The sequence below is a fragment of the Stenotrophomonas rhizophila genome, assembly GCF_007667275.1.
GTDB lineage: Bacteria > Pseudomonadota > Gammaproteobacteria > Xanthomonadales > Xanthomonadaceae > Stenotrophomonas > Stenotrophomonas maltophilia_AE.
Genome location: NZ_VDQT01000005.1, coordinates 167,768 through 225,438, shown reverse-complemented (window position 1 = coordinate 225,438; position 57,671 = coordinate 167,768). Strand labels below are relative to the sequence as shown.

Annotated in this window: 51 protein-coding genes (2 of these 51 running past the window's edge); 16 read left to right on the top strand and 35 right to left on the bottom strand. The window is 66.0% G+C overall.

The window, feature by feature from the left end:
• The 5 genes in view from FSZ13_RS16255 to FSZ13_RS16235 are tightly spaced (each overlapping or abutting the next) and all read right to left on the bottom strand, a layout consistent with a single transcriptional unit that may run on beyond the window.
• Positions 1-125 carry the start of a hypothetical protein gene (locus FSZ13_RS16255; protein ID WP_145481465.1) on the bottom strand. Its footprint begins 472 nt before the window's first position, so only the first 125 of its 597 coding nucleotides appear in the window; the start codon lies at positions 123-125; its stop codon lies off the left edge, out of view.
• Positions 122-514, bottom strand: coding sequence for a GtrA family protein (locus FSZ13_RS16250; RefSeq protein WP_145481464.1), 393 nt, complete (start codon positions 512-514; stop codon positions 122-124). Before FSZ13_RS16250 ends, FSZ13_RS16255 begins: the two co-directional genes overlap by 4 nt.
• The gene (locus FSZ13_RS16245; protein ID WP_145481463.1) at positions 498-1,460 is read right to left on the bottom strand and encodes a glycosyltransferase; all 963 of its coding nucleotides are present in this window, start codon (positions 1,458-1,460) and stop codon (positions 498-500) included. The genes FSZ13_RS16250 and FSZ13_RS16245 overlap by 17 nt, the downstream gene beginning before the upstream one ends.
• Entirely contained in the window at positions 1,453-2,676 is a 1,224-nt protein-coding gene (locus tag FSZ13_RS16240) for a hypothetical protein (RefSeq protein ID WP_260844224.1), read from the bottom strand. Before FSZ13_RS16240 ends, FSZ13_RS16245 begins: the two co-directional genes overlap by 8 nt.
• Positions 2,645-3,031, bottom strand: coding sequence for a hypothetical protein (locus FSZ13_RS16235; protein WP_145481462.1), 387 nt, complete (start codon positions 3,029-3,031; stop codon positions 2,645-2,647). The genes FSZ13_RS16240 and FSZ13_RS16235 overlap by 32 nt, the downstream gene beginning before the upstream one ends.
• A gap of 593 nt (positions 3,032-3,624) precedes the next feature.
• On the opposite strand from FSZ13_RS16235, the gene FSZ13_RS16230 reads away from it, so the two are divergent.
• A complete protein-coding gene (locus FSZ13_RS16230; protein ID WP_145481461.1) occupies positions 3,625-3,933 on the top strand; it encodes a type I addiction module toxin, SymE family in 309 nt (102 codons plus the stop codon).
• A gap of 165 nt (positions 3,934-4,098) precedes the next feature.
• Entirely contained in the window at positions 4,099-6,078 is a 1,980-nt protein-coding gene (locus FSZ13_RS16225; RefSeq protein ID WP_145481460.1) for a glycoside hydrolase family 99-like domain-containing protein, read from the top strand.
• A 38-nt stretch (positions 6,079-6,116) separates the two neighbouring features.
• On the opposite strand, the gene FSZ13_RS16220 is transcribed toward FSZ13_RS16225, so the two are convergent.
• Positions 6,117-6,743, bottom strand: coding sequence for a CoA transferase subunit B (locus tag FSZ13_RS16220; protein WP_145481459.1), 627 nt, complete (start codon positions 6,741-6,743; stop codon positions 6,117-6,119).
• A gap of 1 nt (position 6,744) precedes the next feature.
• Entirely contained in the window at positions 6,745-7,479 is a 735-nt protein-coding gene (locus tag FSZ13_RS16215; RefSeq protein ID WP_145481458.1) for a CoA transferase subunit A, read from the bottom strand.
• Positions 7,480-7,603: 124 nt separating this feature from the next.
• Between FSZ13_RS16215 and FSZ13_RS16210 the strand changes: the two genes are divergently transcribed.
• Positions 7,604-8,953, top strand: coding sequence for a phosphomannomutase (locus tag FSZ13_RS16210; RefSeq protein WP_145481457.1), 1,350 nt, complete (start codon positions 7,604-7,606; stop codon positions 8,951-8,953).
• 11 nt (positions 8,954-8,964) lie between these two features.
• Positions 8,965-10,368: a mannose-1-phosphate guanylyltransferase/mannose-6-phosphate isomerase gene (locus FSZ13_RS16205; RefSeq protein WP_145481456.1), complete on the top strand. Its 1,404-nt coding sequence runs from the start codon at positions 8,965-8,967 to the stop codon at positions 10,366-10,368.
• 51 nt (positions 10,369-10,419) lie between these two features.
• Here FSZ13_RS16205 and rfbD read toward each other — a convergent pair whose 3' ends face one another.
• From rfbD to rfbB, 4 genes are read right to left on the bottom strand one after another with little or no spacing between them, the layout of a single operon-like run.
• Positions 10,420-11,322 carry a dTDP-4-dehydrorhamnose reductase gene (gene rfbD / locus FSZ13_RS16200; RefSeq protein ID WP_145481455.1) on the bottom strand — a complete coding sequence of 301 codons (903 nt, stop codon included), beginning with the start codon at positions 11,320-11,322 and terminating at the stop codon, positions 10,420-10,422.
• Positions 11,319-11,876: a dTDP-4-dehydrorhamnose 3,5-epimerase gene (gene rfbC, locus FSZ13_RS16195; RefSeq protein ID WP_145481454.1), complete on the bottom strand. Its 558-nt coding sequence runs from the start codon at positions 11,874-11,876 to the stop codon at positions 11,319-11,321. The genes rfbD and rfbC overlap by 4 nt, the downstream gene beginning before the upstream one ends.
• The gene (rfbA, locus tag FSZ13_RS16190) at positions 11,873-12,760 is read right to left on the bottom strand and encodes a glucose-1-phosphate thymidylyltransferase RfbA (protein ID WP_145481453.1); all 888 of its coding nucleotides are present in this window, start codon (positions 12,758-12,760) and stop codon (positions 11,873-11,875) included. Before rfbA ends, rfbC begins: the two co-directional genes overlap by 4 nt.
• Positions 12,761-12,775: 15 nt before the next feature.
• Complete coding sequence (gene rfbB, locus FSZ13_RS16185) at positions 12,776-13,831, bottom strand: dTDP-glucose 4,6-dehydratase (RefSeq protein WP_145481452.1); 1,056 nt, start codon at positions 13,829-13,831, stop codon at positions 12,776-12,778.
• A 288-nt stretch (positions 13,832-14,119) separates the two neighbouring features.
• Between rfbB and FSZ13_RS16180 the strand changes: the two genes are divergently transcribed.
• The 3 genes from FSZ13_RS16180 to FSZ13_RS16170 all read left to right on the top strand — a co-directional run bounded on the left by FSZ13_RS16180 (position 14,120) and on the right by FSZ13_RS16170 (position 17,514).
• Positions 14,120-15,697, top strand: coding sequence for a hypothetical protein (locus tag FSZ13_RS16180; protein WP_145481451.1), 1,578 nt, complete (start codon positions 14,120-14,122; stop codon positions 15,695-15,697).
• A 132-nt stretch (positions 15,698-15,829) separates the two neighbouring features.
• Entirely contained in the window at positions 15,830-16,576 is a 747-nt protein-coding gene (locus FSZ13_RS16175; RefSeq protein ID WP_145481450.1) for an electron transfer flavoprotein subunit beta/FixA family protein, read from the top strand.
• Positions 16,576-17,514, top strand: a complete 939-nt coding sequence (locus tag FSZ13_RS16170; protein WP_145481449.1) for an electron transfer flavoprotein subunit alpha/FixB family protein — start codon at positions 16,576-16,578, stop codon at positions 17,512-17,514. Before FSZ13_RS16175 ends, FSZ13_RS16170 begins: the two co-directional genes overlap by 1 nt.
• Before the next feature lie 84 nt (positions 17,515-17,598).
• Here the strand turns inward: FSZ13_RS16170 and FSZ13_RS16165 are convergent, their stop codons facing one another.
• On the bottom strand, positions 17,599-18,993 hold the full coding sequence (locus FSZ13_RS16165) for a glycosyltransferase family 39 protein (protein WP_145481448.1): 1,395 nt from the start codon (positions 18,991-18,993) through the stop codon (positions 17,599-17,601).
• 135 nt (positions 18,994-19,128) lie between these two features.
• Between FSZ13_RS16165 and FSZ13_RS16160 the strand changes: the two genes are divergently transcribed.
• Both FSZ13_RS16160 and FSZ13_RS16155 read left to right on the top strand, forming a co-directional pair.
• On the top strand, positions 19,129-20,091 hold the full coding sequence (locus FSZ13_RS16160) for a glycosyltransferase family 2 protein (RefSeq protein WP_145481447.1): 963 nt from the start codon (positions 19,129-19,131) through the stop codon (positions 20,089-20,091).
• Positions 20,075-20,494: a GtrA family protein gene (locus tag FSZ13_RS16155; protein ID WP_145481446.1), complete on the top strand. Its 420-nt coding sequence runs from the start codon at positions 20,075-20,077 to the stop codon at positions 20,492-20,494. The genes FSZ13_RS16160 and FSZ13_RS16155 overlap by 17 nt, the downstream gene beginning before the upstream one ends.
• Before the next feature lie 6 nt (positions 20,495-20,500).
• Here the strand turns inward: FSZ13_RS16155 and FSZ13_RS16150 are convergent, their stop codons facing one another.
• From FSZ13_RS16150 to FSZ13_RS16085, 14 genes are all read right to left on the bottom strand, one after another.
• On the bottom strand, positions 20,501-21,910 hold the full coding sequence (locus FSZ13_RS16150; protein ID WP_145481445.1) for a glycosyltransferase family 4 protein: 1,410 nt from the start codon (positions 21,908-21,910) through the stop codon (positions 20,501-20,503).
• A complete protein-coding gene (locus FSZ13_RS16145; protein WP_186308969.1) occupies positions 21,903-22,658 on the bottom strand; it encodes a glycosyltransferase family 2 protein in 756 nt (251 codons plus the stop codon). The genes FSZ13_RS16150 and FSZ13_RS16145 overlap by 8 nt, the downstream gene beginning before the upstream one ends.
• A gap of 206 nt (positions 22,659-22,864) precedes the next feature.
• A complete protein-coding gene (locus FSZ13_RS16140) occupies positions 22,865-23,575 on the bottom strand; it encodes an NAD-dependent epimerase/dehydratase family protein (RefSeq protein ID WP_145481443.1) in 711 nt (236 codons plus the stop codon).
• Positions 23,572-25,017 (bottom strand): glycosyltransferase family 4 protein, encoded by a 1,446-nt coding sequence (locus tag FSZ13_RS16135; RefSeq protein WP_145481442.1) that lies wholly within the window; start codon positions 25,015-25,017, stop codon positions 23,572-23,574. The genes FSZ13_RS16140 and FSZ13_RS16135 overlap by 4 nt, the downstream gene beginning before the upstream one ends.
• Positions 25,014-25,754: a glycosyltransferase gene (locus tag FSZ13_RS16130; RefSeq protein WP_145481441.1), complete on the bottom strand. Its 741-nt coding sequence runs from the start codon at positions 25,752-25,754 to the stop codon at positions 25,014-25,016. The genes FSZ13_RS16135 and FSZ13_RS16130 overlap by 4 nt, the downstream gene beginning before the upstream one ends.
• Positions 25,751-28,111, bottom strand: a complete 2,361-nt coding sequence (locus FSZ13_RS16125) for a hypothetical protein (RefSeq protein ID WP_145481440.1) — start codon at positions 28,109-28,111, stop codon at positions 25,751-25,753. The genes FSZ13_RS16130 and FSZ13_RS16125 overlap by 4 nt, the downstream gene beginning before the upstream one ends.
• Before the next feature lie 8 nt (positions 28,112-28,119).
• Positions 28,120-29,925 (bottom strand): class I SAM-dependent methyltransferase, encoded by a 1,806-nt coding sequence (locus FSZ13_RS16120; RefSeq protein WP_145481439.1) that lies wholly within the window; start codon positions 29,923-29,925, stop codon positions 28,120-28,122.
• Positions 29,926-29,942: 17 nt separating this feature from the next.
• Positions 29,943-31,361, bottom strand: a complete 1,419-nt coding sequence (locus FSZ13_RS16115) for an ABC transporter ATP-binding protein (protein ID WP_145481438.1) — start codon at positions 31,359-31,361, stop codon at positions 29,943-29,945.
• Positions 31,351-32,109 carry an ABC transporter permease gene (locus FSZ13_RS16110; protein WP_186308968.1) on the bottom strand — a complete coding sequence of 253 codons (759 nt, stop codon included), beginning with the start codon at positions 32,107-32,109 and terminating at the stop codon, positions 31,351-31,353. The genes FSZ13_RS16115 and FSZ13_RS16110 overlap by 11 nt, the downstream gene beginning before the upstream one ends.
• Before the next feature lie 20 nt (positions 32,110-32,129).
• On the bottom strand, positions 32,130-33,323 hold the full coding sequence (locus FSZ13_RS16105; RefSeq protein ID WP_145481436.1) for a cystathionine gamma-synthase: 1,194 nt from the start codon (positions 33,321-33,323) through the stop codon (positions 32,130-32,132).
• 130 nt (positions 33,324-33,453) lie between these two features.
• Positions 33,454-34,824, bottom strand: coding sequence for a pyridoxal-phosphate dependent enzyme (locus FSZ13_RS16100; RefSeq protein ID WP_145481435.1), 1,371 nt, complete (start codon positions 34,822-34,824; stop codon positions 33,454-33,456).
• 220 nt (positions 34,825-35,044) lie between these two features.
• Positions 35,045-35,269: a YdcH family protein gene (locus FSZ13_RS16095; protein WP_093532890.1), complete on the bottom strand. Its 225-nt coding sequence runs from the start codon at positions 35,267-35,269 to the stop codon at positions 35,045-35,047.
• A 383-nt stretch (positions 35,270-35,652) separates the two neighbouring features.
• A complete protein-coding gene (locus FSZ13_RS16090; protein WP_145481434.1) occupies positions 35,653-36,546 on the bottom strand; it encodes a hypothetical protein in 894 nt (297 codons plus the stop codon).
• Entirely contained in the window at positions 36,543-36,947 is a 405-nt protein-coding gene (locus FSZ13_RS16085) for a DUF4398 domain-containing protein (RefSeq protein ID WP_145481433.1), read from the bottom strand. Before FSZ13_RS16085 ends, FSZ13_RS16090 begins: the two co-directional genes overlap by 4 nt.
• Positions 36,948-37,045: 98 nt before the next feature.
• On the opposite strand from FSZ13_RS16085, the gene FSZ13_RS16080 reads away from it, so the two are divergent.
• Positions 37,046-38,176, top strand: coding sequence for a PilT/PilU family type 4a pilus ATPase (locus tag FSZ13_RS16080; RefSeq protein ID WP_145481432.1), 1,131 nt, complete (start codon positions 37,046-37,048; stop codon positions 38,174-38,176).
• A 187-nt stretch (positions 38,177-38,363) separates the two neighbouring features.
• Here FSZ13_RS16080 and maiA read toward each other — a convergent pair whose 3' ends face one another.
• Positions 38,364-39,032: a maleylacetoacetate isomerase gene (gene maiA / locus FSZ13_RS16075; RefSeq protein ID WP_260844229.1), complete on the bottom strand. Its 669-nt coding sequence runs from the start codon at positions 39,030-39,032 to the stop codon at positions 38,364-38,366.
• Positions 39,029-40,018, bottom strand: coding sequence for a fumarylacetoacetate hydrolase family protein (locus FSZ13_RS16070; RefSeq protein WP_145481430.1), 990 nt, complete (start codon positions 40,016-40,018; stop codon positions 39,029-39,031). The genes maiA and FSZ13_RS16070 overlap by 4 nt, the downstream gene beginning before the upstream one ends.
• Before the next feature lie 755 nt (positions 40,019-40,773).
• Between FSZ13_RS16070 and FSZ13_RS16060 the strand changes: the two genes are divergently transcribed.
• The gene (locus FSZ13_RS16060; protein WP_145481428.1) at positions 40,774-42,186 is read left to right on the top strand and encodes a DEAD/DEAH box helicase; all 1,413 of its coding nucleotides are present in this window, start codon (positions 40,774-40,776) and stop codon (positions 42,184-42,186) included.
• Between the two features lie 136 nt (positions 42,187-42,322).
• Here FSZ13_RS16060 and FSZ13_RS16055 read toward each other — a convergent pair whose 3' ends face one another.
• The gene (locus tag FSZ13_RS16055; protein ID WP_429000028.1) at positions 42,323-44,875 is read right to left on the bottom strand and encodes a M14 family zinc carboxypeptidase; all 2,553 of its coding nucleotides are present in this window, start codon (positions 44,873-44,875) and stop codon (positions 42,323-42,325) included.
• Between the two features lie 43 nt (positions 44,876-44,918).
• Entirely contained in the window at positions 44,919-47,585 is a 2,667-nt protein-coding gene (locus FSZ13_RS16050) for a TonB-dependent receptor (protein WP_145481427.1), read from the bottom strand.
• 187 nt (positions 47,586-47,772) lie between these two features.
• Here FSZ13_RS16050 and queD point away from each other — a divergent pair, with 187 nt between their 5' ends.
• Positions 47,773-48,126: a 6-carboxytetrahydropterin synthase QueD gene (gene queD / locus FSZ13_RS16045; protein WP_145481426.1), complete on the top strand. Its 354-nt coding sequence runs from the start codon at positions 47,773-47,775 to the stop codon at positions 48,124-48,126.
• 333 nt (positions 48,127-48,459) lie between these two features.
• Here the strand turns inward: queD and FSZ13_RS16040 are convergent, their stop codons facing one another.
• From FSZ13_RS16040 to FSZ13_RS16030, 3 genes are read right to left on the bottom strand one after another with little or no spacing between them, the layout of a single operon-like run.
• On the bottom strand, positions 48,460-49,545 hold the full coding sequence (locus FSZ13_RS16040) for an alpha/beta fold hydrolase (RefSeq protein WP_145481425.1): 1,086 nt from the start codon (positions 49,543-49,545) through the stop codon (positions 48,460-48,462).
• Between the two features lie 34 nt (positions 49,546-49,579).
• Entirely contained in the window at positions 49,580-51,061 is a 1,482-nt protein-coding gene (locus FSZ13_RS16035; RefSeq protein WP_145481424.1) for a sensor histidine kinase, read from the bottom strand.
• Positions 51,058-51,780, bottom strand: a complete 723-nt coding sequence (locus tag FSZ13_RS16030; RefSeq protein WP_145481423.1) for a response regulator transcription factor — start codon at positions 51,778-51,780, stop codon at positions 51,058-51,060. The genes FSZ13_RS16035 and FSZ13_RS16030 overlap by 4 nt, the downstream gene beginning before the upstream one ends.
• A gap of 147 nt (positions 51,781-51,927) precedes the next feature.
• Here FSZ13_RS16030 and msrB point away from each other — a divergent pair, with 147 nt between their 5' ends.
• From msrB to msrA, 3 genes are all read left to right on the top strand, one after another.
• Complete coding sequence (gene msrB / locus FSZ13_RS16025; RefSeq protein WP_145481422.1) at positions 51,928-52,467, top strand: peptide-methionine (R)-S-oxide reductase MsrB; 540 nt, start codon at positions 51,928-51,930, stop codon at positions 52,465-52,467.
• A gap of 70 nt (positions 52,468-52,537) precedes the next feature.
• Positions 52,538-54,310, top strand: a complete 1,773-nt coding sequence (locus FSZ13_RS16020; protein ID WP_145481421.1) for a cytochrome c biogenesis protein DipZ — start codon at positions 52,538-52,540, stop codon at positions 54,308-54,310.
• A 14-nt stretch (positions 54,311-54,324) separates the two neighbouring features.
• A complete protein-coding gene (gene msrA, locus FSZ13_RS16015; RefSeq protein ID WP_145481420.1) occupies positions 54,325-55,062 on the top strand; it encodes a peptide-methionine (S)-S-oxide reductase MsrA in 738 nt (245 codons plus the stop codon).
• A gap of 45 nt (positions 55,063-55,107) precedes the next feature.
• Here the strand turns inward: msrA and FSZ13_RS16010 are convergent, their stop codons facing one another.
• Entirely contained in the window at positions 55,108-56,640 is a 1,533-nt protein-coding gene (locus FSZ13_RS16010) for a hypothetical protein (RefSeq protein WP_145481419.1), read from the bottom strand.
• A gap of 60 nt (positions 56,641-56,700) precedes the next feature.
• Positions 56,701-57,399 carry a dethiobiotin synthase gene (gene bioD, locus FSZ13_RS16005; protein WP_145481418.1) on the bottom strand — a complete coding sequence of 233 codons (699 nt, stop codon included), beginning with the start codon at positions 57,397-57,399 and terminating at the stop codon, positions 56,701-56,703.
• A gap of 118 nt (positions 57,400-57,517) precedes the next feature.
• On the opposite strand from bioD, the gene FSZ13_RS16000 reads away from it, so the two are divergent.
• Positions 57,518-57,671, top strand: the 5' portion of a protein-coding gene (locus FSZ13_RS16000; protein ID WP_145481417.1) for a GAF domain-containing protein. Its footprint extends 329 nt past the window's final position; 154 of the gene's 483 nt are visible here — the first part of the coding sequence; the start codon lies at positions 57,518-57,520; the stop codon falls past the right edge of the window.

The window sequence follows — 57,671 nt, the reverse complement described above, 5'->3', positions numbered from 1 at the left end:
GCGTCGCCGATGGCCGCGTAGAACACCACGTCCACGGTGAAAAAGCGCACGTGCAGGAAGTGGATGCCGAGCAGCAGGCCGATGTAGACCAGGGTCAGCAGCCCGGCCTTGAGGAGGGTTGTCATGGCTTGAACACCAGCAGGCGGTTGCCCAGGAACGAAAGGATGAACTGCACGATGCTGATCAGCACGAAGCCGACCCGGTAGTCGAAGTGCAGCAGGTCCGACCATACCGCCATCAGCCCGCCATTCACCAGCGCAATGCCCGCGTACAGCAGCACGAACCGCCACAGCTGGCCGCTGGCGCGGGCCTGGGTGGCGGCGAACACGAAGTAGCGGTTGCCCAGGAACGAGACGCCGATGGCCACAGCGGCGGCGAGCAGGTTGGCCACGCCCTTGGACGGCACGCGTACCACCTCCACCAGCAGGCTCAGCACGGCGAAGTGCACCGCGGTCGCCACCAGCCCGTTGATGACGTAGCGGAGCAGCTGGCGCAGGTCAGCGCGGCGTTGCATCCGCCGTCACCTCGATCACCCCGGCCAGGTAGTCCCGGTACGCGCCCGGTTTCTGGATGGTGCCGCGCACGATGCCACTGAGCATCAGCGTCATCAGGGTGAGCGTGCCGGTCTGCAGGAACACCAGGAACAGCACGCCCAAGGCCATCGAGAACCAGCCCGGGGTGGCGTAGCCGGCCAGCTTGAGCAGGGTGGCCACCACTGCCAGCGCGATCGAGGCCGAGGACACCAGCACGCACATCAGGCCGACCCGCACCAGCACGTCTTCGGCGAACACCATCAGCGCGCGGAACCCATGCAGGGTCAGGCCCACGAAGTTCATCTTGCTCTGCCCGGCGTAGCGCGGCCCACGGTCGATCGGGCACACCGCCAGGCGCAGCTTGCTGGCGATCAGCCCCGCGGCCACATGGGTCCAGACTTCGTGCATCGCGTTGAGCCGGTGCAGCGCACTGACCTTGATCGCCATGAAGTTGCCGAAGCTGATGGTGCGCCCGGTAAGCAGCTGGAAAATGAACTTGTAGACCACGTAGAAGGTGCGGAAGCGAAGGGTTTCCACCCGGCTGCGGCGGCGCGCCACGGCCACGTCGACATTCTCGTCTCGGGCGGCGGCCAGCAGCTCGGCGATGGTTTCCGGCAGGTCCTCGCCGTCCGAATCCATCACCACCACGCGCTGCGCGTCGGGCAGGTTTTCTTCCACGTAGCCCAGCCCGACCGCGATGGCCTTCTGGTGGCCGACATTGCGCCGCAGCTTCAGCACCACGCCGTTGACCCCGGACCCGGACAACTGGAACGGCTGCACCGGTTCGCGGATCGAGCCGTCATCCACCGCCACCACGAACACGCGGTCGCCGTACAGGCGCGCCAGCTCGGTGAACAACCGGGTCGAGGCCACGTGGTCCTCGTAGACCGGGGTGACCACCACGAAGGATTCGTTGGGCTCAAGCATTCCGTTCTCCTGCACGCTGGCGCGGGGCAATCTGTTTCCACTGGTCCAGCAGCACCAGAACGCCGTACATCAACAGCAACTGGACCGGCAGCGCCACGCGCTTGGCACTGGTGGCCAGGTGCCAGGCCAGATCGTGCGGGGTGCTCAGGTACACGGCGAACAGCACGCCGAAGTACGCCACTGCAACCAGCAGCGCGGCGCGGGCAGCGGACACGCGCCAGGTGCGCGCCCACAGTACCAGCAGCAGTACCAGCGGCACCCACACGGCACTGCGCAGCAGGGCCTTCAGGATCAGCACGGTGGGTGCCAGGTCGGGCAGGCGCGCCAGCAGCTGCCCCTTCAGGTCGCTTTGCGCCAGGTCGTTGCCCAGGTCGGCGCCGGCCACGGCCAGCTTCCACGCCAGCAGTGGCAGCATCGACACGGCAAACGCGGCCAGCAGACCCCAGGGCATGCGGCGGTCGCGCAGCAGCAACGTGCCGGTTGCGACCACGGCCACCAGGATGGCCAGCACCGCGCCTTCGTTCTTGATCAGGGTCAGCACCGCCGACAGGGCCGCGTAGGCTGCAAGGTTGAACCAGGCCCCTGCGGCGTTGTCAGTACGCGGCTGGATCGCCACCGCCAGGGCAGCGACCGCATAGACCGCCAGGAACGCATCCATGTAGCCGTCCACCAGGTAGCGCCCGCCCACTTCCAGCACCGCCACCGCGAACAGACCCGCCGCCCACCAGGTACGCAGGGTACGTGCGATCAGCAATAGCGGCGGCAGCAGCAGGAGCGTGGCCGCAGCCTTCGGGAAGATCTCGTTCCAGTGGCCGACCACCTTGGCCGCCGTGGCGGACCAAAGCGGCATCAGCGAGGGATAGTCGTTGTGGCTGAAGATGGCATAGCCATCCAACTGGGCGTACAGCGAGTTTTCCAGATAGATGCGCTTGGCGTGCAGCATCCAGATCGAGCGCGGGTCCCACTCGTCGGTGGGGCTGCCCAGCGCGAGCACCAGCAGCACGGCGACAATGCCCAGCATCCAGGCGGCGCGGCCGTCGCGCAGGGCCAGCAGTGACCACAGCGCACAGATGAGCACCGCAATGAAGGCCAGCTGCGCAGGCAGCCCTACCCAGCCAAACGCGGCGAAGGCATAGCAGAGCAGCACGCCGGCCAGCATGCCCAGCGCGGCGCGGGCGCCACCGTCAGTGGCAGTCAACGAGAACAATGCGCTCACTCCTTGCGATTTCGGTGCAATCAGGCTGCTGCGGACCCGGGGTGCGCCAGAGCATCAGGCCCTTGTCGGCCCAATGAACGCGGCGGGGGTACAGCCCGTCCCACAGGCGCTCGCGCACCAGCGGGTCTTCCCACAGGCCCGGCGCCAACGCGACCGGCACGCTGGGATCGCCGTGGCGGGAAAGCAGCTCGCGGGCCTCGACAACCTCCGGCGGTACCGACTCCTCCCACCCGGCGCCGGCATCAAACGCCTGCCGTAGCAGGGCACTGTCGAACTGGACATCCTTGGCGATGCCGCGCAGCCCCACGAGCAGCGCCGCCCCGATCATCAGGCGGACCAGCCAGCGGTGCAGCACGGAGGGGGTTCCCTTCCCGGGTGTGATCACAGCAGCGTTCCAGGTCCAGACAAGCCGGAAATTCTAGCATTGCACCCGACACTGCCCAGGACCGGGCACCGGTAGGGTCGGTCCCCAGACGACCGCACGGAAACCCCCAACGCCCGGTAACGCATGGACAACTGATCGAAGCCACACCCTCACCGCGCGATGCAGAAAAATTGATGCCAGAACCGCCATCTCGCAATCCGCGGCGACCTCATGAAAATTGCGCCCAAAACGATCAACTGCCAACTTCATTCCACTTCCAGATACCGTTACCGCGCAACGCGTCCTGGCGCTTTCCTAGCCTGTAACGACACACCCATTGATGGCGCCAAATGGAATCCGCACATCAACAGGAACAAACAACTGGAGGTATTGTCACCCGGTTCGCATGGTGTGCCCGAGAGTTTGAAAGCTCCGCTGCTGCATATTGGTCCTCCTACGTCGGGAGGGTGACGGAATAAAAAACCCCTTCGAGGGGAATACGTCGCACCGTCTGCAGTAGCACGGCTTTCAACCTCCCGACTCCCCTCGCCATCCCGGCGAGGGATGCACCTTGGAGAGCCACCATGCATTCCCATGACAACGATGCGCCCGTCAGTACCGCCCGCCGCCACAGCCTCGGCTGGCACAAGCCCAAGCGCGTGCTGGTCGGCTCGCTCATCCACAAGGACCAGCCGCCCCAGCCCGGCGACCCGCTTGTTCCCTGCATCAAACTGCGTGGCCTGTGGATGGCCGATGCCGGCATCGCGCCTGGCACCCGGCTGACCGTGGAAATGTATGACGGCGCCATCCTGCTGCGTGCGGCGGAGCCCGAGGTGGCAGTACAGCTCCGGCCGGTGAGGCGACGACAGGTGCGGGTGCATTCCGGGCGGTGATGGGTTCAGCGACGCAGGGCGTCGCTCTACCGGGCATGGGACGCCTGATGGTCTATACGCTCCATTTGCCGCTGCACCGGCAAACGCCGAGAATGACCGACATTACCGCTGTGTTGGAGCCCCCATGCCCGTTGCCGCGTTCGCCCTGACCGGGGTCCGCCGTCCATGACCACCCTCAAGGGCCGCCTGCGCGCAGCGGTTTACCTGGCGCTGCGTACCGGCTTCCGGGCGCTGCCACTCTCAGACGGGCAACGCGACCGGCTGCGCGCGCGCTTCCTGGACAAGCACGGCGACTGGGTACCGCCGCCGGCCCGCGGACGCGTGGCAGGCGACCTCTCCGGGACCGCCCGCCGCCCGCTGGTGCGCGCCGACGAAGCGGCCATCGGCCACGTGCCCTACCGCAGCGAAGCGCTGCCGGAGCCGCTGCCGGCCACCCTGGTGGCGTTCTACCTGCCGCAGTTCCACCCGTTTGCGCAGAACGATGCCTGGTGGGGCAAGGGTTTCACCGAATGGCGCAACGTCGCGCGCGCCCTGCCCCAGTTCGAGGGCCACGTGCAGCCGCGGCTGCCGGCCGACCTGGGTTTCTATGACCTGCGCAATCCGCAGGTGATGCGCGACCAGGCGACCCTGGCGCGCGAGTACGGCGTTGGCGCGTTCTGCTTCTACTACTACTGGTTCAGCGGCACCACGCTGATGGAAGACCCGCTCCGCCAGTGGCTGGCCGATGACAGCATCGAGATGCCGTTCTGCCTGTGCTGGGCCAACGAGAACTGGGCGCGGCGCTGGGATGGGCGCAACGACGACATCCTGATCGCGCAGCAGCACAGCGCCGAGGACGACCTGGCCTTCATTGCCCATGTCGCCGATTACCTGCGCGACCGGCGTGCGCTCAAGGTCGATGGCAAGCCCATGCTGCTGGTCTATCGCCCGCACCTGTTCCCGGATGCGCGTGCCACCGCGCAGCGCTGGCGGCAGTGGTGCCGCGAGCACGACATCGGCGAGATCCACCTGGCCTATGTGCAGGGCTTCGAGCGGCCCGACCCACGCGACATCGGCTTCGATGCCGCGGTGGAGTTCCCGCCGAACATGAGCAATCCGCGCTCGCTGACCGCCGACCAGTACCTGATCAATCCCGACTTCGCAGGCGACGTGCGCGACTGGCGCGAGCTGGCCAGCGAAATGGCCGCGCGCCCGCTGCCCGACTATCCGTTGTACCCGGGAGTCAATCCGGGCTGGGACAACGAGGCGCGGCGATCCGGCAAGGGTCGCGTGTTCCTGCATGCGTCGCCGCGCGGCTACCGCGACTGGCTGTCGACCACGATCCACCAGCGCCTGTCCGCGGTGCCTGCGGCCGAACGGCTGGTCTTCATCAACGCGTGGAACGAATGGGCCGAAGGCGCGGTGCTGGAACCGGACATGCGGCTGGGGCATGCGTGGCTGGAAGCGACCCGGCAGGCATTGGTCGTCCCCAAGGCGCCACAGTCGCCTGCCCGACCGTGCGTGATACTGCAGGCAATCGACAGCGACAACCTGGGCGATCAGCTGGCCGCGTTGCGCAGCACCGGGTTGCCCTGGCGCGTTGTGGTCACCACGCCCGCAGGACTGCGTGCTGCCGTGGAGCAGGCAACGCAGCGCGAAGGGGACCAACGGGTCGCGGTGGATATCCGGGTCATCGACGAGCGGCAGGACGCTGCCCTGTCGTTCCTGGAGACTACCGAGCTTCTCTACTCGGAGGGCGAACAGGTGCTGCTGACGCCGGCTGCCGGATCCGTCTTGCCAGACGCCGCCGCCTTGACCCGCATTTTCAGCGCATTTTCCAGCGAGCCGGAGCTCGGCCTGGTGCTTCATGCGCGATCGGAACACGCGCCGCTCCCCATCCCAGCGCGCGCGCGAGGCGCCCTGCGCGCCCGGATCGGACTTGCGGTGGACCACACTGCCGACGAAGACTTCGCCCTTGGTACGTCGTTCTGGGTGCGACTGTCAGCACTGCGACCGCTGCTGGATGCGCACCTGCCACGCTCGCTGTTCGCCACGCATGCGGGTATGGGCGCAGACGAGGCGGGCAATGCGGTCACCGCGCTCATTCCGGCCGTGGTGCGCCACGCGGGCGGACGCGTGCGCCACGCGGACGACCTCCTGCACTGAGTGCAGCCTGCCGGCGTGCGCCGGCAGGCTGACGCAGGTCAGCTGAAGGCGACCCCGGTTTTTTCCGCCAGCTCGTCCCTTTCCACGCCGGGCGCTGCTTCCACCAGCTTCAGCCCGGCCTCGGTGACGTCGAACACCGCCAGGTCGGTGATGATCCGATCCACCACGCCCACGCCGGTCAGCGGCAAGGTGCATTCGGGCAGGATTTTGTGCTCCCCATTCTTGGCGGTGTGCTCCATCAGCACCACCACGCGCTGCACGCCGGCCACCAGGTCCATTGCACCGCCCATGCCCTTGACCATCTTGCCGGGCACCATCCAGTTGGCCAGGTCGCCCTTGTCGGTGACCTGCATCGCGCCAAGGATGGCCAGGTTCACGTGGCCGCCGCGGATCATCGCGAAGCTGTCGTGGCTGCCGAAGTAGCTGGCGCCCGCACGTGCGGTGACGGTCTGCTTGCCGGCGTTGATCAGGTCCGCATCCACTTCGGCCTCGGTCGGGAACGGGCCGATGCCGAGCAGGCCGTTCTCGGACTGCAGCCACACATCCACGCCTTCGGGAATGTGGTTGGCGACCAGGGTCGGCAGGCCGATGCCCAGGTTCACGTAGGCGCCGTCGGTGAGCTCGCGGGCGGCGCGCTGCGCCATTTCATCGCGGGTCCATGCCATCTCAGTTGCCCTCCGCACGCACGGTGCGCTGTTCGATCCGCTTCTCGGGAGTGGGGTTGTGCACGATGCGGTGCACGTAGATGCCCGGCAGGTGCACCTGGTCCGGGTCGATGCTGCCCACCGGCACCACCTCTTCCACTTCCACCACGCACAGCCTGCCGGCCATCGCGCAGGCCGGGTTGAAGTTGCGCGCGGTCTTGCGGAACACCAGGTTGCCGGCTTCGTCGGCCTTCCACGCCTTGACCAGCGCCACGTCCGCGCGCAGCGCGGTTTCCATCACGTAGTGCTTGCCGTCGAATTCGCGGGTTTCCTTGCCTTCGGCCACCACCGTGCCGTAGCCGGTGGCGGTGAAGAAGGCCGGGATGCCGGCACCGCCGGCGCGCAGGCGCTCGGCCAAGGTGCCCTGCGGGTTGAACTCCAGCTCCAGCTCACCGGCCAGGTACTGGCGTTCGAATTCCTTGTTCTCGCCCACGTAGGACGAAATCATCTTTTTGATCTGGCGGGTTTCCAGCAGCTGGCCCAAGCCGAAACCGTCCACGCCGGCATTGTTGGAGATCACCGTGAGGTCCTTGACCCCGGTGTCGCGCAGCGCGGCGATCAACGCCTCGGGGATGCCACACAGGCCGAACCCACCGACCGCCAGGGTCTGGCCATCGGCCACCGCGCCCTGCAGCGCTTCGGCGGCGCTGGCGTAGCGCTTGCCGCGCCGGCCGCCGTTGTCTGGGGACTTGCTCATCTACGCCCTCACCTCGTTGATGTAAGGGCCCATTGTAGCCATTGCCGGCAACGCCCCCGACTGAAAACGCTTCCCATACATGACAGCGGCTAAACTCGCTTACTGACTTCAGAAAGGACCCCCGATGACCCTCCCCGCATTCAAGGCGTATGACATCCGCGGCCGCGTGCCGGACGAGCTGAACGAAAACCTGGCACGGAAGATCGGCGTGGCGCTGGCAGCCCAGCTCGAGCCGGGCACGGTGGTCGTGGGCCACGATGTGCGCCTTACCAGCCCCGCCCTGCAGGACGCGCTGGCCGCCGGCCTGCGTGGCGCCGGGCGCGAGGTGCTGGACATCGGCCTGTGCGGTACCGAGGAGGTCTACTTCCAGGTCGATCACCTGAAGGCGGCCGGCGGGGTGATGGTTACCGCCAGCCACAACCCGATGGACTACAACGGGATGAAGCTGGTCAAGCAGCAGGCCCGCCCGATCAGCTCGGACACCGGCCTGTTCGCGATCTCCGATGCGGTCGAGGCCGACACGGCGGCCCCCGCCGCGCCGATCGGCGGCATCCAGTCGCATCCGGACAAGACCGCGTACATCGAGCACCTGCTGAGCTATGTCGACCGCGCGGCCCTCAAGCCGCTGAAGCTGGTGGTCAACGCCGGCAACGGCGGCGCCGGCACCATCGTCGACCTGCTGGCCCCGCACCTGCCGTTCGAGTTCGTGCGCATCGCCCACGAACCGGACGGCAGCTTCCCGAACGGCATTCCCAACCCGCTGCTGATCGAAAACCGTGAGCTCACCGCACAGGCCGTGCTCGAACACGGTGCGGACTTCGGCATTGCCTGGGACGGCGACTTCGACCGCTGCTTCTTCTTCGACCACACCGGCCGCTTCATCGAAGGCTATTACCTGGTCGGCCTGCTCGCCAAGGCGATCCTGGCCCGCCAGCCGGGCGGGAAGGTGGTCCACGACCCGCGCCTGCTGTGGAACACCGTGGAGATGGTGGAAGACGCCGGCGGCCAGGCCGTGCTGTGCAAGAGCGGCCATGCCTTCATCAAGGAAAAGATGCGCGCCGAAGACGCCGTTTACGGCGGCGAGATGAGCGCGCACCATTATTTCCGCGAATTCGCCTACGCCGACTCCGGCATGATTCCGTGGCTGCTGATCGCCGCGCTGGTTTCGGAGACCGGGCTCTCGCTGGCCGAACTGGTCGAAGAACGCATGCAGAAGTTCCCGTGCAGCGGCGAGATCAACTTCAAGGTCAGCGACGCCAAGCTGGCGGTGGCGCGGGTGATGGAACACTTTGCTTCCTACGCCCCTACCCTGGATCACACCGACGGCATCAGCGCGGATTTCGGCCAGTGGCGCTTCAACCTGCGCAGCTCCAACACCGAGCCGCTGCTGCGCCTGAACGTGGAATCGCGGGGCGATGCGGCACTGCTGCAGCAGCGCACCGATGAAATCTCCCAGCTGCTCAAGGCATCCTGAGGCACAGCCTGATGAACGACATCCTTCCGGTCATCCTGTCTGGCGGTTCCGGCACGCGGCTGTGGCCGCTGTCGCGCGAGGCCTACCCGAAGCAGTTCCTGGCCCTGGCCGGCGAGCAGACCATGCTGCAGGCCACTTGGCAGCGGGTGGCGCCGATTGCCGGGCGGGCACCGCTGGTGGTGGCCAACGAGGAGCACCGGTTTGTTGCCGCCGAACAGCTGCAGCAGCTGGGCGTGGAACCACAGGCCATCCTGCTGGAGCCGGTCGGCCGCAACACCGCGCCGGCCATCGCCGTGGCAGCACTGGAAGCCACCCTGGAAGACGGCGACCCGGTGCTGCTGGTGCTGCCGTCGGACCATGTGATCGCCGATGAAGCGGCATTCCGCGCGGCGGTGCTGAGCGCCCTGCCTGCCGCGAAGGAAGGCAAGCTGGTCACGTTCGGCATCGTGCCGACCGGGCCCGAGACCGGCTATGGCTACATCAAGGCCTCTTCGGGCGGTGCGGTGCGCGCGGTCGACCGGTTCGTCGAGAAGCCGGACGCGGAAACGGCCCAGCAGTATGTCCAGTCCGGCGAATACTTCTGGAACAGCGGCATGTTCCTGTTCAAGGCGTCGCGCTACCTGTCCGAACTGGAACTGTTCCAGCCGGAGATGCTGGCAGCCAGCCGCAATGCGTGGCAGCTGGCCCGACGCGATGCGGACTTCACCCGACTGGACAAGGACGCTTTTGCCGGAGTGCCGGCCGACTCCATCGACTACGCGGTGATGGAGAAGACCGCCGACGCCGTGGTGGTGCCGCTGGATGCCGGCTGGAACGACGTGGGTTCATGGACCGCACTGCGCGACGTGTCAGCGCAGGATGCCGATGGCAACGCCCACCACGGCGATGTCATCGCGATCGATTGCCGCAATACCTACGCCTACGGCGAGCGCCTGATCGCGCTGGTGGGGCTGGATGACGTGATCGTGGTCGAGACCGACGACGCAGTGATGGTCGGCCGCAGCGACCGCATGCAGGAAATCAAGCAGGTAGTGGCGCGGTTGAAGGCCGATGCGCGGCCGGAGGCCACCTGGCACCGTAAGGTGTACCGCCCGTGGGGTGCATACGACTCGATCGACAACGGCGAGCGGTTCCAGGTCAAGCGGATCACGGTCAAGCCGGGCGGCACGCTCAGTCTGCAGATGCACCACCACCGCGCCGAACACTGGGTGGTGGTCAGCGGCACCGCCGAGGTTACTCGTGGTGACGAGGTGATCCTGCTGGGCGAAAACCAGAGCACCTACATTCCGCTGGGCGTAACCCATCGGCTGCGCAACCCGGGCAAGCTGCCACTGGAGCTGATCGAGGTGCAATCCGGCAGCTATCTGGGCGAGGACGACATCGTGCGGTTCGAGGATACGTACGGGCGCAGTTGAATGATCGCTGATGCGTGGAAAAAAACCCGGCTTCAAGCCGGGTTTTCTTATTCAGATCTCTGCAATTACGCGCTGCAACCCTGTCCGCCAATCTGGCAGGGCGATTCCGAAATCGGACTCCAGTTTTGTCACGTCCAGATGAGAATATGCCGGGCGCTTCGCTGGGGTCGGGTACTCGGCGGTGGTAATTGCTTCGACCTTTGGGGCGCGGGCAAGCTTGCCCGCCGCGACCGCCTCGGCAAAGATGGCTTCGGCGAAGCCGTGCCAGCTGGTTTCGCCGTGGGGGGTCAGATGCCAGGTTCCGCACAGCTGCCCCGGATGCTGCAACACCTGCGCCGTCACGTCGGCAATCAACGCCGCTGGCGTCGGCGTGCCCACCTGGTCGGCGACCACGCGCAGGACATCGCGTTCAGCGCCAACACGCAGCATGGTGCGCAGGAAGTTGGAACTGTGCGAGGCGTAGACCCACGCAGTGCGGAAGATCAGGTGGCGCCCGCCGGCTGCCCGGATGGCGTCCTCACCGGCCAGCTTGCTGGCTCCGTACACGCCCAGCGGCGCGGTGGCATCGTCTTCGCGATACGGCCGCGAGCCCTGCCCGTCGAATACGTAGTCGGTGGAGTAATGCACCAGTGGTACGCCCGCCGCAGCACACCAACGGGCGATGACATCCGGCGCTTCGGCGTTGGCACGCCAGGCAGCGTCGTGATCTTCCTCGGCGCGATCCACGGCGGTATAAGCCGCCGCATTGACCACCCAATCAGGACGGATGCGGTCCAGCAGAGCTACGAGCGCAGCCGTGTCGTCGAAGTCGCCGACTTCACAGTGCGCCCCATCAGGGAGGCGACCCGTGCGCGTGGTCGCCACTACCTCCGCCTGCCGACGCAAAGCCCGAATCAGCTCCCAACCCAGCTGGCCGTTGGCGCCGAACACGATGACGCTGGGAGCAGGGTTCAAGGCAGGTAAACCGGCAGTCGATCTTCGGCAATGTCCCGGAGGAACGGAGCCGCCTCATCCTTGGCCGACAGCGTCGGGACACTGATCGGCCAGTCCACCGCGATGTCGGCATCATTCCAACGAATGCCGGCGTCCGATTCCTTCACGTACACGTCCGTGCACAGATAATTGAAAAGGGCACGCTCGGACAACACCGCGAACCCGTGCGCGAATCCTTCAGGGATCCAGAACTGCTTCTTGTTCTCGGCACTCAGCACTACCGACGCCCATCTGCCGAAGGTCGGCGACCCCCGGCGGATATCAACCGCGACGTCATAAACCTCGCCTTCCAGCACACTTACCAGCTTTCCCTGCGGGCGAGGCCACTGGTAGTGCAACCCACGCAGCACGCCCTTGGCAGAGCTCGACACGTTGCTTTGTACGAATTGCCTGGGCAGCCCATTCTCAGCGAAGCGTTCGGCGTTCCAGGTTTCGAAGAAGAAACCACGGGAATCGCCGAACACGGCAGGTTCAATCACCAGGCAGCCGGGGAGCGTGGTGGGAACGAGTTTCAAGGAACGATACCGCGCTGCGCAAGGGTGTGCAGGTACTGCCCGTAACCGTTCTTTATCAAGGGTGCGGCCAGTGCTTCCAGCTGCTCGGCGTTGATCCAGCCGCGGCCGAATGCGATTTCTTCCGGGCAGCACACCTGCAGGCCCTGACGGGTCTGGATGGTCTCGATGAAGTTGGAGGCTTCAAGCAATGACTGGTGCGTGCCGGTGTCCAGCCACGCGTAGCCGCGCCCCAGTGCTTCCAGGTGCAGATTCCCTTCACGCAGGTAACGCTGGTTGAGGTCGGTGATTTCCAGCTCGCCGCGCGGCGAGGGCTTCAGCTCCGCAGCGTAGTCACTGGCGTTGCCATCGTAGAAGTACAGGCCGGTGACAGCGTAGTTCGAACGCGGCTTGGCCGGCTTTTCGACAAGATCGACCACTTTGCCATTCTTGTCGAACTCAGCCACACCGTAACGCTCCGGATCATTCACCCAGTATCCGAACACGGTGGCGCCGGTATCGCGCTCATCGGCATTGCGCAACACTTCACGCAGGCCATGGCCATGGAAAATGTTGTCGCCCAATACCAGGCAGCTCGGCTTGCCGCCGACGAAGTCGCGGCCGATCAGGTAAGCCTGGGCAAGCCCGTCCGGGCTTGGCTGGACCGCGTACTCGATGTTCATGCCCCACTGCGAGCCGTCTCCCAGCAGTGTCTGGAACAGCGCTTGTTCGTGTGGCGTGTTGATGATCAGCACATCGCGGATCCCGGCCAGCATCAGCACGCTGAGCGGGTAATAGATCATCGGCTTGTCATACACCGGCAGCAACTGCTTGCTGACGCCCTTGGTGATCGGATACAGCCGCGTGCCCGATCCACCGGCGAGAATGATGCCTTTACGCTGGGTCATGTCTGGTTTCCTGTCTCAGGCCGAGGTGCCGATGCGCTGCAGCCGGTAGCTGCCATCCAGCACGCCGTTGACCCATTCCTGGTTGTCCAGGTACCAGTCGACGGTGAAGGCAATGCCCTGGTCGAAGGTGTACTTCGGTTCCCAGCCCAGATGGTCCTTGAGCTTGGACGCATCAATCGCGTAGCGGCGGTCATGCCCGGGGCGGTCGGCGACGTAGGTGATCTGGCTGCTGCGCGGCTGGCCATCCTCACGAGGGCGGCGGGCATCGAGCAGCGCGCAGATCGAGTGCACGACTTCGATGTTTTCCTTCTCGGAGTTGCCGCCCACGTTGTAGGTCTCGCCAACCTGGCCCTTCGCCAGCACGGTCCGGATCGCTTCACAGTGGTCGGACACGAACAGCCAGTCGCGGACCTGCTTACCGTCGCCGTAGACAGGCAGCGGTTCGCCGGCCAGCGCCTTGGCGATCACCAGCGGAATGAGCTTCTCCGGGAAGTGATACGGGCCATAGTTGTTGGAGCAGTTGGTGGTCAGCACCGGCAGCCCGTAGGTATGGTGGAACGCGCGCACCAGGTGATCCGACGCGGCCTTGGATGCCGAGTAGGGTGAATTGGGCGCGTACGGGGTGGTTTCGCTGAACTTGCCGGTCTCGCCCAAGGTGCCGTACACCTCGTCGGTGGACACATGCAGGAAGCGGAAGGCCAGGCCCTTTTCGGCCGGCAGCGCCTTCCAGTAGTCGCGCACGGCCTCAAGGAGGCCCAGGGTGCCGACCACATTGGTCTGGATGAAGGCACCGGGACCATCGATTGAGCGGTCCACGTGACTTTCCGCGGCGAAGTTCAGCACGGCGTCCGGCTTGTGCTCGGCCAGCAGGCGAGCGACCAGCTCCCGGTCCCCGATGTCGCCGTGAACGAACACGTGATCCGGATTACCCTCCAGCGGAGCCAGCGTCTTGAGGTTGCCTGCGTAGGTCAACGCGTCGAGGTTGATGACGCGTACGCCCTTGGCGACGGCTTCCAGTACAAAGTTACCGCCAATGAATCCGGCACCGCCGGTGACAAGCCATGTGGGCACTACCTGTTCTCCTTCAGAAATGGGCTGCCTGGGGGAATACAAGTCCATTCCCCGCTCAATTGCACAGGATACAACGAGGCCCAACGTCGCTGCCTCCTTTGCATGAACCCTGGATAGAGGGCTGACGTCACAAGAACCATACCAATTAGCGCTAAAACGTACGGTTCCGTTGCCATGCGGCGCAAAAGCTCCGGGATTGGGCGGGCGGGGCAACCACTTGCTAAGCTCCACCGCCCTTCCCCGCCGCGCACCGTGCTGGTGAGCCCGTCGATTTTCAGGAGAGATGAATTGGAACGTTCTTCAGCCCCGGTCCCACAGTCGGCCGGGCTTCGCTGGCAAGCCGTGGTGGCAGCATTGTTGGTGGTAACGCTGAGCGTTGTGCTTCCACGGGTTGCAGGACTTTCCGCCCTGCCGACAACCGATGAGGGTTACTACGCCTATTTCTCCATGCGGATTGCAGCTGCGCTTTCACAGGGAAGTGGGCTACCGGCAGACGGGTACCTGATGCTTTACCCGCTGCTGACAGCCTGGGTTTTTGATCTACCGGCCAATCCGTTCGTGGTTTTGCGATTGATCGACTTGGTAGTTGCCACCGTGGCCGGCGCGCTGTTCTACACCATGCTGCGCCGTGAATCACGCAGCGTGTGGTTTGCCGCGCTTCTTTCGGTGATTTTCCTGCTCACGATGAACTGGGCAGCCTTCGTCCAGAACGGGTATCGAAACAGTATCTTCCTGGCCTATGTCCCGCTGATGCTCTCGGTGATCCTGATGCAGGGCCAGGATCGACCGGGTGAGCGCAGGTTGTTTCTGGTGGGCTGCCTGGTAGCCCTTGGGATCCTGATCCGGGAGCCGTTCGCGGGTTTCTCCATCCTCGCCGTTGGCGCCGCATGGGTGAGATTCGGACGAAGGTCCGCAGCCGCAGTGGCCGCCGGGGGAATCGCAACGGCTGTCGTTGTACTCATTCCCGTGTTGCTCCTGCGGGGAAGCCTGCCCGGTTTCATCGCAGCGTATCTGGATGCGGGCACCATGTTCAGCGCGGTCCAGGACCAACGCTTCACGCTGTTCGTGAATGCTGTTTCGACATGGGCCAAAGCATCCATGGTCCCGCTCGGCCTTGCCTCGGTTGCTCTGGTTGCGCTGATGCTTGCCGGCGCGCGCGGTGGGGAGCGGGGGGCCAGGGGTCGAGCCGCCTTCTGGCTCGCCGTAGCGGTAGTACCGCTCATCGAGCCAATCATGAAGATCGGTTTTCCCTACCACTTTGCCTCGGCTCTGCCGGGTCTGGCTGGACTGTGCGCGCTGGCGTGGCGCCTCGTTTCATCCAGGAGCCTGTCGATCGTGCTCATGGCATTGGCGGGCGGAGCGGCCTACCTGTTCTTCCAGCCGCAGGTCTCATGGCAGATGAAGACAGTGCGCCAGGCTGCTGCCGACGCTGTCCATACGGGCCAGGGCGGATGGAGTCAGGAAGCACATCAAGCGTCGAACTATCTGATTGCAGCAGACCTCATTGAAGGGGCATCCGCACCCGGATCAACGCTGAGCGTCAGTGGCTTCATGTTTACCTTGTTTCCGCTGACTGGCCGGGTACCGGCGTCGGCCGAGCTGAGCGATCTGACGTTGGCATTGATAGACATGGGCATGGACGGCGACAGGCTGTCACGCGCGCTGGCGGCCTGCCCGCCGGACGTGATCATGACGACGACGCGAACTGAGTGGCCGGGGGCAGCCCTGATCGAGAAAGTGGTTTCCGGGTCCGGCTTGTATCGCCTGGTGGGGACCGTTCCGGTGAATGAGGCTGTTTCCTACGGCACCTTCGGCGGCAATGTCTACGCCCGGACTTCTCCGGAAAAGCCGCGTTGCGGCCCCTGACGGCGTAGCCCGCGACGCCACCATACGCATTCGCACGGAAGGCCGTCACCGGCTAGAATCGTGATCCCACCCCCCGAACCGGTTGCCGTTCCGGAACCGGACGTTCCCCGTTATTCAAGGATTCCGCACCAGATGAAAATCCTCGTCGCGTACAAGCGCGTGGTGGACTACAACGTCCGCATTCAGGTCAAGCCGGACGGGTCCGGCGTGGTCACCGACGGCGTCAAGCTGTCCCCCAACCCCTTCGACGAAATCGCGCTGGAAGAAGCCCTGCGCCTGCGTGACAAGGGCATAGCCACCGAGGTTGTGGTCGCTACCATCGCTCCGGCCGACGCCCAGGCGCACCTGCGCAACGGCTTGGCCATGGGCGCCAACCGCGCCATCCACGTGGTTACCGACCAGGCCATCCAGCCGCTGACCGCCGCGCGCACCCTGCTCAAGCTGGTCGAAAAGGAACAGCCCGACCTGGTGATCCTGGGCAAGCAGGCGATCGACGACGACGCCAACCAGACCGGCCAGATGCTGGCCACGCTGTGGGGCCGCCCGCAGGCGACCTTCGCCAGCAAGCTGGAGATTGCCGACGGCAAAGCCACGGTGACCCGCGAGGTCGACGCCGGCCTGGAAACGCTGGAAGTGGACCTGCCGGCCGTGGTCACCACCGACCTGCGCCTGAACGAGCCGCGTTTCATCAAGCTGCCCGACATCATGAAGGCCAAGGCCAAGCCGCTGGAGACCCTGCAGCTGGCCGACCTCGGGGTTGAAGCCGCCGATACCTTCACGACCACCCACTATGCGGCGCCATCCAAGCGCAGCAAGGGCGTGATGGTCAAGGACGCGGCCGAATTGGTCGCCGCACTCAAGCAGAAGGGGTTGCTGTAATGACCAAGATCCTCGTTGTTGCCGAGCACCACGACGGCAAGATCAACGCCGCCACCGCCAAGACCGTGAGCGCGGCCGCTGCCATCAGCGGCGCCAGCATCGACGTGCTGGTGCTGGCTGCGGACCCGGCGGCCGTGGCCGCCCAGGCCGCCGAACTGGCCGGCGTGGCCAAGGTCCTGACCGTGGCCAACGCCGCCAACGCCCAGGCGCTGGCGCAGGTGCTGGCCCCGCAGATCGCGCAGCTGGCCAAGGGCTACACCCACGTGTTCGGCCCCTCGACCACCTTCGGCAAGGATCTGATGCCGTGCGTGGCGGCCCTGCTCGGGGTCAACCAGGTCTCTGACCTGATGAGCGTTGAAGGCAGCCACAGCTTCAAGCGCCCGATCTACGCCGGCAATGCCATCATCACCGTCGACGTCCCGGCCGACCAGATCGTGGTCGCCACCGTGCGTGCGGCGTCCTGGCCGGAAGCAGCCAAGGGCGGCAGCGCCCCGATCGAAGCCGCCAGCGTGGACGCCGCCCTGCCCGCGCACACCCGCTTCGTCGGCCTGGCCGCCGGTGCCACCGACCGCCCGGACCTGCAGAGCGCCAAGCGCGTGGTGTCCGGTGGCCGTGGCGTCGGTTCGGAAGAGAACTTCAAGGTGATCTTCCAGCTGGCCGACAAGCTGGGTGCCGCCGTGGGCGCTTCGCGCGCCGCGGTGGACGCCGGCTACGTGCCCAGCGACCTGCAGGTGGGCCAGACCGGCAAGATCATCGCGCCTGAACTGTACGTGGCGGTGGGCATCAGCGGTGCCATCCAGCACCTGACCGGGATCAAGGACGCCGGCACCATCGTGGCAATCAACAAGGACCCCGATTCGCCAATCTTCGAGATCGCCGATATCGGGCTGGTGGGCGATCTGTTCACGCTGTTGCCGGAGCTGGAAGCCGCTCTTTAAGGCGCCTGCGGAGCATCATCAAGGGCTGGGCGATGTGCCCGGCCCTTTTTCGTGCGGCGCTACGGGCAGAGCCCAGCACCAGGGCTAATAAAGATCACCCCGGTTTCTGGAAACGATGATTACGAAGGTGCGATCCACCACCAGCCATCGGGGCAACTCCTGGCGCCCAGCCAGTTCAGATTCAATCTTGCCGCAAAGTTCGGGCGAACATGGCGTGGTATACCAGCCATATTCCTTGAACAGCAGATTCCGCAGCGCACGGTTACTGTGCAGGTGCCGCAACAGCGCACTGTCGTGCACATCCCCGTACAGCACCACGGCATCGTAAGCACCGGCATAACCGGCCTGGGCAATTGCTACCTCGTTGGCGAGGGTCTGCGCGGCCGGGAAGGCATGACGCACGTTCTGGAACATGTTGGACCACGCGGTCGCGCCTATCGCGAGGAGCGGCAATGCCAGCACCACCCCCATGATCTGCTGCCTCCCCGCGCTGCCGATCAGGAACACAATCGGGGCACAGAGCACGATCCACATCCAGAGCGACGCACGCAGCCAGAGCTCAAGGCCGGAGATGATCGAGAGCGCCGCGTCCATGCAAAGCAGCATCACACCAAGTGCCAGCATGCAGGCGCACTGGAGGCGCCGGGTGCCGCGCCAGATGCAGATGGCGTACCCCACGGCCGAAACCACAAACACGGGCCACAGCGTGGCCAGTTGGCGATAGTAGGCCAGGTAGCGCTCAACGTTCCCAGAAAGCGTGCCGTCCTTCAGCAGTGGAGTGGCGCCACGCCAGCCCGACGGCTGGATCGTGAAGGCGCCATGGAAAATGGCATTGAGCAGGAACACGAAAAGCACAGCCACGATGAAAACCGAGACGTACACGATGGCAAGACGAACCGCTGATTTCGCATCGACAATGCGCGTCGCGGCCAGCAGCATCAAAACGGGACCGAACGAGGGATAACAGAGGTATCCCAGGAACACGCCGCCTGCCAGCCAGGTCAAACGATCCCGCTCGCGGGTGGACTGCAGCATGCCCCAGCACGCCACCAGGGAAATAAACGCCCCGGTCACCTGCGTCACCGGCCATAGCGAGGATTCGGCCGCCATCGGGGCGACAAACAGCAACAACGCGGCAATGACGCTGCGCCTTCCCGACAGGAGGCGTGCCATGAGCCAGACCAGGCCACTATAAGTGACCAGATGAAGCACCACTGCCCCGCGGATGCTCAAGTAGTGGGAAATAAATGACCAGGGAAAATTCAGCCAGCGCCCCTCGGAGAATGTCTTGCTCCACGGCGTCTCGAATCCCTGGTCGAACTGGAAGTTGAGCCAGTCGAAGTCATCGTGTGCGATGAAGGGCGTGACCAGCTGTCCGATCGCAAACATTCCAACCAGAATGATCGCAAAATACACGCTCCAGTTGCCGTCCTGCCGCGTGAATTTTTCCTGCCAGGCAGGAGTGGTGAGGGTAGGCATGTCGGGAGCGTTATCCGGGTTGCGGCCTGGCTGGCCGGGGAGCAGCTGGGAGTGCGGGCGATGGGGCCACCGAAGGCCCCGTCCGGCGGGTAGTATATGCGCGACACAACGCCCACCGGAATAGAGACCGCCGTCATGGACAGCACCGCCCTTCCCGCAGAACAGGACCTGTTGGACCTGTCAATCGTCGTCCCGGTGTACCGGAGTGAACCGATCCTCCCGGCACTGGTCGAGGCGATCGATCAGCAGTTGGGGAACGTTTACCGCCTTGAACTCATCCTGGTGAATGACAACAGCCCGGATGGTTCCTGGGAGGTCGCGCGCAGTCTCGCGGCCGCGCATCCGTGGGTCAGGGCCTTCAATCTTCGCAAGAATGTGGGCCAGCACATGGCGATCTTCGCGGGTTTGCGCCAGGCACGTGGCCGCGTAATCGTGACGATGGATGACGACCTGCAGCATTCCCCGTCCGATATTCCTGTGCTGGTTGATGCGTTGAAGGGCGGATATGACGTCTGCTACGGCGCCTTCCAGGGCCGCAAGCATGCCGCCTGGAAAATTGCCGGCAGCCGATTCAACGACCGTGTCGCGACGTGGCTGCTGCAGAAGCCGCCGGGCCTGTATCTCTCGCCGTTTCGCGCCTTCACGCGCGGCGTCCTTGCAGAGGTCGTGAAGTTCTCCGGGCCCGCCATATACCTGGATGGCCTGATCCTCTCCAGCACTTCGCGAATCACCAGCAAGATCGTCGGCCACCACGCGCGCAGCGAGGGGACTTCGGGCTACAGCCTGCGAAAGTCGATTTCGCTCTGGCTCAAGATGGCGACCAGCTTCTCCATCGCCCCCCTCCGCCTGGTTTCCATGGCAGGGCTTCTGGTGTCAGGTGCAGGCTTCCTGTTTGCATTACTTATCGTGGCGCACAAGTTGACGCACCCGGAGGTCGCCGTCGGATGGTCGTCGCTCATCGTGACCATTCTGATCATGGGTGGGGTTCAGTTGGTGGCGCTGGGCGCCATCGGCGAGTACGCCGGTCGCATCCTGCTGAATTTGACTTCGCCCTGCCAGTATTCGATCCGGGAAAGCACTGATGACCGCACCCCCTGATCGTCGCGCGGCCACTCGCAACCTGCTGTGGAAGCTGGTTCGCTTTGGCGTCGTGGGAGGTACAAGCACGCTGCTCTATGCCGCACTGACGTGGCTATGCGTTGAGAAGGCCGGGCTGCGTCCAACGTGGGCCGCCGGCCTGGCCTATCTGGTGCTGATTCCGCCGAATTTCATCGCGCACCGTTACTTCACCTTCGACTCGCAGGGCAACGTGCGCCACGAGTCGGGGCGTTTCGCGATGGTCCACATCCTGAACCTGTCGCTATCGGTAGGCGGCATGGCGCTGGTCGAGGTCATGGGCGTGGATTACCGATTCGGCATCGCATTCTCTGCCGTGATGGTTCCAGTCATCGTATTCGCGCTGATGAACCTGTGGGTTTTCCGCCACCAGCGATCGCCTTGATCCGGATCAGCCGGGCATGCGTGCGAGCATGCCCAACTCTGCCAGACGCGCAGTGAAACCCTCCCACGAGCGGTTGGCCGCGAGCGATTCGACCTGTCTTCCCACCACCGCATGGCGCAGCTCCGGCGATTTCCTGAGCTCCTCCAGCCGGCTTACGAATGCATCGATGTCCGACGGGCTTTCGACCAGGTCTTCCACCGCAATGAAGTCCGCGATCCCGCCTACCGCCGGCGCGCAGATCGGCAGCCGCGCCGCAGCGACATCAAACAGTATTGTCGGCGTTCCTTCCCACGCAGTGGTATGGAGATAAGCGAAATGCGCGCCACTCGCGACCGCCTCCAGCCTCTGGAATTCCCCGTGCAACGTAACGTTGGCGAGTGAACGAAGGGAGCCCAGATCCTGCTGGGCGGCGCCGGACATGACGGGCGATCCGAATACGTCGAAGTGTACGTGGGGCATCTCCGCGGCGATGGCCGCCAACACGTCGGGCCGCTTCTGCCGATCCAGTCGTCCGGCCCAGAGCACACGATCGGCGTCGTTCTCCGACAACGGAGTGACGGGGACCTGCGGTGTCTCGCCGTCATAGGGGAAGGGAACCACCTTGAACACGGATGCGGGAACGCCCAGCTCACGCGACCAGATGCGGGGATAACGTGAATTGTCGCAGATCACTGCCGACAACGAGGGATAGCAGTAGCGGAGGTAGTCTCGGGCGTATCCGACCGGATTCATACGCAGATCGTAGTCGTCGCAGAAGAGAGACGCGACCAGCCGCGAGTGCTGCTTGAGTGCCAGACCGTGGCGAAGCACCGCCTCCCATCCAACGCGGGAATTGATCAGGTGGATCAACGGTGCCTGCAGCTGCACCAGCAGTCGCACCATGACCGCAACCTGGTGACCGAAGTCCAGCCCTGCTACATGTTGTGCGAAATCCACGTGCCGCGCCTGGGGCGGCAGCCGCTCGGCCCACGGCGATGCGGAGTTTTCGGTGGAAAGTACCAGTATCCGTGCATCCGGACTGCTCTCCGCGATCGCCTTGGCATGATAGAGAATGCCCCGATCCGCTCCGCCCTGCTTCAGCCAGGGGATCAGCAACACATGCGTGTAGGGATGGCCACCAACATCATCGGCCAAGGTGGAATACGCCCGACCTGGTCGGCCGTCCATGGGTACGGAATAGAAGGCGTAGTGATCCACACTCACTCCGCCCGGCAGCAGCTCAGGCTCGATTGCTGCCATCCGGGAAAGCTCTTCCTGGAGCCACCCGGGCATCGTGGGCGCCGATCCGACAAACGGGACATGCGCGACCCCTTGGGATCGACCGGACAGCAGCGAGAGGATGCGTCGCGCCCACTGCGCCAGCTTTCGCGTGTACCGGTTCCGGACCCAGCGATTATGCGACCAGCGTTCAAACACTTTTCAAATCCTTGTTCTTTCCAAGCCCCAGCGCAAACAGCGAGGTCCGCGGCATCACCGTCTTCATCGCGTGGCTGTCTTCATTCAACGAGCCGTGCCATTTCCTGCGGTAGAAATATGCCGCGCCCCACGCCAGCCGGTGCACCACGCCACGCGCAATGGTCTCGGCGTTCCAATACCAGTCCTCATATCCGAATCCCGTCTGCCGCGGCCGACAGGCCGCGTATGGAATGGATTCGAACAGCGCGCGGGTCGAAAATGCGGCACTGATCCAGGGGTTGACAGTCAGCAGCGCATGTTCATCGTAGTACGCCCCGGCCTGGTCAACCTGCCAGTTGAACGCGCTGTACATGCCGAAGCTGAGCACCATTTCGGGATGCAGTACGAAGCGGCCCTCCATGTTGGCCGCCTCCTTCAGGTGCATGAGGAAATAGCCAGTGGAAATAAGATCATCACCATCCAACGTGCAGACATAGTCGGCCACACACACGGCCACCCCGGCGTTGCGCGCAAGCGCAGGGTCGCCAACGTCGGTTTCGAGGATCGTTTCGGTGCCATCCAGGTCGGGATGCGTCACCACGAATGCACGGGTCTGGGGGTCGGCCCGGTCGAGGACCAGGACCAGCTGGACGTCGACACCTTCGCGGCGCGCGACAGCACGGGACAGCGTGTACGACCTCAACGTAGTGTGGGCAAGGATCCCCTCCCCGTGGAAGGTCACGATTGCGCTTACCGACGGCAAGCTCACGCTCCGCTCCTGCGGCACGGCGGGGTGATGCCCTCCCTGGATCCATTCCCGATCGCATTCATGCTTCGCCACCATTCCTCATAGGTTACAAACATCTTTTCCATTCAATGTATATCGGCCGCCTCTGATAATACTTGCACACAGACGCACCGAGTGAAGAACGGTGCATTTTGCACCGCTCCGGCAAGCCCTGCCTCAACGGTTCATCATTGCGAACGGGTAGCGCTGGATTCGCCGTAGTACTTGGCCAGCAGTCGGCCCAGGTAGCCGCTTCCCAGCCGGACACCGGATACGGCAGCCGCTCGCTCACAGTCGCTGGTGTCGATCGGGAAAGGAACGCCGAGATCAAGCACCCGGTAATTGCCGCGGCGCCCCAGCACGTGCTCCATGACGCGGACGATCTCGGGCATGTCGGTAGACACGACGTCCGCCAGCGACATCATCCGGGGATACTCGGTCGGACGGCGGAGGACATGGGTGCCCAGGGTCGCCACGTCCTGGATGTCGATCAGGTTGCGCTGGGCTCGCGCCCACACGTCGAACGACTCGCCGCGCTCGATGCGAGCACGCAGGAAGTTGGTCAGCGTGTTTGGATTTCCACCCTCGCCCACTACCTGCGGCAGGCGGAACACCTGGCCACGGGGGTCGGCCAGGATCCTTTTTTCCATCTCCGCCTTGTGCCGAAGATAGGGGGTCACGCGCTCTGCCGGGTTTCCGACTGCACAGCTGCCAAAATAGACGATGCGCTGGAACTCCTGGCCATCCAGGACCTCGGCAAGCATGCGCTCTTCACGTTCAAAGGGGGCAGGTTCGGTTTCAGCCGAGTTTGAAACACCGGCGGCAACGATCACGGTTGCCTCGTCATGCGCCCATTGTTCCTCGAAAGCCGCCGCCACCAGTCCCCGTCCGATAATCACGTTCTGCTTCCTTGTTCACTGGTGTCCCGGTCTGCCTGGCACGGACCGGGAAGGTAAAAATCCATTGTACTGATTGAGCGGATGAAATCCTCCCAGTTCCGTCCCTCGGACAGCGCAAGGTACTGCCGTCGCCGCAGGCGCCGACGCAATTCAGAATCGGTCACCAATGCGCGCAGCTGCTTCACGTAACCCTCTACGTCGTCCGGATCCGCCACCAGCACCGATCGATCGACAATATCGCTGATGCCGCCGACCCCAGGCGCGACGACTGGCAGGCCCGCTGCCGCGGCATCCAGCAGAATCGTAGGGAGACCCTCCCAGGACGTGGTGAAAAGATACGCGGCGTGGTCCGGCCGGACAATATCCTCGAACCGGGCGAAGGGACCGTGCATGATCACATTGGGCTGCAGGCGCAGCTGTCCGATTGCCGGGTGGGAAGCCCCCAGCTCCGAGGCTCCATGCACGTCGAACAGGACGTCGGGCATCGCAAGCGCCACGGCGAGCAGTATATCCGGGCGCTTTTGTCGGTGGAACCGACCTGCCCAGAGCACCCTTGGATGTCCGGGCAACTCGAACGGGTCTTCCTTCTGGACAATGGGACGGTCATAGGGGAAGCGGACTACCGCGAACAGGGAACCGGGAATGCCCAGCTCCGCCGTCCATCTAGCGGGATAGACGGCGTTGTCGCTGAATACGCGACAGAGATGTGGGTAGCAGCTCCGCAGGTAGGTGCGCGCATAACCGACCGGAACTCCGTTCTCGTCCTGGTCATCGCAGAAAAGCGACGCAAACCAGCGAGAACGCTGCCGCAGAGCGAGGCCGTACCGGCTGAGCGCATGCCAAGCCACCCGTGAATTGATGTTATGGATCACTGCGGGCTGCAGCTGGACCAGCAACCGGGTCAACAGCTGCACCTGCGTATCCAAGCCCATGCCACCCACCAGGCGGCCGAACTGGAGGACCTTTACCCCAGCGGGCACCTGTTCAATCCAGGGGGAATCCACTGGCTCGGTGAGAATCACCAGAATCTCGTTTGCGGGCACCTTTTCGACCCACGCTCTGAGGTGATAGAGCGCCCCTCTATCGGCCCCACCCCGCACGAGCCATGGGAGCACCATGACATGGCTGTAGCCAGGCTCAGCAAGCTCGGCTACGAGCGCACGATAGAGCTCGCCCGGACGCACTATCGCCGGGATGGCGTAATGCCGGTAGCGACTGGTGTTGCCGTGATCTCCGAGCAGAAGCGGCTCCACGCCCGCCAGCGCAACCATTTCTTCATCGAGCCACGCGGGCATCACCGAACCGCGAGAGCCGATCCCCGTGCCGAGCCGCTCCACGCGTCGGCCCAACCAACCCAGGATCCGCCCAAGTTCGGCACGAGGGTCACGAAGCAGTTGGCGGATGCTGACACGCCGGCGCAGCGCCAGGACGCGACGGATCATCTCGCCCTCCAGCTGCCGAACAGGTCACTGGGCGGCATGACCACGCCGAGCGCGGCACTGCTGGCGTTGACCGAGCCCACCTCTTTCAGGCGATAGAAGTACGCTGTGCCTGCGACGGCAAGATGCTTGAATCCCGCCGCTACGGTCTGGCAGTTCCAGTGCCAGTCTTCGTATCCAAATCCGGTTTGCTGCGGATGGCAGGGGAGGTAAGGCACCTCCAGGAATACCTCCCGCCGGGCAAAGACGGCACTCACCCATGGATTCACTGAAATCAGCATATCCTCCGAGAACCGAATGCTCCGCTGGTCGATCTGCCAGCTGAAGAAGTCATCCCTGCCAAAACTGACGGCAATCTCGGGGTGCAGGATGACGCGCCCCTGCATATTCTGCGCCATCGCCAGATGGCGCTCGAAATAATCCCGGGTGATCAGGTCGTCGCCGTCGAGCGTACACACATGGGTGCCCGGGGCCTGCGCGATGCCCAGGTTCCGCGCCAGGGCCGCGTCGCCGACCGACACTTCAACAATGACTTCATCGCCCAGCAAGTCAGGGTGCTCACGCACGATTCGCCGGGTTTCGGCATCAGCACGATCGAGCACCAATACCATCGATACGGACCTTCCCGCACGCTCGGCCCGCGCACGGGACAGCGCGTAGCTGGAAAGGGCAGCGTGCGCGACGATTCCCTCCCGATGGAAGGTAATCACGGCCGTCAGCTCGGGGACCTGGCTGATCACTTCTTCCCCAGCAGCGAACTCAGCGCGCGCAGGAGCACCCGGACGAGAGGCTTCGCCGGGAGGCGATCCAGCGCAATCGACAGCCGGGACATTTCTTCCGCGATCGACTCGGCGGGAACGGCCCCCACGGAGGCACGACCCATTATCACGCCGGTCTTATCGCTCAACAGTTGGGCAGCGGCAACGAGGTGCTGGTGCGCCGCGACCTCGCGCATGTAGAGAACACTCTGCGCGTCGTAGGCGGCGAGCAATTGTTCATGGTCGGACGACAACTGGGCGTACCTGGCCAGCTGTCGCGCATGCTCCATTGACTGCTGCTCATGCTCACGCCGCAACTCTTCATGGACGTCCTGCTGTTGCTGATGGGCCACCTGCGCGAGCTGGATCCTATCCTGCAGCGCGGCCGCTTCGGCAACGGCATGTTGATGCGCGAGCCGGAAGGCGGCGCGCATGCCGGCGTTGTCCTCGCTCAATGCCTGCCGCGCCGACTCCAGGCCCAGGATCACTTCTTCGCGCCGGCTGAGTTCCGCGCCTTGGTTGTGGTACTGGCCATCAAGCCAGTCCTTGGCCTTCTGCAACCGCTCCAGCCATGTGCCCTGGCGAAGCTGCTCCGCGCGGGCCTCGGTCAACTGCTTCTGCCAGGTGCGATTGGCCCATTGCCAGGCCAGCCCCGGCCGCAACGGCGTCTCTGCGGTCAGTCGGAGCGCGGCGGCAATGGCTCCGGCTTCGTCCATGACCGCAGCGAATTCCGGCATGGCGAACGTTTCGGGAGCCTCAAGGCTCCCCACCGTCTCCGACCACTCCGAATCAGCGGCAAGCCTGCGTGCTTCCTGGAATCCCTGCAACCACGCCTGGCGGGCGCTTGCGAGGCGTCCTTTCGCGAAATGGATCCACCCCAGCCGCAGCGCCGCAGTCGTAGTCTTGGTTCCCAGCAATGCGCTGAACTTCAGCACATCGAACTCCAGAACCTTCTCGTAAAACGCGGTAGCCGTCGCGAGATCGCCCTCCTGCTGGTGCAATGACCCGGCAACGAAGGCCAGCGAGACCTGCCACCTCAACGCGGTGGCGTTGATGGCCGGCGCACGGATGAAGCGTTCCGCTGCGTTCAGCAGTTCACGTCGATGGTGGCCTTCCAGCGCGACCGGATCATAGAGCAGGACACACAGTGCGGCGCCGTGGTCAGCCGAGCGCGGCGGAGCCTGGGCCATGATGCGCCGTGCCAGGTACCTCCGCGCCGTGACCGACTCCAGACGCAGCCCGATAACCACGATAAGCCGCACTACACTGGCATCGACGTAGTCGCGCTGGAAGGCAATGATGTTGGGTGACTGCAGCGACGGATCCTGGGCCATGCCGGGACCCTCGATCTTGACCGCCATGAGCACCATCGCAACGGCATTGCGCATCTCGTCGGCACCAGGGAGCAGGTGTCCAGAGACGTTGCGCTGCACTTCAGCGAATTGGCCGAGTCCGAGCGGCCGCGCCGGATCCAGCAACCAGCCGCGGTCGACGATCAAGCCCGCGCGTTCGACCGTCGCGACCAACGCGTGCACGTCCGTGTCGCAGCCCGGCACCAGCGGGACCACCAGGACCAGGCGCCCGCTACGCACCAGCACGGAATCGAAGCCACCCAGCTCCCAGCGCCCACCATCCACATCGTAGGACGGTCGGATAATGACCGTATCAACGTCTCTTGGAGACCGCTCCCACTCGGCTCGATCCGTCCACAACATTCCAGGGCCGGCCACCGGTGGGGGCGATCTATCGGTGATGACGCCGAGCCAGCTGCAGCGCGAATGCTGCTGGATCACGCGCCAGATGCCATCCTCGGCGGCGCCTGGAGCAAGTACTGCGTCCCCTGGCCGTACCAGTGTAGCTGCGAGGCCATGGCAGCTCACCCCGAACAGCGCGCCGTCATCGGCGACGGTGACGCCGTCTCTTGCCAGCATCAGCACGCTCAACTCTTCCGAGGGCGCATGCAGGGTGAATGTCGCGGGATTCCATTGCCAGCCACAGGCGCCTGCCTGCTGCCCCCAGGTCGGCAGCTCGTCTGCCCATTGGGCGTCTGCGGCAAGCACAAGAAACGAGGCTTTGACGTCCAACGCGGCGTCCCGCTGTGCCGGGTCGACCGCCCAGACCACCACCATGTCGGCAGGCCACCCATCAGGCGACGCTTCCGAGGACAGCTCCACCTCACAGCCTGCCAGGAGCAGCGCCGGCTTGAGCGAGGCAAGCTCATCCCCAACCAGACGCACGCGGCCGGGGCCGACCGCGCGTAGACAATGCTCAGCGAGGTCGTTCGCCAGGATCGGCGCCAACACCGATCCAGGGCTTTCGCTTGAGAGGGAGGCGCTCATGGTTGGCGTCACTCCCCGGCATCGACGGCCGGGGCGTGCATCCTGTTGAGCCGCTCTATCTCGGCGGTCAGGGCATGGTACTGGCCGTCAAGCCAGTGCCGGGCCTGCTCGAGCTCGGCGTTGTACCGTTCCAGTTCCACAATGCGCTGCGTGTGCAGGTGATACTGCGAATCCAGCCAATCTTTCGCATCCATCAACTGTCGGACATCGCGTGATCCCAGGTGGATATGTTCCGCGCCGTCCAGAGGGCCGGAGGCAACGGCGCGATCGTCATTCTCGGACGGATTCGAGCGCTCGAGCCCGAGCAGCTCCCTTACGACATCGGCACGGGCCTGGAACGTGCGCTGGAACGCACCCGGCAGGGTGTCGTGAGCGTGCTGGAGCTGATCCAGCGCCAGGCACAGCAGTGCAGCAGCGTCAGCCTCGTCCTCCGACGAAGAAAGCGCGCTCCGGGAGTCGGCTTGAACCGAGGTCCAATGGGCGTTTGCCGTACCGACGTCGCCCTCCGCCGCAGCGACGATCGCTGCGAAGGCGCGCGCGCGCGCGCGGCGCAAGGCGCCAGCTGATTCAAACTCGCCGACGAGTGCTTCAACGGCTTCTGCGCCAGAGCCGTCGGCGAGCAGTGCGCGTGCTCTCTGCCAGGCATCGTCCTCTGCGCCAACGTGGCCCTCGGCCTTGCGCGCGAGGACCAGCAGCCATTCACCGTCACTCGGCGGGCCAACGAGCGGGTCGATCTCCAGCATGGAGCGCGCCGACAGGTGCCGCTTCTGCCCGCCACCCGCGTCCTGCAGCCAGGCCCGTTCGATCACGAAGCCATTCCGCTGGAACTGGGCCACCAGGCGCGGCCAGTCATACACGTGGAAGTGGAATGGGTTCGGATCTTCGCCGGTTTCATCAGACCAGTCGTTCGGCACGCTGGCATACACCCGACCGTGCGGGGTCAGCACGCGATGCAGCTCTGCCAGCAAGCGATCAGGCTCAGGCAGATGCTCCAGCGTCTCCACTGAAACAGCGAAATCCGCCGAGCCATCCGCCATGCCCGAGAGATTCTGGGCATCACCCACGACGAAGGTCATCGGCGTAGGTGACACCCCGGCGAAATTGGCGTTTGCATAGTCCACTGCATAGTCACTGGCATCCAGGCCGGTGAAGGAAGCCGCAGTGCTGTTGTTGGCCAACTGGTAAGAGCCATATCCGAGTCCGCACGCGACATCGATGACGCGGTCACCGGGACGGATGAACTGCGCGGCCTGCGCGTAACGGGTCATGTGCGCATCCGACCGGCGCCCGGGTTCACGCGTCATGTCGGTGTGCAGATCCCGTTCTTCCTCCAGCGCCTTCAGCGGGTACTTCGCGATGGCCGAGGCGGGAACCCGCTCGAATGCAATCAGCAGCAAACCCGTGACACGGTCGAGCTCGCCGTACGGAGCGACCCGCTCGTTCAGCGGATGCTTGCGCCACTCCGACCTGATCGCCGCTGCCTCCCAGCCCGCACGTCCGACCGAATCCGCCGCATCACCGACCACGACCAGGCACACCGGACCCGCGATGCCCTCAAGCAAGGGACGCAGGCCGCTTTCAGGCGTGATTGATCCCGCGTGCTCCACAACGATGATGCCCGCCGAGGCCGAACCCGGATCGGCCACCTTCTGCACGACAACCCCGGCCTGGCGCAATCCGCGGACCAGCCCGGGCGCATCATCACCCAGGACGGCGATCGGGCCCATCGGCAACCATGCCAAAAGCCGCTGCACGGCGATGCGTACAACCGCGGGGGTCTGGGCCGACAGGGCAGGGCTTGGGATCATGTTCATTGCGGGACCTTCCTGATTTATTGGGCGTCCGCGATTTCCGCGCGCATGCGCAGATCGCTGACGCCACCAAAGGTATATTCCTTCTGCCGCATGCCGACCTGGAAGAAGGCAGCTTCATCGCGCCAATGCAACATGCGCTGGGCACCGCCAAACCGCTCCAGCTCCTCGGAAACGGAGACCTGGACCTCGTAGAAATTCATGCCAAGGGAACATTCGAACTCGAACCGGACCACGAACGGCTCATCTGCAGGGAATGTCGTTCCCCAGATGCCAGACTGATCCTTGCCGCCCTCTGCCCAGGTCTGGATGTCCTGGTTCAACGTCCCCCATGAGTAGAGCTTGACGCCTTCCTTGTTACGGAGTCGCACATTGACATTGAGTTTGTCCATGTCACGGACCGGCCGGGCGGTAACCTCGATCACAACCCGCTCCCGCGGCAGGAAGTAGGCGCACTCCTTGCCTTCACCGTCAAAGACGCGCACCCGCTCCACCACGCAGTCGTAGTCCCCGAACGACAACTTGTCGCTACGCACGCCCAGCACCGGCGAGCCCTCATGCACCGGCTCTTCAACCACCACCTCGGCCGCCGCCTGCGCGTCCACGATCTTCTGCGCGTACTGGAGATGCTGCGCACTGACAGAGGCGTAATACTCGCGCTCGTCCTCATGCAGGTGTTTGCGATACTCCAGCACCACATCGGACGATGGGCCCGCCGCGCGCACGGTGCCGTCGCGCAGCAGGATGGCGTGATCGGTGAGGGTGCGAATCGATTCCTGGTCGTGCGAAACAAGCAGCAGGGTGCAGCCGTTGGCGCGAAGCGCTTCCATCTGCTGGAAGCAACGCTTCTGGAAAAGCGCATCGCCAACCGCCAACGCCTCATCCACGATCAGGATATCCGGCTCCACCTGCGTCTGGACGGCAAATGCCAGTCGCAGCATCATGCCGCTGGAATAGGTCCGCACCGGCTGGTCGATGAAATCACCGATGTCGGCGAATGCCGCGATCGCGTCGAATCGCTGCATCACTTCGCGCTCGGTGAGCCCCAGGATCATGCCGTTGAGCACGACGTTCTCGCGACCCGTGAAATCCGGGTTGAAACCACTGCCCAGTTCCAGCAACGCAGCGATTCGCCCGTTGACCTGCGCCCTGCCGATAGTGGGCGCCAACGTGCCGGCGATGATCTGCAGCAGCGTGGACTTGCCCGAGCCATTCCGGCCAATGATGCCTACCGCGTCGCCCCGCTTCACTTTCAAGCTGACGTCGCGCAGCGCCCAGAATTCGCGCCCACGTTGCCGCGACGACCACTCGCCGCTTCCCGGCAGCATGCGCCCCAGTCGAGGCAGCAACATCTGCAGCAGCCGGTCGGACGGCTTGTCGAAGATGTTGAAGACCTTGCTGACATTCTCGATATCGATAACCAGATCTTCAGACGACATCTGCGAAAGCCCTCCGGGTCCGCTGGAACCACCAGTAGCCAAAGAAGAAGATGGCCAACGACCACGCCACTGCCCAACTGTACAAACCCCAGTCCGGCAGCGTGCCGGTCACGATCAGCGCGCGCATCTGCTCGACGTACACCGCCAACGGGCTCAGGCGCATCCATTTCCCGATGTACTCCGGGAAGATGATCGACGGGTACAGCACCGGAGTGAGGTACTGCAACACACGCGCCAGCAGGCCAGCGATCTGGTCCACGTCGCGGAAGAACACACCGAGGGATGCGAACAGATAGGTAACACCCATGGTCAAGGCCAGCATCGGCAGGACCAGGATGGGCAACAGCACGATCTGCCAATGAAGCCCGAAACTACTGAAGATAAGGAAGGCCACCAATGCGATGGTTGCCACGCCCGCGTTGTAGAGCGAAGACAGCACCACCACCGGCGGCAGTACTTCCAGTGGAAATACCACCTTCTTGACCAGGTTCGGGTTGCTGAGTACGGCGCTGGGCGCTCGCGTCAGTGACTCGGCGAAGAAGTTGTAGACGATCAACCCAATGAACAGCAGGACCGCGTAGTCGACCTTGGTGTGCGTCTCGATGCCTTTCCACTTGGCACTGAAGATCGTTGAAAAGATGATGGTATAGATGGCCAGCATGATGAGGGGCACGAGCACGCCCCACATCGCGCCGAGCAGCGAATCCTTGTACTTCTTCTTGATGTCGCGGCCGGTGAGGCTCAGCATCAATTCGATGCGGCGACCGATCATACGATGCTGGCCCCAAGCGCCTGCTCCAGATCCACCTGCAGATCCCCCAGATCCTCCACGCCCACGCTCAGCCTCACCAGCGCTTCGCTGATGCCCAGCTGCTCACGCCGCTCCACCGGGATGGAGGCATGGGTCATCACCGCTGGATGATTCACCAGGCTTTCCACGCCTCCCAGCGATTCGGCCAGGGTGAACAGCTCGGTCTTCTCGCAGAAGCGCTTCGCCGCCTCGAACCCACCCTTGAGCACGATCGAGACGATGCCGCCGTAGCCGTTCATCTGGCGCGTGGCCATTTCGTGCTGCGGGTGCGAGGTCAGGCCCGGGTAGATCACCTTCTCGATGGCCGGGTGCTTTTCCAGCCACTGGGCCAGGGCCAGCGCGTTGGCGCAGTGGGCCTTCATGCGCAGCGGCAGGGTCTTCAGGCCACGCAGGGCGAGGAAGCTGTCGAACGGGCCCTGCACGCCGCCGATGGAGTTCTGCAGGAACGCCATCTGCTCGGCGAGCTCGGCGTTGTCGCCGACCACCACCATGCCGCCGACCATGTCCGAATGACCATTGAGATATTTGGTGGCCGAGTGCAGGACCAGGTCCGCGCCCAGCTCCAGCGGGCGCTGCAGCATCGGCGAGGCGAAGGTGTTGTCCACCACCACGATCAATCCGTGGCGCTTGGCGATGGCGGCCACCGCGGCGATGTCCACGATCTTCAGCATCGGGTTGGTCGGGGTTTCGATCCAGACCATCTTCGTCTGCGGGGTGATCGCCGCTTCGAAGGCGGCCAGGTCGGTCAGGTCGACGAAGCCGAACTGCAGGCCGGCGGTGCGCTTGCGCACGCGCTCGAACAGGCGGAACGTGCCGCCATAGATGTCGTCCATCGCCACCACGTGGCTGCCGGCATCCAGCAGTTCCATCACCGTGGAGGTGGCCGCCATGCCCGAAGCGAAGGCGTAGCCGCGGCTGCCACCCTCCAACGAGGCCACGCAGCGCTCATAGGCGAAGCGGGTCGGGTTGTGGGTGCGCGAGTACTCGAAGCCCTGGTGCTCGCCCGGGCTGGACTGGGCGTAGGTGGAGGTGGCGTAGATCGGCGGCATCACCGCGCCGGTGCTCGGGTCGGGCGACTGCCCGCCGTGGATGGCCAGGGTGGCCAGAGCAAGCGGACGGTCGGAGTGCCCGGGGGATGCGGGGTTGGACATGGAGGTTCCCAGCGAGTGAGAGCCCCCAGCGGGGGCCCTTTAAATGGAGCGGAAGTCTATCAGCGCATGCTTAATCAGGCTTTGACGCGGATAAACGGAGCTTCGCGGCTGAACGTCGGCCAATAGGCCGTCATTGCACCCGGCGGCGCAGGTAGTTCAGCAGGTCGATCCGGGTGATCAGGCCCAAGAAGCTGCCGCCATCCATGATGATGGCCACCTGGCCCCGGTCGAACACCGGCAGCAGGGCCTCGATCGGCGACTTCACGTCCAGCCGGTCGAGCTTGCTGACCATGGCGGTGGACACCGGATCGCGGAAGCGGGCTTCGTCGCCGTACACATGCAGCAGCACGTCGCTCTCGTCGACGATGCCGACCAGCTGGTCGCCGTCCATCACCGGCAGCTGGGACACGTCATACAGCTTCATGCGCTGGTAGGCGGTGGTCAGCAGGTCGTTCGGGCCGATCACCACGGTGTCGCGCTGGCCGTACGGGCGCAGGATGAGGTCGCGCAGGTCGCCGGTCTGCGGGCGCTCCAGGAAGCCGTTGTCCAGCATCCAGTAGTCGTTGTACATCTTGGAGAGGTACTTGTTACCGGTGTCGCAGACCAGCACCAGCACCTTCTTCGGGGTGGTCTGCTCCCTGCAGTACTTCAGCGCGGCCGCCAGCAGGGTGCCGGTGGAGGACCCGCCGAGCACGCCTTCCTTGCCCAGCAGCTCGCGGGCGGTGTGGAAACTTTCGGCGTCGGTGATCGCGTAGGCCTTGGTGACCCGGCTGAAATCGGCAATGGACGGCAGGAAGTCCTCGCCGATGCCCTCCACCAGCCAGCTGCCCGACTTGTCGTTGAGCACGCCGTCATTGATGTATTCGGCCAGGATCGAGCCGACCGGGTCGGCCAGGACCAGCTCGGTCTTCGGCGACAGGGTGGCGAAGGCGCGCGACAGGCCGGTCATGGTGCCGGAGCTGCCGCAGCCGAACACGATGGCGTCCAGGTCGCCGTCCATCTGTTCCAGGATTTCCGGGCCGGTGCCGAATTCGTGCGCGGCCGGGTTGTCCGGGTTGCCGAACTGGTTGATGAAGTACGCGCCGGGGGTTTCCTCGGCCACGCGCTTGGCCATGTCCTGGTAGTACTCGGGGTGGCCCTTGGCCACGTCCGACCGGGTCAGGCGCACTTCGGCGCCCATCGCCTTCAGGTTGAAGATCTTCTCGCGGCTCATCTTGTCCGGCACGACCAGGATGAGCTTGTAGCCCTTCTGCTGGGCAACCAGGGCCAGGCCGAGGCCGGTATTGCCGGCGGTGCCTTCCACCAGCGTCGCGCCCGGCTTGAGATCGCCGCGCTGTTCGGCGGCCTCGATCATCGACAGGCCGATGCGGTCCTTGATCGAGCCGCCCGGATTGGCGCTTTCGAGCTTCAGGAACAGCTCGCAGACGCCGGTATCCAGGCGCTGGGCCTTGACGATCGGGGTCTTGCCAATGAGGTCGAGTACGGAGGAGTGGATTGCCATCGGGTCACATCGATTCGCGCCGCAATGCGGCCGGACCCCCGATTATCCGACAGATGGTAGAGACACGCCATGCGTGTCCCGCGGCAACATCCCTTAAAAGCGACGCGGACGGCGCCCGTCGACGAGGAGACGGACACCGCCCGCGGCGGTGGGTGTCCGGCGCCGGCCATCGCTCGGCCGGTCGCCGGTCGGCGCCGACCGTGGGTCGGCGCCGGGAACGTCAATGTGCAGGGGAGGAAGACTCGAACAGCCGGAGCAGTCGTTGCTTGGCAAGCAGCTTCTCACGCTTCATCTGACCCAGGGTGGAACTGTCTATCGGAAGTACGCCCAGCTCGGCATCCATACACTTCTTGTTCAACTTCTGGTGCCGTTCGTAAAGCGCCTTGAATTCCGGGTCCCGCTGGCGACGGGCGTCGATTTCACTCTGGGGCTGACCTTCAAACATGATGGACCTCCTATAGCGTCTGCAGCACAAACAAGAACGCCCCGGCCGGAACGGCACGGGGCGACTCTTCGGGTGGAGCACCGGCATCAACCGCAACCGCAGGCGGACCCATGCGCCGAGCCCGGACATTCCGGACTGCAGACTGCGCTGGTTCGTGCCCTCGGTTCATCGGCCCGGCCCTCCAATCGTCCGGGTCGCGGAAGGCCACCCGGACAATCGACCCTACGCCTGCCAAAGGGTGGGTTCAAGGGTTTCATCTGAAATCGTGGACGGTGCGCAGTCGGGGTTCAGCCTGAACGCGCAGTCCAACAAAATTTAAACAAAATCATTGGGTTGCGTCACGGTTCGGCGTGGGTCATGACCGTTGGTCATGCCCCCCGCCATCAGGGCGCGATGATGACCTCGGCCGACCGCGCCTTGGTGGCTGCGGCCTTCTTGCCGCTGACCTGCAGGCGGCTGGCGCTGACGCCGGCGCCCACCAGCGCGTCGCGCAGGGCTTCGGCGCGCTGCTGCCCTACCCCGGCGGCGGCGTCATAGGCCTCGATCCGCACCCGGCCCTTCTTGCCGATGTTCAGATACTCGGCCAGGGCCTTGGCCTGGCCCTTGGCCCCGCCAGAGAGCGCACCCTTGCCGCTGGCGAACGCGTCGCCCGGGAAGGTGAATACCTCGCCGCGGCTGTCGAACTTCGACCCCGGCAGCTTGTTGCCCGAGACCAGTTCGGCTTCCTCGCGGGCCAGCTTGGCCGCGTTCTGCTGGGCCGCGCTGAGGCGGGCGGTCTGCTTGCCGGCCACGCTGGTCAGGGCGGTTTCGGCGTCCTGGCGGGCCAGGGCTTCGGTTTCGGCGGCCAGGCGCAGGCGCTCGGACTCTTCGGCCTGGATCTGGGCCTGCACGCGCAGACGCTCGCTTTCCTGGCGGGCGCGCTGGGCGTCGCGGCGGCTGGCTTCGATCAGCAGGTCGCTGCGGGTGCGCTCCAGCTGGCTCAGTTCACGCTTGGCCAGCGCGGCGCGGACGCTGGTTTCGGCGATCTCGACCCGGCGATCGGCCAGGTAGCGGGCCTGGTCGAGGTCGCGGCGCTTGGCATTGGCCAGGTTGGCGATGGCCTGCTGGGCCTGCAGGCGCTCATAGGCGGCCAGTTCGGAGGCATCCGGGTTGGCCTGGATCGCCATCAGGCGCTGGGTCAGCTGGGCCACGGCCGGGTCTTCGGCGGCGAAGGCCGGTGCGGACAGGGCCAGGCCGACGGCCAGCAGCAGCGGGGTCAGTCGCAGGGCGGTCTTCATCGGCGGCCCTCCCCGTCAGACAACTGGCGTTCGAGCTGGGTCACCTCGTTGCGGCGCAGCTGCAGCTGGGCGGTGGCGGTGGCTTCTTCGCTGCGGGCGCGGGCCAGGTCGGCGTCGGCGGTGGCGCGCACGGCCAGGGCTGGGGCGTTCTTGCGTTCGCGGCGGTCGCCGGCGGCGCGCTGGGCCTGTTCCAGGCCTTGGCGCGCAATGGCGATCAGGTCCGGGGCGTACTGGTCGGCGTCGGCCTGGGTGGCTTTGTCCACGGCCTGGCGGGCCTGCATGAGCTCGAGCGCGCCGTCCTGGGCCAGGGCCGGCCCGGCCAGTGCGAATGCGCACGCCATCACGCAACTGGTCAAAACTACATACGGGGTACGCCGCATTTGTGCGAAGCTAGGATTCATTGGGGGTGCCGTTCGCCTGAAGAAGGTGCGCGGCCATTGTCGGAAGCCTGCGGCGTGCTTGCAATGGCATGTCGCCGATTGTTGGGGAAACATTTCGCATGGATATCGGCTATTTCCTGAAGCTGATGACCGAAAAGAACGCTTCGGACATGTTCTTGACCACCGGAGCCCCGGTGTACATCAAGATCGAGGGCAAGCTGTACCCGCTGGGCAATACCGGGCTGCCGCCCGGCATGGTCAAAAAGATCGCCTATTCGCTGATGGACGAGGGCCAGGTGCCGCAGTTCGAGCGCGACCTGGAGCTCAACATGGCCATCGCCCTGCCCGACGCCGGGCGTTTCCGCGTCAACGTGTTCAAGCAGCGCGGCGAGGTCGGCATGGTCATCCGTGCGATCCGCAGCAAGATCCCGAGCATCGAAGAGCTCAACCTGCCCCAGGTCCTGAAGGACGTCATCATGACCCCGCGCGGGCTGGTGCTGGTGGTCGGCTCGACCGGTTCGGGCAAGTCGACCTCGCTGGCCTCGATGATCGACCACCGCAACAGCACCACGACCGGGCACATCCTCACCATCGAGGACCCGATCGAGTACCTGCACAAGCACAAGATGTCGATCGTGAACCAGCGCGAGGTGGGGCTGGATACCCATGCCTTCCACAACGCGCTGAAGAACGCGATGCGTGAAGCGCCGGACGTGATCCTGATCGGCGAAATCCTGGATGCGGAAACGATGGAGGCGGCCATTGCGTTCGCCGAAACCGGGCACCTGTGCCTGGCCACCCTGCACTCCAACAACGCCGACCAGACCATCGAGCGCATCCTCAACTTCTTCCCCGAGAGCGCGCACCGCAACGTGCTGATGAACCTCTCGCTGAACCTGCGCGCGGTGATTTCCCAGCGCCTGGTCAAGGGCCAGGACGGGCGCCGCCTGCCGGCCACCGAAGTGCTGATCAACACGCCGATGATCCGCGACCTGCTGCGCCGCGGCCAGGTGCACGAGATCAAGGCGGCGATGGAGGCCTCGCTGGAAGAAGGCATGGAGAGCTTCGACCAGTGCCTGTTCCGGATGGCCAAGAACGGCATCATCGAGCAGGAAGAAGCGCTGCGTGCCGCCGATTCGCGCGACGGCCTGGCACTGAAGTTCCGCCTGTCCGAAGGCGGTGCCGAACATGATCCGTACGCGGATTATTCGCAGCAGGGCGCGCCGGCGGCGATCACCCACGGGTTCTGATGGAATCGGCGCCCGGCGACGGGCGCCCAGCGGTTTGGAACCGCCTGGGCCGGCCAACGGCCGGCGCTACCGGTATCCGAAGCCTTCGGTTGATTGATCCGGATCCCAATGGGCTCGTAACGGTTCGTAGCCCCGGCCGTTGGCCGGAAACCGCGCGCAGCGCGGTCAACGGCGCCCAAGCCGCCCGTCACCCGGCGCAATCCACCTGGTTCTCCGGGCGGGCCGCGTCAAACGCCTCCAGGGCCAGGCATTCTTCTTCGATCCGGACCAGGGTCGGGTACGCCGCCAGGTCCACCTGGAATCGCCGCGCGTTGAACAACTGCGGCACCAGGCAGCAGTCGGCCAGGGTCGGGGTGTCGCCGTGGCAGAAGCGCCCGGTGTCCACCGATTCCACCAGCATGCGCTCCATCGCATCGAACCCGACCCGCATCCAATGCCGGGTCCAGTCCTCGCGCTCGGGCTGCGGTACGTTCCAGGTGTCGGCGAAGAACTGCATCACCCGCAGGTTGTTGAGCGGGTGGATGTCGCACGCCACCAGCTGCGCCAGCGCGCGCACCCGGGCCCGGCCCGGCGCGTCGTCGGGCAGCAGCGGCGGCTCCAGGAACACCTCGTCGAGGTATTCCAGGATCGCCATCGACTGGTGCAGCACCCGCTCACCGTGCAGCAGGGTGGGCACCAGCTCCTGCGGATTGAGCGCCGCATAGCCTTCGCTGTGCTGCTGGCCGCCGTCGCGGACCAGGTGCACCGGGGTGACCTGATGCTCCAGCCCCTTCAGGTTGAGGCCGATGCGCACGCGGTAGGCGGCGCTGGAGCGCCAGTAACTGAACAGCTCGATGCGGTCGGCCGAGGTGTTCAGGGCCGTGCCGCCTGTTCGATGCGCTGCTCGATCGCGCCGAAGATGCTCTCACCGGCGGCGTCGAACATTTCGATGCGGACCACGTCGCCGAAGGACATGAACGGCGTGCTCGGCTTGCCGTCGCGCAGGGTTTCCACGGTGCGCTGTTCGGCGAAGCAGGACGCGCCCTTGCTGGTGTCTTCGTTGGCGATGGTGCCCGAACCGACGATGGCGCCGGCACCCAGCGGCCGGGTCCTGGCCGCATGCGCGACCAGCTGGGCGAAGTTGAACTGCATGTCCACGCCAGCTTCGGGCGCACCGAACCAGGCGCCGTTGACGTGGGTCACCAGCGGCAGGTGGACCTTGCTGTCCTGCCAGGCGTCGCCCAGCTCGTCGGGGGTCACGAACACCGGCGACAGCGCCGAGCGCGGCTTGGACTGCAGGAAGCCGAAGCCCTTGGCCAGCTCACCGGGAATCAGGTTGCGCAGCGAGACGTCGTTGACCAGGCCGATCAGCTGGATGTGGGCGGCGGCCTGTTCCGGGGTGACCGCCATCGGCACGTCATCGGTGATCACCACCAGCTCGGCTTCCAGGTCGATCCCATGCTCCTCGCTGACCACCTTGACCGGGTCGCGCGGGCCGTAGAAGCCGGCGCTGGTGGCCTGGTACATCAGCGGGTCGGTATAGAAGCTTTCCGGCACCTCGGCACCGCGTGCGCGGCGCACGCGTTCAACGTGCGGCAGGTAGGCGCTGCCGTCGACGAACTCATAGGCACGCGGCAGCGGCGCGGCCAGCGCCTGCAGGTCCAGGTCGAACACGCCGTCGGCACTGCCGTCGTTGAGCGACTCCGAGAGCGCGTTCAGGCGCGGCGCAAGCTGGCTCCAGCCTTCCAGCGCCTGCTGCAGCGTGGCCGCGATCCCGGTAGCGCGCACGCCACGGCGCAGGTCGCGCGAAACCACGATCAGGGTGCCGTCGCGGCCGCCTTCCTTCAAAGAACCAAGCTTCATGGGTGGGGTATCCGGGATCGCAGAAAATAGGTTTCGAGTGTAACCAAATGCGCGCGCGTGCCAAGGCGCGGTGCGTCAAAAGACGATAAACCATCCGGCGTGATCGCGCGGGGCCAGTGGGCGGTGGCCAGTGGCCAGTGGGCGGTGGCCATCGGCCGATGGGCCGATGGGCCGATGGGCCGATGCGGCGATGGGGCGATGGGGCGATGGGCAGGTAGGGTCGGTCGACAGACGACTGCCGATAACGGTGATCGGGAGGGGAGACGCATCGTCCTTCGGTGGAAACGGCGTTTTCGCTCGGGGTCCATGCGTTACCGAGGTGCCAATGCGTATCGGCGGTCGTCTGGGGACCGACCCTACCGCCGGCCACCTCCGCCACCTCCGCCGCTTCCGCCTCCACCGCCTACACGACGTTCCTCCCCGCGTTTCCATTCCCCTCCCGCCCGCCTTCGGATCAAATCCGGCTTCCAACCTGAACGGGGCATTTGTTATGGCTGTCGCAGTTCAGCTACAATGCCGGGGTCTGCAGCGGCCGTCCGTTTCCCTTCGGGATCGCCGGCGATCGGGATTTCCGTCCCTCGCCCGCCCCCACTCCGACGCCATTCGTCATGCATTCCAGTCTGCGCACCGCGCCGGCTGCACCCAATTCTCGCAGCGCGGTTCACGGGAACGCTCCGAGTCAAGCCGATCTCTTCGATCTGCCTCGCGTCCGGCCAGTCGGCCTGGCGTTACTTTGTCTTTGGAGTTTCCACCCGATGTCTTTTGAAAACCTGGGCCTGGCCCCGTTCCTGCTGCGCGCGTTGTCCGAGCAGGGCTACGATTCCCCGACCCCGATCCAGGAGCAGGCGATCCCGCTGGCCCTGGAAGGCCGCGACCTGCTGGCCGGTGCGCAGACCGGTACCGGCAAGACCGCCGCGTTCGGCCTGCCGCTGCTGCAGCACCTGGGCACCAACCCGCAGGCCGTGAACGGCCCGCGCAAACCGCGCGCGCTGGTGCTGGCCCCGACCCGCGAACTGGCCACCCAGGTGCATGACAGCCTGCGCGGCTACAGCAAGTACCTGCGCATCCCCAGCGCCTGCATCTACGGCGGCGTCGGCATGGGCAACCAGTTCGACGTGCTGCGCCGTGGCGTGGACCTGCTGGTGGCCTGCCCGGGCCGCCTGATCGACCACCTGGAACGTCGCAGCGTCGACCTGTCCGGCATCGAGATCCTGGTGCTGGACGAAGCCGACCGCATGCTCGACATGGGCTTCCTGCCGTCGATCAAGAAGATCCTGGCCAAGCTGCCGCGCCAGAACCGCCAGACCCTGCTGTTCTCGGCGACCTTCGAAGAGAGCATCAAGCAGCTGGCACTGGAGTTCATGCGCGATCCGGCGCAGATCCAGGTCACCCCGAAGAACACCGTGGCCGAGTCCATCAAGCACTGCGTGCACCCGGTTGACGGCGCGCGCAAGCGTGAGCTGCTGCTGCACCTGCTGTCGCAGGACAGCCGCGAGCAGACCCTGGTGTTCGGCCGTACCAAGCACGGCTGCGACAAGCTGGCCACGTTCCTGGAGAAGTCCGGCATCAAGACCGCGGCGATCCACGGCAACAAGAGCCAGGGCCAGCGCCTGCGTGCGCTGGGCGACTTCAAGGCCGGCCGCGTGACCGTGCTGGTGGCCACCGACATCGCCGCGCGCGGCATCGACATCAACGAGCTGCCGAAGGTCATCAACTACGACCTGCCGATGGTGCCGGAAGATTACGTGCACCGTATCGGCCGTACCGGCCGCAATGGCTCGACCGGCCAGGCGATTTCGCTGGTGGCCCAGGACGAGGCCAAGCTGCTGCGCCAGATCGTGCGCCTGCTCGACAAGGACATGGACATCCGCGACGTGCCGGGCTTCGAGCCGCAGACCCCGATCCGCTGGGGCAACAGCGCGCCGGGCAAGGCCGAAGTGCCGGGTGGCGATCGCGCACCGCGCCGCGGCGCGCATGCGCGTCGTCCGCATGGCGATGCGCCGCGCCACGCCCATGCCGGTGCCAAGACCGGTGGCCAGCGTGACGGTGCCGGTCGTGGTGCAGGCCGTGGCGCCGGCAACGGTGCCCCGCGCGGCGGTGCGCCGACCGGCCAGCGCCGTGGCGGTGGCGGTCGCGGCCAGGGCGGCGGCGGCGCGCGCGCCAGCTGATTGACCGGTTGCGATACACGGTAGCGCCGGCCGTTGGCCGGCCCCGATATCGCCTGGGCCGGCCAACGGCCGGCGCTACCGGGAAACATGAAAAAGGGCGACGCATTGCGTCGCCCTTTTTCATTGCGCCGCGACCTCAACCCCTCGGCTTGGTCGGGTTGAGCAGGTTGCCGAAGAACACCGCGTTCAACAGGATCCGCTCGGTACCGTGCCAGTACTTGCGGTGCGCCGGGTCGTCGGCGAACAGCACCACGTTGCCCTGCCCCTGTGGCGACACCAGCAGCCAGGCGGCGCCGGCCACGCGGCTGCGGTTGTTCTCGGACAGGTAGCCGTTCACCCGCGGACTGTCGTCGATCCGGACCACGGTGGAAAACGCATTGCGGCTCGGCTTGAAGCTGATCCCGTTTTCCTTGTTTACCGCCAGCTGGTTGCGCGGCAGGCCGAAGCCCAGCGGGTGGCTGGTATCGACATCGGCGCTGAGGATGTTGCCGCTGACCCGCTCGATCGCGGCGATGTCGCGCTGGTCGCCGAACGCACGGCGCGCGCCATCCGGTTCCTTCTCTTCCGCGCCCAGCACTTCGTCGCTGAGCTTCTGTTCGATCGCCCACTTCGCGGCGCTGCCATAGGTCACCAGCGAGCCACCGGCATTGATCCAGCGCTTGAGCGCGGCCACCGCTGCGGCATCCACGCCGCTGTAGGTACCGCCGGACAGCACGATGGTGGTGTACCGGTCCAGATTGACCTTGCCCAGCTGCGCCGGGTCCAGCTTGCTGGCCGGCAACTGCACCTGCTGGTCCAGCACGAACCACGCCGAGCCGATCTCGGTGGCGCTGACGCCCTCGCCCATCACAAGTGCCACCGCCGGCTTGCGCAGGGACTTGACGCTGTCGCTGCCGAGGTCGATGCCGCCGCGGCTCTGGCCACTGGCCAGCGCGTGCACGACCACGCCACTGGCGCGCGCGACCTCGTCCACGGCGACGCGCAGCGCTTCCCCGTCGAGGGTCTGCCCGGCGACCGGGATCACCACGCTGCCGCGCGCGAACGCCTGCTCACCGCTACCGGTTCCCGCAGTGAACGGCTGGAACGCGGCGCGTGCCAGGATGCCCTTGGCCTGCAGTGCGTACAGCGCGCGGCTGGCGTTGTAGTCGCGCCAGTCGAACACGTAGGCATAGCCGGCCTGGCCGCCCACCACGCCGCCCTGTGCGGTCGGCAGGCTGCTGATCCGCTCACCGCCGGCCACGCGGCTGCGGCTACCGGCAAAGGCCAGCCCGTACGCCGGGGCGATCGCATACGAGGTGCTGCCGTAGAACACGTCGCCCTTGATCGGCGGCGTGTCGGCGAAGATCGAATGCACCAGGCGGAACTGCGGCTGCGCGGTCGGCACCACGTAGGCGCTGCCCGGCTCGAAACGCTGGCCGTCCACGGTGACCGCCGCGGTCAACGCCTGCACGGTGATCTGGTGCTGCAGCAGCAGGTCGAGCAGGCGCCGGGTCAGGCCCGGGTCCTTGGCATCGCCGAACACGAAGGCCTTCACCGGCTGCTGGTTGGCCTGCTTCAGCGCGGACTGGAAGAATTCCTTCTGCAGCTTCAGCAACCCGTCGCGCTCGGTCACCGCACCGCGCACGGTGCCCAGGCCGGTGGCGACCTGGTTGCGGATGGTGAACGGGAAGGTCAGCAGGCCGTTCACCGATTCCTGCACGCGCCCGCGCGAACTGGCCTGCTCCACCGTAACGCCGACTGCGCCGTGGAAATCCGGATAGGTAGAGCCGTACACGGGCGAGAAGTTATCGAAGTTTTCCCCGGTGTAGTAGAGCGAGCCCAGCGCATCCAGCGACTGCGCGTGGTATTTGGCCAGGGTCTTGTTGAAGTCGTACGACGAAGCCGGCAGCAGCGGGCTGTGCATGCTGGCCGGTGACGGTTCGAAGTAGTAGGTGCTGTCCTTGCCCATCTCGTGGAAGTCGATCTGGACATTCGGATACCACTGGTGGAAGTACGCGATCTTCGGCCGCGTGTCCTGCTGGGTCAGCGCCAGCCAGTCGCGGTTGAGGTCGGTGAAGTAGTGGTTGGTACGCCCCTGCGGGAACGGCTCCACGTGTTCCTTGTCGGCTGGGTCGGCCGAGGCCGGCGAGGACGCATAGGCGTTGTGCCAGCTGGCGGCACGGTCGCGCCCGTCCGGGTTCTGCGCCGGGTCGAACAGCACCACCGCCTGCTGCAGCCACTGCGCGGTTTCGGCGCTGCGGTTGGCCACCAGGTAGTAGGCAGTGAGCAGCGCGGCTTCGCCGCTGGAGGTTTCATTGCCATGCACGCTGTAGCCCAGCCACACCACCACCGGGCTGTTGCCCGCCGCCGACAGCGGCTGCGCCGGATCGGCCAGGGTCACGTGCTGGCGGCGCAGGGTGTCCAGCTGCTGCTGGTTCTGCGCCGCGGTGACCGTGGCGATGATCAGCGGGCGGCCTTCGTAGCTGGTGCCGATCTGCTCGACCTTGATCTTGTCGGAGTGTCTGGCCAGCTCATTGAAGTAGGCCACCAGCTGGTCGTGCCGGGTGTAGCGGCTGCCGATCTCGTAGCCCAGGAACTGCTGCGGGGTGGGAATGGCCGGATCGAAATCGCCGCCCTTCGGGAAGAAATACGCGCTCTGTGCGAACGCCGGTGCGGCCAGCAGCCACAGCGCGCCCACCAGCCAGGTGATGGGGCGCGGGAAAACACGGAACAAGGACACAGCAACCCCTCTCTCAGAAGCGATAGTCGAAGCCGACGGTGAAGTAGCGGCCACGCAGGTCGTACTGGCTGAAGTCGTACGGCGCGCGGATGCCCGGGAACGAGGCGTCGTACGGCGGTTCCTCGTCGGCCAGGTTCTGGATCTTCGCGTACAGGGTCAGCTTCTCCAGCCCGGTGTAAGCCAGGTACAGATCGAACTGGCTGTACGAATCCACCCGGTCCTGCACGGCCGTGGCCGCTGCACTGGCCTTCTGGTCGTAGCCGCTGGTGTAGTACCAGGTCAGCGCGGTGCGGAAATCGGCGTAGCTCCAGTCCAGCGTGGTGGTGGCCTTGTTCTTGGGCAGGGTGGCGCCGAGGTTGCTGCCGGCGTAGTCCACCAACGGGCCGCCGACCACGGTGGGACGGCTGTAATCGCGCACGTGGGTGAACGCGGTGGAGAGCGAGAAGTCGCCCGCCGCTGCGGTCGGGAAGCGCTGGCGCAGTTCCACGTCGAAGCCGGAGGTCTTCAGCTCGCTCAGGTTCTGGTAGCGGTTGAACACTGCCAGCAGCTTGCCGCGCTCATCGCGGGTCACCGCGCCCGGCACGTCGTTGGTGACCAGGGTCTGGGTGTTGTTGGTGCCGACCAGGTTCTCCAGTTCGATGCGGTAGTAATCCACGCTCAGGCTGGTGTTGGACCACGGCGAGAGCACCACGCCCAGGTTGTAGCTCTTGGTGCGCTCCGGCTTGAGGTTGCTGTTGCCGACCGTGAAGAAGGTCGGGTTCTGGCGCGAGCCGGGCACGTCCGGATCGCGCGGATCGATCACGCTGCCGTAGGCGATGCTGGTGCTGTTGGAGTTCTCCGACAGCGACGGCGCGCGGAACCCCTTCGAGGCCGCAGCGCGCACCAGCAGGATGTCGAACGGCTGCCAGCGCAGGCTCAGCTTGGGCGAGAACGCATCGCCGAAATCGCTGTAATGGTCGGCGCGCGCGGCGGCCTGCAGTTCCAGGCGCTCGGCCAGCGGCACGTTCACTTCGGCGTAGGCGGCAGTCACCTTGCGCTCGCCGTGCACTTCGGCGATGGCCGGGCGGATCTGCAGGCCCGCGTCGATCTGCCACGGGTTTTCCGAGTCCAGCTTCTCGCGGCGCCATTCCAGCCCGGCGGCGAAGCCGATCGGCCCGGCCCAGGTGCTGCCCAGTCCGCCGGAGATCTTTGCGTCCACGCCCTGCAGCACCGATTCGGCGGGACGCAGCGTGCTCAGGTTGATGCTGTCGATCACCGCCTGCGGAGTCGCCGACGGATCGAGCAGGTTGTAGCTGCCTGTGGCCAACGCGTCGGCCAGGGTGAAGCGGTTGGCGAAGCCGCCGGAGACGGTTTCGCGCTCGCTGCTGCGTGCGCCGAACGCGCCCACTTCCCAGTCCCAGTCCTGCAGGCTGCCACGCAGGCCGACCACGCCACGGTAGGCGGTGGAGCGGTTGGTCTTGATGGTCGGGCCGAGGTTGAAGAAGGTGTACTCGATCGGGATCGCGCGGCCATACGGGTTGAACGGGCTGCTGGCCGGCAGGTTGGACGACACCGGTTCGGCCAGGCCGGTATCGGCGTTGAGCGCGAAGCGGCCGCTTTCCAGGGTGAAGAACGGGCTGCTGCCGAACCACGACACGCCCTTGATCTCGCTGTAGATCACTTCGCCGAACGCTTCGACGTTGTCGTTCACCTTGAAGGTGCCGTTGACGTAGGCCTGGTAGCGCTTGGTCGACGGAATCAGGGTGGTGTAGGGGGCCAGGTTGAAGCCGCAGGTGTTGCCGGGCAGGCCGTCGATCGGCGCGCTGGGCACCAGCGTGGTGTTGTCCGGGCACTGCCCGTTGGCATCCAGCATGGGCACCGAGGTGCCGTTGACCAGGAAGCGGGCGCCCTTGGCCGACCAGCCGTTCCAGCGGCCGCCGGGCTTGTCGGTGTAGATGCCCGACCTGGTGAGGTCGCGCTGGTCCTGGTCCAGGCGCTCGCGGTTGTAGCCTTCCAGGCTGACCAGGATGTTGTAGCCGTCGGTGTCCAGGTCGCCGATGCCACCGATGAACTTCAGGTTCTGCTCGTCCAGCCCGCCCTGGTCGGCCGTGCCGACGCTGCCGCCCAGCTCGGCGCCCTCGAAGTTCTGCCGGGTGATGATGTTGACCACGCCGGCCACCGCGTCCGAGCCGTACACCGCCGAGGCGCCGTCCTTCAGCACCTCGATGCGTTCCACCGCGACCATCGGCAGCGCGTTGAGGTTGACGAAGGTGTCGGACAGGCCACCGGCCGGGAAGCCGTAGTTGGCCAGGCGGCGGCCGTTGAGCAGCACCAGGGTGTTCTTCTGCGACAGGCCGCGCAGGCCGATGCCGGCCGAGCCCGAGGCCCAGCCATTGTTGGTGGTCTCGTTGTTGGCGTTGCCGGTGTTGGCCGAGATCGAGCGCAGCAGGTCGGCCACGGTGGCCTTGCCGGTCGCTTCGATCTCCTGGCGACCGATCACCTGCACCGGGTTGGCGGTCTCGGTGTCGGTGCGCTTGATGTTGGAACCGGTCACCCGTACGGCGGCAATGGTCTTGCTGTCGCCGGCGGCGGTATCGGGGCTGGCCACGTCGGCGGCCGCGGCGGTATCGAGGGCAAACGCAGGCAAAGGCGTGGCCAGAGCGGCGGCAAGGGCCGCCACGAGAAGGGTGTGCTTGGGCATGAACTCAATGGGGGTGGTGGACGACGAGTTCCGCAGTAATCCATGCCAGGCCGTTAACGGGCCAATAACATCGCTTCATGCGGATATAACGAAAGATAACATCGCTTCATCCGGATGGATATGTTTTTGTTTGCAACCATTCCGTCCGCGGCACGATCGATCGGGCGGCAGGCCTTACAATGTGGGCATGGAAATCTTCAAAGTCTTTACCCTCGAAGCGGCCCACCGCCTGCCCAACGTGCCGCCCGGCCACAAGTGCGCGCGGCTGCACGGCCACTCGTTCCGGGTGGAGCTCAAGGTCGAGGGCGAGCCCGGCGAACACAGCGGCTGGATCATGGATTTCGGCGACGTCAAAACGGCCTTCCAGCCGATCTACGACCGCCTGGACCACCACTACCTCAATGACATCCCCGGCCTGGAGAACCCGACCAGCGAACGCCTGGCGATCTGGATCTGGAACGAGCTCAAGCCCAGCTTGCCGGCGCTGAGCGAGGTGACGGTGCTTGAGACCTGCACGTCCGGGTGTCGTTACCGGGGTTGAGGCCGCACGGCGGCAGAAGCCGCACGACCGCAGAAGCCGCACGACCAACGGTCGTGCGCTACCGCGCGGGGGTCGACCGTGCCATTGGCGGCCGGTAGGTGCCCACCGTTGGTGGGCACGGAGGCTGCCGAAGGTGCAATGAACTGGCTGCTAACCAATTGATTTCGCTTGCTTTTAAATGAATTCTGGCCATCTCGGCAAATATTTGTTGCAACGCACCACAATCGGCGTATGCTGCAATGCATCAAACGGAATTTGCGTGGGTCCCTCCCCCCACGCAAGCCCAAGACCCGACAGAACCCTCCCTCTGTCGGGTCTTTTTTTTTGCCCACGTCACTGCGCCAGCGGGCGCACGATCTGCACCAGGCTCAACAGGGTTTTTCCCGGCTCCTCCCACGGCACCATGTGCGCGGAATGTTCGAACCACACGCCCTGCTTGAAGGGGGCCTGCACGGTGTTCAACCAGCGCTCGGTCGGTGCGTTCGGCGTGGTGTAGTCGTGGCGCCCCATGAACATCACCACCGGGATCGGGAAGCGCGTGACCGGGTTGAAATCCACCTTCAGCATCTGCGGCAGCAACGGCCCCAGCGACAGCACGCTGCCCTTGTCGATGTTGCAGCGGTCCGCGTCCGTGTAGTCCGGTGAGAGCTTGGCCGCGCCGAAGTAGTACTTCGAGTCATCGCGGTACGCGGTCAACCCGCCGTAGTACTGCGGCCAGGTGCGCGCGGTGATGATGCGCTCGCGGGTGATCGGGGTGTTGCCGGGGTACGGTGCGATCGCTTCCAGTTCGGCGACGGCCTTGGCGTTGCCGTGCGCTTTGGCCTGTGCCAACCCGTAGTCGAAGCTGATCTTCTCGTTCTCCACCTGGTTGATGATCTGCCCGATCCCCACGTAGGCATGGAACAGGTCCGGCCGCTTCAGCGCCGCCTGCATCGCCACGATGGTGCCCCAGCTGTGCGCCACCAGGATCACCTTGCGCTGGCCCAGGTGCGTGCGCAGGTGTTCGGCCACTTCGATCGCATCGTCGACGTAGCGTTCGATCGTCAGCGTCGGCGCGATGGCGTCCGGCGACGCTTCCGCAAAGGTCTTGCCGGCACCGCGCTGGTCCCAGTCGACCACGGTGAAGTATTCCTCCAGCGGCCGCTGGAACTGCCACAAGCTCGGCGTCACCGGGCTCGCCGGGCCGCCGTGCACGAACAGGATCACCGGATTGGCACGGTCTTCGCCACGGATCGTGAGCCACTGCCGCAGCCCACCGATCGGCGTGGCGTACTGCTCCTGGATACCGTTCGGGGTGGTGATCCGCTGCAGGTCGCGCACCACCGCGCGGGCGGGTTCGAGTGCGGATGTGTCAGGGCAGGATTGAGCGGCAGCGGATGCAGCGGTGGACAGCAGGGCCAGGCAGATGAGTGCGCGCATGAAACCTCCAGGGTCCGGGGCATCTTGCCACGCTCTACGGGTGACGGGCTGCCGTGGCGGCTGGGAGGCTGAAGACGAACAGCGCGCCTTCGCGGCTTTCCAGCAGCCGGATTTCGCGGCCGTGCAGCTGCAGGATCCTGTGCACGATCAGCAGGCCCAAGCCACCGCTGTCCGGGCGGTCGCTGCCCAGCGCCGGCGGGGTGTGGAACAGGTCCTCGCGCCGCGCCGGCGGAATACCCGGGCCGGTGTCGGCCACGCTGACCTGTACCTCGCCCTGCACCGCCTGCAGCGTGACCGTGATCCGCCCCCCTTCCGGCGTATGCCGGATCGCGTTGTCGAGCAGGTTGGTCAGCACCCGCTCGATCAGCGCCAGGTCGGCATCGACGCCCGGCAGGCCCGGAGGAATCTCCGCCGCCAGGGTCTGCCGACGCGCCTGCGCGGCCAGTTCGAATTTCTGGAAGACGTCCTGCACCAGGTCCGGCAGCGAGAACGCCTGGCGGTCCAACACCACCCCGCCGTGCTCCAGCCGGGCCAGCTCGAACAGCGCCTGCGCCAGCCTGCCCACCTTGTGGCTCTGCGACAGCGCGATGGCCAGGTAGCGCTGGCGCTCTTCCGGACTGAGCGTGGCGTCCTTCAATGCCAGTGTTTCCAGGTAACCGTGCAGCGACGACAACGGCGTGCGCAGGTCATGCGAGATATTGGCCACCAGCTCGCGCCGCTGCAGGTCCTGCTGGCGCAGCTGCTGCCACTGCTCGCCCAGGCGCTGGCCCATGTGCCCGAAGCTGTGCTGCAGGATCGCCAGCTCGTCGCGCTCGCCGGCGCGCAGCGGGGTGGGCGGCAGCGCCTGTGCCGGCGCGGCGGCATCCACGTCGAAGGACTGCACGCGGCGGGTCAGCTGGCGCAGCGGGCGGGTGACCCAGCGGAACGCCACCGCGCCGGCCAGCAGGCCGATCACCGCCACGATCGCCAGCGACCATAGCGTGGTCCGCAGCGTGGCGTTGGCGGCGATGTTGGCGGCCAGCGCCTCGCGCTGCTCGCCCACCAGGACCACGTAGATGTAACCGGCCTGCCGGCCCTGCACGAACAACGGCGCGGCGTTGAACACCTTGCGTCCGTTGGCGCTGCGCGGATCGTCGCCGAGGATCGGCAGCGGCTCGTCGCGCAGCAGCGCCTGCACCGGCGCCAGGTCCACGCGGTCACGCTTGAGATGGCCGTTGGGCGCGTCGTGGCCGAGGATGCGGCCCTGGTCATCCAGCAGGTAGACCTCCACGCTGGGGTTCACCGCCATCAGCTTGCCGAACAGCGCGCGCACCTCGCCGCTGCGCATGCCGCCACCGTCCATCAGCTCGCCACTGCGCGCGATGTGTTCGGCCAGCCCGCGCGACAGCCGTTGCACGGTTTCCTGCTCGTGCACGGTGGTGCTGCGCATCTGGATCCACATCAGCGCGCCACAGCACACCAGCAGCAGCGCGAAGAACGCCACCGACAACCGTTGCGACAGACTCAGGCGGATCATGCCGGCGCGCCTTCGCCGCCATCGACGAGCTTGTAGCCGCGGCCCCACACCGTCTGGATGCGCTGCGGCGACGCCGGGTCGCGTTCGATCTTGTTGCGCAGCCGGTTGATGTGGGTGTTCACCGTGTGCTCGTAGCCATCGTGCTGGTAGCCCCAGACCTGGTTGAGCAGGTCCATGCGCGAGTACACCTGGCCCGGATGCCGGGCGAAGAAGTACAGCAGGTCGAACTCGCGCGGGGTCAGCTCCAGCGCGCGGCCCTCCACCTGCGCGGTGCGCGCCACCGGGTCGATGCGCAGCCCGGCCACGTTCAGTTCGCCAGCGTCGATGCGCGCGTTCTGTGCCATCGCCTCGACGCGGCGCAACAGCGCCTTGACCCGCGCCACCAGCTCCAGCATGGAGAAGGGCTTGGCCAGGTAATCGTCCGCGCCCAGTTCCAGGCCAAGGATGCGGTGCACTTCACTGGCACGGGCGCTGGTGATGATGATCGGCGTGTAACGCGCCATGCCGCGCGCGCGCCGGCAGATTTCCAGTCCGTCCACCCCCGGCAGCATCAGGTCCAGCACCAGCGCGCTCCACGGCTGCGCGTCGAGCAGGGCCAGGCCCTCGTCGCCGGTGGCGGCGTGGGTGACCTCGTAGCCCTCGTCGCGCAGGTGCATGCGCAGCAGGTTGGCGATGTGGACATCGTCCTCGACGATCAGGACCTGTTTTGCACTGCTCATCGGCACGCGGGGGAGTGGCGGGAAGGTAGCCGCATTGTGGTCGGATCCGGACCTGAATGTGTCACGGAAAATTTAACCCTGCGTGAGGATTCGTTGATCGGCCCGGGCGCAGCATGGCCCCATCGTTTCCAGAGTGGGAGATCGGCCATGCGCTGCACCCGTCGCAAGCTGCTTGGCATGGGCGCCATCGGCGCCGCTGCCGGCCTGTTCGGCCTGACCGCCTGCAGTGGCACCGCACCGGCCGCGCCGGCGCCCTCGCGCCGCTTCGAAGTGATGCGCACCGATGCGCAGTGGCGCGACCAGCTGACCCCGGCGCAGTACGCCGTGCTGCGCCGGCAGAGCACCGAGCGACCGTTCAGCAGCCCACTCAACAAGGAGCACCGGCGCGGCACCTTCAGCTGCGCCGGCTGCGGACTGGCGCTGTTCTCCTCCTCCACCAAGTTCGACAGCGGCACCGGCTGGCCGAGCTTCTGGGCGCCGCTGCACGATGCGGTAGCCGAAGACCGCGACACCACGCTGGGCATGCTGCGGGTGGAAGCGCATTGCCGGCGATGCGGTGGGCACCTGGGGCATGTGTTCGATGACGGGCCGCGGCCCACTGGGCTGCGGTATTGCATGAACGGCGTGGCGATGAACTTCATCGCCGCTGACGACGAGACACGCGTGCGGATCCCGAACCGTACGTAGCGCCGGGCCTGCCCGGCTGGATGCTTGACGCAGCCGGGCAGGTCCCGGCAATACCGATAAGGAACATTCAATGATTCTGCTTGTCCTGGCCTACCTCGGCGGCGTACTCACCATCCTCAGCCCGTGCATCCTGCCGGTGCTGCCGTTCGTGTTCGCCCGCTCGGACCGCCCGTTCCTGCGCAGCGGTCTGCCGCTGCTGGTGGGCATGGCGCTGATGTTCGCGGTGGTGGCCAGCCTCGCCGCGGTGGGCAGCCAATGGGTGGCGCAGGCCAACCAGGTCGGGCGCTGGGTGGCGCTGGTGGTGATGGCGTTGTTCGCGCTGGCACTGCTGTGGCCACGCCTGGCCGATCATCTGCTGGCGCCGTTCCAGCGCGTCGGGGCGCGGCTCAGCGCCTCCGCCGATGCCGCCAGCGCGGCCGGCCGCGGCGGCGTGGGCACTTCGCTGCTGATCGGGGCGGCCACCGGCCTGCTGTGGGCGCCGTGTGCCGGGCCGATCCTGGGCCTGATCCTCACCGGTGCCGCGCTGCAGGGCGCCAGCGTGGGCACCAGTGGCCTGCTGCTGGCCTACGCACTGGGCGCGGCGACCTCGCTGGCGCTGGCGATCTGGATCGGCGGCCGCGTGTTCACCGCGCTCAAGCAGCGCCTCGGCGCCGGCGAGTGGATCCGCCGCGGGCTGGGCGTCGCGGCACTGCTGGCGGTGGTGGCCATTGGCATGGGCTGGGACACCGGCGTGCTGACCCGGCTGTCCACGGTCAGCACCGCAAGGCTCGAGCAGGGGCTGCTGGACACCCTGCCCGGCCAGGCGCCGGCGGCCGGCCCGGCGATGATGATGCGCACCGACGCCGCGGCGGGGACCGAACTGCCGGTGGAGGGCACCCTGCCCTCGCTGGCCGGTGCCACCGGCTGGCTCAACAGCCCGCCGCTGAGCGTCGAGGGCCTGCGCGGCAAGGTGGTTCTGGTGGATTTCTGGACCTACTCCTGCATCAACTGCCTGCGCGCGCTGCCGTACGTGCGCGAGTGGGAGCAGCGCTACCGCAACCAGGGACTGGTGGTGATCGGCGTGCATGCACCGGAGTTCGCCTTCGAGCGCAACCTGCGCAACGTGATGGGCGCGGTGGAGGACCTGAAGATCACCTACCCGGTGGCGATCGACAACGACTTCGCGATCTGGCGCGGCTTCAACAACCGCTATTGGCCGGCGCATTACTTCATCGACGGCCAGGGCCGGATCCGCGCCCACCATTTCGGCGAAGGCAACTACGCGCAGTCCGAACAGATCATCCGCCAGCTGCTGCGCGAGAACGGCGCCACCCTGCCGGACGAAGCGCAGGCGATGGCGATGGCGGCGGCGAATCCACGCGACGGCGTGGAGCGCCAGGCCGACATGCGCAACCTGAAGTCGCCGGAGACCTACCTCGGCCACGCGCGTGCGGAAAACTTCGCCTCCCCCGGCGGGCAGCGCGCCGACCAGGTCGCCGACTACGCGGTGCCTGCCAGCCTGCAGCTCAACCAGTGGGCACTGGGCGGACGCTGGACCGTGGGCGATGAAGACGCCCAGCTGCAGCAGGCCGGTGGACGCATCGCGTTCCGCTTCCACGCCCGCGACCTGCACCTGGTGTTGGCGCCGGGCGCGGACGGCAAGCCGGTGCGCTTCCGCGTGCGCCTGGATGGGCAGGCCCCGGGTGCAGCGGCCGGGGGCGACATCGCCCCCGATGGCAGCGGCACCGTTGGCGGGCACCGCCTGTACCAGCTGATCCGCCAGTCGAGCGACGTGCGCGAACGCACCTTCGAAATCGAATTCCTCGATCCCGGCGTGCACGCCTACGCCTTCACCTTCGGATGAAACAGGAGCACGCCATGCGACTTTCCGTCGACAAACTGGTGGCCGGTGGCATTGCCGCCGTGATCGCCGCCCTTACCGTCACCGCGGTGCTCAGCCTGGAACGCCCCGCGCATGCCGCGCCGGCCGAGGCGGTGGTGGCCGTGCCGGCGCCGCGTGGCGCGGCCAATCCCACCCTGCCGGGCAAGCGCGCCCAGGTGGTGTTCGCCGGGGGCTGTTTCTGGGGCGTGCAGGGCGTGTTCCAGCACATCAAGGGCGTGGACAACGCGGTGTCCGGCTACATCGGTGGGCGCGCGGCCGACGCGAACTATTCGCGCGTCAGTGGCGGTGGCACGGGCCATGCCGAAGCGGTGCAGGTCACCTACGATCCCAGCCAGGTGAGCTACGGCCAGCTGATGCAGGTGTTCTTCTCGGTGGTGCACGACCCGACCCAGCTCAACCGCCAGGGTCCCGACCGTGGCACCCAGTACCGCTCGGCGGTGTACGCCGACGACGCCGCGCAGCGCGACGCCACCCGCGCCTACATCGCCCAGCTGCAGCAGGCGCGCGCGTATGCCGCGCCGGTGGTGACCACGGTCGACGGCGGCGCGCCCTTCCACGCCGCCGAGGGTTACCACCAGAACTACCTCACCCTGCACCCGGAGTCTTTGTACATCCGCATCAACGACCAGCCGAAGGTGGCGGCACTGCAACGCATGTACCCGCAGCTTTACCGCGAAAAGCCGCGGCTGGTGTCGACCCTGTCGGCACGCTGATGTGGGTCGGCAGCGGGGCAGAGCCCCGCTCTACGGGGTGGTGCGTCACCCGGTCGGTGCGCGCGCGGCCATCGCGGCCAGCTGCGGCAACGCCCGGGGGCTGTACACCGCCTCGAAGACCTGGCGCTGGCCGGGCGCTACCTGCACGCTGACCAGCGCGCGGCCGATGGTCGGGTCCGGATCGCGGCGGATGACCCAATAGGGCTGGTCCCCTTGCGCGGGTGCCGGCACGCCATGAACGCGGCGCAGCGTCACCTTGCTGCCATCGCCGATCACTGGCTTCAGGGCCTGGGTGACTGCAGCGCGCGGATTCCGGGCGAGATTCTCCGGCCTGACCTGGTAGGCCAGTCCGCCCATCTGACGCGGCGTCACTGGCATCTTCAACGCGACGACCGGCGCACGCGGTTGAGCGTGCCCGTTCACCTGCACCGGCGACGTGCGCGGGACCGGCCGCGGCTGTGGCGCAGGCGCCCCAGCCGGTGGCGGCGACCGACGTGGTCCGCCCGGCTCCACTGCCTGCGCCAGGTGCAGGGGCTGCTTCCTGTACGCGTCGATCAGTGCGTCCAGCGCCGGTCCATGCGACGGGATCACCACCCGCTGCAGGCCCTTGCTGAAGAGCCGCACCGCGTCGACCGCGGCGCACGCCAGCGCGTGCTGGTAGAGCGGATCGACCGCGGCGTCCTGCGCGCGCGATGTCCTGGAAAACAGACCGCTGCCGGGCAGCAGCAGGATGAAGGTTTCCACCTCGTGCCTGGCGGCATTGGCCATGGCATGCGCGAACTGGCGCAGCATGCCGGCGTACAGCGCCTTTGCATCGAAGTCGGGTTGGCCGCGACGATCGAGCGCGGCGATGGAGATCATGTCGTAGCTGGGACCGGTGCTGGACGGCGCCGCGAATGAGGCGCCGAGCAACAGGTCGCGCTGCGCCTCCAGCCGTTCCCCGGGCGTGCCGCGGACATCGCACAGCGCCTGCAGCACGGACCGGTCATGCCGCAACTGCACGCCGGGGGAGTACAGCTGGCGCTCGCCGGCGTGCTCCAGCCCCAGCGGATAGCCGGTGGCCACGTCCAGGCTGGCCTTGGCGCCCAGCCCGAGCACGCACAGCGCTTCCTCGGCGGGCATGCGCTGGTGATTGAACCAGTCCACGCCCAGGCCGCCGCCACGGTGGCGGCTGTCGGCCGGATTGATGATCGCAACCCGACCGGCGCCTGGCGTGCCCAGCAGCTTGATCAGGCAATCCACGGCGTTGTTGCCGACACGCACGAACTGGGCGGTGGCGCCGGTCGGAACCGGCAGGCGGGTGCAGGCGGTAACCTCGGGCGGAGCGACGTGCAGACCGCGCTCCTGCTGGCGCACGCGCTCGAACAGGTGGTTGATCCGGGCGTTGATTGAATCGCCACGCACGGGCTGGCGCGGTGCGGCCTGCTGTACCGGCCCGTTGCGCAGCCGGTGCAGGGCCAGCCGCGGCGGTGGGGACGCTGTCGCGGTGGACGCTGCCCTGCCTGCATCCGCGTGCGTGGGGGTGGGCGTGATGAACCGATGGGCGGCAATCGGGGCCGCCTCTGGAGAACGAGGCATCGCGGGGGTAACCAAGGCTGGGCGGCCCGCGATAGTAGGTGTCTATCGTCCGACCGGCCTTCAGAATTCCTGCATGGGCAATGTCAGGGCGTCGGCCAGCCGTGCCGGATCAGCGCCCGGTGCATGCGGCAGGCGCCCCCAGAACGGCAGCGGCAGCCGCGCCTTCAACAGCGCGACGTTGTCGTCGATGCGCTGCATCTGCGGGTCCACCTCGTTGGCGATCCAGCCGATGCAGGTGGCACCGCTGGCGGCGATGGCCTGCGCGGTCAGCCGCGCATGGTTCAGGCAGCCCAGCCGCAGGCCCACCACCATCACCACCGGCAGCTGCAGGGCGTGGACCAGGTGCGCCTGGTCCAGCGTGCCGGACAGCGGCGCCAGCCAGCCGCCCACGCCCTCCACCACCACGGTGTCGGCCTGCGCCCGCAGCCGTGCGAAGGCCGCTTCGATGGGCTGCAGCGACAGGGTCACGCCGGCGGCGGCGGCGGCCAGTTCCGGGGCCAGCGGCAACGCCAGCGCATACGGGTTCAGGTCGGCATAGGCCGGGGCCGGGTCGCTGGCCGCCAGCAGTGCGGTGGCGTCTTCATTGCGCAGGCCCTGCGCGGTCAGCTCGCAGCCGCTGGCGACCGGCTTCATGCCCACCGCACGCCGGCCACGCTGGCGCAGCGCGTGCAGCAGGGCGCAGCTGCTGAAGGTCTTGCCGATGCCGGTGTCGGTACCGGTGACGTAGAAGGCAGCAGGCACGGGGGCAGGCGACGACATGGCCGGTCCAGTCAACAGGGGCGCCCATTATCGGTCCTGCAAAAGCGGCTGCGCAGCGGAATCGCTGCGTTCCGCGCCCGGGCGGCCCGCTGCCGGCTGCACTTGCTAGACTTCGGCCATGTTCGATACCTCCACGCTCACCGGCAGCAAGCCGGAACAGTACGGCCAGCTGCTGGCCCAGGCCCGCGCCCTGGTGCACGGTGAACGCGACCGCATCGCCAATGCCGCCAACCTGTCGGCGCTGGTCTACCACGCCCTGCCGCAGCTGAACT

Bases quoted from the DNA above. Each gene is read 5' to 3' on its own strand.
- FSZ13_RS16250 (WP_145481464.1), bottom strand. From the start codon at position 514: ATGCAACGCCGCGCTGACCTGCGCCAGCTGCTCCGCTACGTCATCAAC.
- FSZ13_RS16245 (WP_145481463.1), bottom strand. From the start codon at position 1,460: ATGCTTGAGCCCAACGAATCCTTCGTGGTGGTCACCCCGGTCTACGAG.
- FSZ13_RS16230 (WP_145481461.1), top strand. From the start codon at position 3,625: ATGCATTCCCATGACAACGATGCGCCCGTCAGTACCGCCCGCCGCCAC.
- FSZ13_RS16225 (WP_145481460.1), top strand. From the start codon at position 4,099: ATGACCACCCTCAAGGGCCGCCTGCGCGCAGCGGTTTACCTGGCGCTG.
- FSZ13_RS16220 (WP_145481459.1), bottom strand. From the start codon at position 6,743: ATGGCATGGACCCGCGATGAAATGGCGCAGCGCGCCGCCCGCGAGCTC.
- FSZ13_RS16215 (WP_145481458.1), bottom strand. From the start codon at position 7,479: ATGAGCAAGTCCCCAGACAACGGCGGCCGGCGCGGCAAGCGCTACGCC.
- FSZ13_RS16210 (WP_145481457.1), top strand. From the start codon at position 7,604: ATGACCCTCCCCGCATTCAAGGCGTATGACATCCGCGGCCGCGTGCCG.
- FSZ13_RS16205 (WP_145481456.1), top strand. From the start codon at position 8,965: ATGAACGACATCCTTCCGGTCATCCTGTCTGGCGGTTCCGGCACGCGG.
- rfbA (WP_145481453.1), bottom strand. From the start codon at position 12,760: ATGACCCAGCGTAAAGGCATCATTCTCGCCGGTGGATCGGGCACGCGG.
- FSZ13_RS16175 (WP_145481450.1), top strand. From the start codon at position 15,830: ATGAAAATCCTCGTCGCGTACAAGCGCGTGGTGGACTACAACGTCCGC.
- FSZ13_RS16170 (WP_145481449.1), top strand. From the start codon at position 16,576: ATGACCAAGATCCTCGTTGTTGCCGAGCACCACGACGGCAAGATCAAC.
- FSZ13_RS16165 (WP_145481448.1), bottom strand. From the start codon at position 18,993: ATGCCTACCCTCACCACTCCTGCCTGGCAGGAAAAATTCACGCGGCAG.
- FSZ13_RS16160 (WP_145481447.1), top strand. From the start codon at position 19,129: ATGGACAGCACCGCCCTTCCCGCAGAACAGGACCTGTTGGACCTGTCA.
- FSZ13_RS16155 (WP_145481446.1), top strand. From the start codon at position 20,075: ATGACCGCACCCCCTGATCGTCGCGCGGCCACTCGCAACCTGCTGTGG.
- FSZ13_RS16135 (WP_145481442.1), bottom strand. From the start codon at position 25,017: ATGATCCGTCGCGTCCTGGCGCTGCGCCGGCGTGTCAGCATCCGCCAA.
- FSZ13_RS16125 (WP_145481440.1), bottom strand. From the start codon at position 28,111: ATGAGCGCCTCCCTCTCAAGCGAAAGCCCTGGATCGGTGTTGGCGCCG.
- FSZ13_RS16120 (WP_145481439.1), bottom strand. From the start codon at position 29,925: ATGAACATGATCCCAAGCCCTGCCCTGTCGGCCCAGACCCCCGCGGTT.
- FSZ13_RS16115 (WP_145481438.1), bottom strand. From the start codon at position 31,361: ATGTCGTCTGAAGATCTGGTTATCGATATCGAGAATGTCAGCAAGGTC.
- FSZ13_RS16110 (WP_186308968.1), bottom strand. From the start codon at position 32,109: ATGCTGAGCCTCACCGGCCGCGACATCAAGAAGAAGTACAAGGATTCG.
- FSZ13_RS16105 (WP_145481436.1), bottom strand. From the start codon at position 33,323: ATGTCCAACCCCGCATCCCCCGGGCACTCCGACCGTCCGCTTGCTCTG.
- FSZ13_RS16100 (WP_145481435.1), bottom strand. From the start codon at position 34,824: ATGGCAATCCACTCCTCCGTACTCGACCTCATTGGCAAGACCCCGATC.
- FSZ13_RS16095 (WP_093532890.1), bottom strand. From the start codon at position 35,269: ATGTTTGAAGGTCAGCCCCAGAGTGAAATCGACGCCCGTCGCCAGCGG.
- FSZ13_RS16090 (WP_145481434.1), bottom strand. From the start codon at position 36,546: ATGAAGACCGCCCTGCGACTGACCCCGCTGCTGCTGGCCGTCGGCCTG.
- FSZ13_RS16085 (WP_145481433.1), bottom strand. From the start codon at position 36,947: ATGAATCCTAGCTTCGCACAAATGCGGCGTACCCCGTATGTAGTTTTG.
- FSZ13_RS16080 (WP_145481432.1), top strand. From the start codon at position 37,046: ATGGATATCGGCTATTTCCTGAAGCTGATGACCGAAAAGAACGCTTCG.
- FSZ13_RS16070 (WP_145481430.1), bottom strand. From the start codon at position 40,018: ATGAAGCTTGGTTCTTTGAAGGAAGGCGGCCGCGACGGCACCCTGATC.
- FSZ13_RS16060 (WP_145481428.1), top strand. From the start codon at position 40,774: ATGTCTTTTGAAAACCTGGGCCTGGCCCCGTTCCTGCTGCGCGCGTTG.
- FSZ13_RS16050 (WP_145481427.1), bottom strand. From the start codon at position 47,585: ATGCCCAAGCACACCCTTCTCGTGGCGGCCCTTGCCGCCGCTCTGGCC.
- queD (WP_145481426.1), top strand. From the start codon at position 47,773: ATGGAAATCTTCAAAGTCTTTACCCTCGAAGCGGCCCACCGCCTGCCC.
- FSZ13_RS16040 (WP_145481425.1), bottom strand. From the start codon at position 49,545: ATGCGCGCACTCATCTGCCTGGCCCTGCTGTCCACCGCTGCATCCGCT.
- FSZ13_RS16035 (WP_145481424.1), bottom strand. From the start codon at position 51,061: ATGATCCGCCTGAGTCTGTCGCAACGGTTGTCGGTGGCGTTCTTCGCG.
- FSZ13_RS16030 (WP_145481423.1), bottom strand. From the start codon at position 51,780: ATGAGCAGTGCAAAACAGGTCCTGATCGTCGAGGACGATGTCCACATC.
- msrB (WP_145481422.1), top strand. From the start codon at position 51,928: ATGCGCTGCACCCGTCGCAAGCTGCTTGGCATGGGCGCCATCGGCGCC.
- FSZ13_RS16020 (WP_145481421.1), top strand. From the start codon at position 52,538: ATGATTCTGCTTGTCCTGGCCTACCTCGGCGGCGTACTCACCATCCTC.
- msrA (WP_145481420.1), top strand. From the start codon at position 54,325: ATGCGACTTTCCGTCGACAAACTGGTGGCCGGTGGCATTGCCGCCGTG.
- FSZ13_RS16010 (WP_145481419.1), bottom strand. From the start codon at position 56,640: ATGCCTCGTTCTCCAGAGGCGGCCCCGATTGCCGCCCATCGGTTCATC.
- bioD (WP_145481418.1), bottom strand. From the start codon at position 57,399: ATGTCGTCGCCTGCCCCCGTGCCTGCTGCCTTCTACGTCACCGGTACC.